Genomic DNA, 57671 nt, shown 5'->3' with positions numbered 1-57671 from the left:
ATTCGTGAAGGAGTACGTGAGAAAATACCGGATTACGGGTGGGTATGAAGAAGAACTGACTTCTGTGGTCGAGCATGAGCTTGTCAAGATGGATTCTTCCGTATCCTGAAGCACTTAACTTAGAATTTTACTGTTCCGATATGAATAGAACCGTCTTCCGGGCGTTAAGCTCCGGTGGACGGTTTTTTTTGCTTCAGCCTGAAGAGTTTACCATTACTTTTCGGGCTTTGTTGCGTGAAGCTTGCATATATATGGAAGTACACAACTTCCAGGAAGGATGTATGCATGTGGATCCTATTTTGAAAACAAAAGAAGAGATTAGCTACATGCAGGAAGCAGGGCGAATCCTGCACAACTGTCACAAGCTCATTGAACAGCGGCTAGCTCCCGGTGTAACTACACGGGACATGGATGAATTAGTGGAAGAATTTCTGGCGAAGAACGGCGCGACGCCTGAACAAAAAGGATACAAGGGATACCCTTATGCGACCTGTGCATCTATCAATGAGGTAGTCTGTCACGGTTTTCCTAGTGAACGGGAATTGGCTGAAGGCGATGTCGTGACTATTGATATGGTTGTCAATAAAGATGGCTGGCTTGCTGACTCTGCCTGGACATATGGGATCGGGGAACAGCGGCGGACGATCCGTAAATTGATGAAACGTACAGAGAAGGCACTGCACCGTGCTATTGACCAAGCAGTACCTGGGAATACGCTAGGAGATATCGGCAATGCCATTGAACGCTCAGCAAGGTTATATCGATATGGCATTGTGAAGCCGCTCATTGGTCATGGGATTGGTCAATACATTCATGAACCGCCCAATGTACTACCTTATGGCAAACGTGGCACAGGACAGATGTTGACCGAAGGTATGGTCATTACGATTGAACCGATCTTCACCAAAGGCAGCTCAGGAGTCGTGGTATGGGACGAAGATGGATGGACTGTGCGAACGGTGGACGGGAGCTGGGGAGTTCAATACGAGCACACGATTGCGATCACGAGCAATGGCCCACGGATCTTAACAGATGGAACATAATGTAGAGAATGTGATCTATGCAAGATCATTTATAGGATAGTTGGAAGAAACGTTAAATTCAGAAAGGGAGGAGTACTACTCCATGCCGCTTCGAATGGCTAATAGAACGGTATGGAGTGAAATTTCCTTCCTGTATAACTGGAAGTTAGCCTACCCGGGAGTGATTCATTTCCTTTTGCATAATTTCGCATGTTTTGTGTGTGATAAAAGTCTGGTGAAAAATACGCTCAATCACCGAAATCTGGCAAAAATTTTCAAATTTATATTAATGGTTTTTTAACTGAAATCGCTTGCAAATCTAGTTTTGGTGCGGTTTTCTACATAAAGTGAACAAATTGTGAACATGTGTCCAAAGATTGACAAAATCATACCCTCAACTTATATTTAATATGTGATTGAACCATATAGAATGAATTGGAAGAATGCGTAGACATGCCCTTTGAAGGGAATTAAGGGGTCAATGGAAGCGTTATTTCTGGAAACCGTTCTATATGACGGAGAGGATTATACGTATTGTGCCAGAACGGAAGAGCAACATGCTTTTGGGACAAAGACGGTAATCTACGAAAACGTAAAAAAGTGGGGTAGATCAATGATGAAACAGTGGCAGGTTGCAAAGCGAATTCTCCCCTTGCTGGCGGTGTTCTCTTTGCTGCTATCCGCATGCGGGCGGGAAGACTTGTCTGTAATGAAACCTCAGGGTCCTGTGGCGCAAGGTCAATATGATCTGATGAAGCTGTCCATCGCGATTATGATCGTGGTACTCATCATTGTATTTGCCATTGCAGCCTATGTATTGATCCGTTTTCGCAGACGGTCTGGACAGAATGACATACCCGAACAGGTCGAAGGAAGTTTCAAGCTCGAAGTCATATGGACAGCCATTCCGTTACTGCTTGTTATTGTACTAGCTGTACCAACGGTTAAGGAGATCTTTGCTCAAGGCGCAGATCTGTCCAATGATCCAAATGCAGTACAGGTCAAAGTCACCTCGCATCAGTACTGGTGGGAATTTACTTATCCTCAATATGACGTAACCACCGCTCAAGACCTCATTATTCCTACCGACAAGAAGATCGCATTCGAATTGAAAACCGCTGACGTGATTCATTCCTTCTGGGTGCCGTCACTTGCGGGTAAAATGGACACCAACCCAGATGGAACACTGAATAAGTTTAGCTTCTCAGCACCGAATGAAGGCGTTTACCGCGGAAAGTGTGCCGAATTATGCGGTAGGTCTCATGCCTACATGGAGTTTAAAGTAAAAGCGGTCAGCCCAGAGGCTTTTGACAGATGGGTCGCTGAAATGAAAGCACCTGCTGTTCTTCCAGAAGACACGCAATTGGCTGAAAAATTCAAAACAAATTGCCTTTCTTGTCATGCTGTAGGTGATCAAGGTGGCCCAGTTGCGCCAAATCTCACAGGCATTGGTGGCAAGGAATCCGTCGCAGGCATTTTGCTTAATCAACGCGAGGGACAAGAAGAAGGTAAACCTGTCTTGGATAACATGAAAGAATGGCTGCATGATCCACAATCCGTGAAGCCAGGCAATACGATGCCGAGTCCCAAAGACCTCGGACTTACAGATGAAGAGATCGACGGAATTGCCGAATATCTGGCCAATTATAAATTGGACTATGAATAGAACAGCAAGGACGATAAAGGGGGTACACAACCTTGGCTCAAGCTCATAGCGTCAAGCGTTACCGTGGCTTGATGGATTGGATCACTACCGTCGATCACAAAAAAATCGCCGTTCTTTACTTAGCTGCGGGCGGATTGTTTTTCGGCATCGGTGGGATTGAAGCCATTTTGATTCGGATTCAGCTCATGAAGCCGATGAACAATTTTGTCTCAGCACAGGTCTTCAATGAATTGATTACGATGCACGGAACCACGATGATCTTTCTAGGTGTTATGCCGATTATATTTGCCATTATGAATGCGGTTGTACCATTGCAGATTGGAGCACGGGATGTAGCTTTCCCGTTCGTTAACGCGCTGGGCTTCTGGACATTCCTGTTCGGTGGTCTGTTGCTTAATCTGAGCTGGATCATGGGCGGTGCGCCTGATGCCGGATGGACATCGTATACGCCACTATCGGGCAGTGAATACAGTGGAACCCACGGTGTCGATTTCTATACGATCGGACTCCAGATTGCAGGTCTAGGGACACTCATCGGGGGCATTAACTTTCTCGCCACGATTATAACGATGCGTGCGCCTGGCATGTCATACATGCGGATGCCGATGTTTACATGGACCACATTTATTACTTCTGCTATTATCCTATTTGCTTTTCCTGCAATTACAGTTGGATTGGTATTGTTGACCTTTGACCGGATATTAGATGCGAATTTCTTCGATGTTGCAGGCGGGGGAAATCCCGTGTTATGGCAACATATCTTCTGGATCTTTGGTCATCCCGAAGTATATATTCTTATCTTGCCAGCGTTTGGGATTATCTCAGAGGTTATCCCTACGTTTGCACGCAAAAGATTGTTTGGTTACAGCTCCATGGTGTTTGCAACGATCCTGATTGCGTTCTTGGGCTTCATGGTCTGGGCGCATCATATGTTCACTACGGGTCTCGGAACGATTGCGAACGCATTGTTCTCCATCTCCACCATGCTGATTGCTGTACCGACAGGAATCAAGATCTTCAACTGGCTCTTCACCATGTGGGGAGGACGAATTCGTTTTACAGCGGCGAACCTGTTCGCGGTAGGATTTATTCCGACCTTTGTTATGGGAGGCGTAACGGGTGTCATGTTGGCGTCTGCTCCGGCTGACTTCCAATTCCATGATACATACTTTGTTGTAGCGCATTTTCACTATGTCATCGTAGGTGGCTTGGTGCTGGGTATATTCTCAGGTCTTCACTATTGGTGGCCCAAAATGTTTGGACGTATCCTCAGTGAATCGCTAGGAAAATGGACATTCTGGACATTTATGATTGGTTTCCAGCTCACCTTCTTCGTGCAGCATTTCCTTGGACTGATGGGTATGCAGCGCCGGATTGTATCCTACTTGCCAAATCAGGATTTCGACCTGCTTAACCTCGTGAGTACAATAGGGGCATTCTTGATGGGGGTTGGTGTCATCATTTTCCTCGTCAACATCGTTATTACGACGAAGAAACCGGTGGATGCACCGAATGATCCGTGGGAAGATGGCCGTACGTTGGAATGGACGATTCCATCTCCACCGCCAGAGTACAATTTCAAGCAAACGCCGCTCGTACGCGGTATTGATGCATACTGGAAGGAAAAGATGGCTGGGAACACAGAAATGACACCGGCTGAGCCGGTAGGGTCAATTCATATGCCATCTGCAACACCGTTACCGTTTGTCATGTCTGTTGGTATATTCATTGCTGGGCTTGGGCTGATGTTCAGTAAGGATGACTTTGGTAATGCGTTCATGAATGGACTATTTAACAATTACATTGTGCTCATTATAGGACTTGTCATTACATTTGGAGCCATGATGCTCCGTTCACTCTATGATGATCATGGCTGGCATATTGAGCCAGAGGATCAGGACGAGAAGGGGGCGAGAAAATGACAACATCACATGCTGAACCTGTGAACGGTAACTTGCCGCATGAACCGGAGAAGGCAACGCTGGAGGGACGCAATAAGCTCATCGGCTTCTGGTTGTTCCTCGGCGGCGAGACCGTGTTGTTCGGAACCCTTTTCGCTACCTTCCTTGCGCTCAGGAACCAGACGAATGAAGGGCCAACAGCGAATGAGCTGTTCCATCTACCTCTGGTGGCAGCAGCAACCGTTATCCTCCTAGTCAGTAGTTTGACAAGTGTATTTGCCATTCAGGCGATGCATAGAGGTAAGGTGAAGGCACTTACGTTATGGCTCGGCATTACGGTTTTGCTAGGGCTCGGGTTCCTAGGACTCGAAATCTATGAGTTTTATGAATATGTGAAGCACAAAGAGTTTGGTATGACAACGAGTGCATTCAGCTCGGCATTTTATACACTAGTCGGATTCCATGGAGCTCACGTAGCCTTTGGTATTCTCTGGATCGGTCTTATTATTGGGCAATTGTTCAAAAAAGGACTGACGGTCGTAACTGCACCTAAAGTGTACGTCTCTGCAATGTACTGGCACTTTATCGACGTTGTCTGGGTGTTTATCTTCACGGTCGTGTACTTGCTCGGAAAGGTGGGGTAACACATGTCGGTACAGGATAAAGCAGATCAGGAACCAGTGAAACATCGTCACCGGACGGAAGGGCCACAGAAACACGTCGTAGTGTTTATCTTCTCCATCATATTGACTCTGATCGCATTCGCAGCCGTTAAGGCCGGTGGTGTGAACGCAACGTTTACGATCATCTTGCTGGTCGTCATGGCCATCTTACAGGTGTTTGTACAGCTCGGTTACTGGATGCACATGAAGGACAAAGGTCATTTAATGCCTATTCTGTTCATGGCGTTTGGATTTTTCGTAGCATTTACGTGCATTATTATGGCACTCTATTGGGTTTGGTGGTAAGAGGAGATGGCGGCGGCTTATTGTCGCCGTCTTTTCCCCTTTTTGGCGCACCAGTAGGATAGGCGTATAGGTACTAACCAAATTAGTTCACGGGGAGGTTTCCCGTATGCTCGGGTTGCAATATTTTAGTTTTAATGATCTGTGGAGCCCTACGATTCTGGCGTTATTTCTACTTATCGGAGCGGGTTATCTCGTGCTGGTAGGGCCAGTGAGTGAGAAGGTCAGTAGAGCAGAGCCAGCAACTGTGGGACAGCGAGTTTTATTTATTACGGGGCTTATCGTTTTTTATCTAGCTCAAGCGGGGCCTTTCAACTTGTTGGGTCATGTCATGTTTAGCTTTCATATGGTCAGCATGGCTCTATCTTACTTGGTAGCACCACCGCTGCTTATGAAAGGACTGCCTAACTGGGTATGGCGTAAAATCGTAAGCTTTCTGCCAACCAGGCAGTTATCTTTTCTAGCTCATCCGATTGTGGCAGCCCTAATGTTTAATGGGTTGTTCTCCATCTATCATCTGCCGGTAGTGCATGATTATGTGATGCTCAATTTCACGGTTCATCGTCTGTATTACATTGCGCTGTTCATCACTTCAATGCTGATGTGGTGGACGCTCCTTAATCCGTTACCGGAAGGCAGACAGGCATCGGGACTGTCCAAAGTTGGGTTTATTTTTCTCAATATGGTGTTGCTTACGCCAGCCTGTGGTTTGATTATTTTCGCCTCCGAGCCTCTATATGCAACCTATAGCAATCCTGCTATATGGGCTGAGGCCATGCGATATTGTGTATCAGGAGATACATCGGCATTGCTGCGATCCTTCGGAGGGCCTGCGTTCTTCAATTTTCTGTCTTCTGCCAAAGAGGATCAGCAGGTTGGCGGCATCATTATGAAATTCATTCAGGAGGGAATCTTCGTATCCATGCTGGCACTTGTTTTCTTCCAATGGTATCGCAAGGAGAAGCAGGAAGATGACGAGGATGATACCCATAGACCGGAGCCACCGGTAGTACCACTTAACCCTGCTACAAAATAAAATTTGCTATATTGTGCGTGTTCAAACTCGCACGATATGAATAAAGGGGGATACATGATGGATATGTATTTTCTACTGCCTACGATCAGCACGTCTTTCATTGTGATTAGTGCAGTGCTGGTGGGAATCGGCTGGATACTTATTATCCGCGGTAAACGGGAAGCGCATCAGTCCATGATGGTCGCAGGTGCGGTAGCGGCATTAATATTTTTTGTCATTTATATGTCTCGAACGATCTTTGTGGGCAACACGGCTTGGGGCGGCGAACCGGATATGGAGATCTTCTATCGAATCTTTCTGATCTTTCATATTATTCTCGCAACTGTGGCTGCAGTCTTCGGGATCTCAACACTCGTGCTTGGGTTCAAAAAGAAGTTCAAAACACACCGCCGCTGGGGGCGGTTCACATCGATGATCTGGTTCAGCAGTGCCATGACGGGTGTGATCGTGTACGTTCTGCTGTATATCCTTTATCCAGGCGGGCACACCCGACCTGTGTGGGAAATTATTCTTGGGGTCTAAACGTACGGTGTAAACTGCGAATCTATGAAAATGGACGAATCTAGTGGAAGATTCGTCCACGCTTCCTCTTGAACACATTCATAGAATGAGTTTGAGAGGGGGATACAACAAATGAAAAAAACAGTCCATGTCAGTCAAACGTATCCACGTCTCACAGTGTACTCGGATGAGAACTTCATAGGAAGAAGCCGGATTTACCGTGGCAACACGGGTCTGCGCAACTTGGAGAACATCCTTGGAGGAGTTGAGAGTCTACGTTTCTTCTCGACCAGCTCCAATGCAACACTCGTTGTGTTCACAAGACCTAACTTCCAGGGCGGATTCCGTGTTTACCGTGGGAACACCAGCTTGAGAGACTTAGATGACTTGATTCGTGGCAACGATGTGGAGTCCTTGATCTCTACGAATGAACGCTTAACACTAGCTGAGATTCGTGCAATCCGCAGTAACCGTAGTTTGCCTAGCGGCTACAACCTCGTGTAATGGTTAGACCTCTTCTATAATCAGGTGATGGGTTAATTGAACAAGCTGTATCTGTGGTGTGTATATACACACTATGGGTACAGCCTTTTTTTATGGCGCAAAATTCTAGAATATAACCCCATTTAACATCAATTTTTTCAAGTCAGTAATATGCCGTTTTGCCCGTAGTGGCGCTGTTTGTTGAAGTGTAGTTGTGGGGTGAATACCACTCTACTTCCTGATTCAGGAAAAAAAAGTGTTGACGGGAAAAGTGTTAGGTCTGTATACTGTGTATATTGATATATACAGTAAACACAGTGAGCAAACAGCACACATTACATGAATGAAAGTTGAAAGGCAGGCGTGCATATGAACGCATGGAAACAAGCGTTGTGGTTGACCCGCAGTGAGATGAGTAAGGATCGATTCCAGTGGTTATGGAGTGCAATTTTTATGATATACACGGGCAGCATGAGCGGTGTGATGTTGATTCAGCAACATGAGGAGAGCTTCATTAACCCTGTTGTAGATACCTTTTTTCTAATCATGGTGCCCTTTCAGGGATTCCTATTCAGCAGACGTTCATTCCGTTATATACAGGAGGATTCCTATACACAGATGCTGGCCTTTTACCGCAGACTCCCAATCCCTAACGAAACGGTGATGTGGTCAAGACTTCAGCAGTCCATTCTGACGTTTGCTTATAATGGTATCTTCTTCTACGGATCGTTGTATGTGGTCCGATTACATGAGGAAGCCTTCCGATGGGATCAATATCTGGCGTTTGCCATGACATGTACAGGGTATGGACTTTTTATGACAGGCTTGTACATCTACGGAGAATTCCTCTTCAGTGGCAAAAAATACTTACTTCTTAGTGCGCTGCTCTTGCCACTTACCATCGGTTTATCTTTATTGATTCGATTGTCAGGCAGCTACGGATTATGGATTGTCATTGATCACAGTAAAAGATGGAGTCTATTGTCCCCGATCATGTGGATTGCTCTGGTGGTTGGTTTAACCACACTATGGCTATTCAGTCGTGTGACATTGAAGAAGCTGGCTTGTCGGGATTTAAGTTAATCGAACGAGAGAATGATGGAATTGAGAATAGAGAAGGAACCGGAGCTACTAGCTTGTAACACGACGAGGTGTACCGGAGGGCGAGGTGCAAAGATGTGAAGATACCGATTCAAATAAATGAGAACAGCGCTGAACCCCTATATCACCAGATTGAGAACCAGTTAAGATCATTAATCATTACGGGTCAATTAGGGGAGGGAACGCATTTGCCGTCCATTCGTGAATTCGCCGGAGCACTGAATTGTAGCGTGATTACAGTCAGACGGGTCTATCAGGATCTGGAGAATGAAGGTCTGCTCCGTACGAAGCAGGGGACAGGTACATTTGTAGCCCAGGTAGAAGCCAATGATAGAGAAAATTATAGATTGAAGGCTGCGCAGGAGGCGATGCAGGCTGCGGTGCAGTCTGGCAAATCGGTCGGATGTACGGAAGAAGAAATGGAAGATTTGTTCCGAGAAGCCCTAAGAGTTATCTATCCGAAGTAGGGGAGGGAGTACCATGATGGAACCTGTAGCTGTTCAACTGAACGGCGTATCCAAAATGCGAAAACGCAGAGTAATTGGTCCGATTGATCTGACCATCCCGGAAGGGTATGTCATTGCAATCCTCGGTCATAACGGTTCTGGCAAAAGCACACTACTGAACATGCTGCAACAAATTGTACTGCCAGATAGTGGACAGATCATATGGTTTGGAGAGGAACACAATGGTCCGCTGCCGATAGAACTGAGACAACAGATTGGTTTTGTGGCCGATAACAGCGGGCTTGAAGAGAACCAGCTTACAGCGGAGGAAGCAGTCCGGTTTCGTGCTTACTGGTATCCACGCTGGGATATGAAGCTGTTTGACCAGCTTATGAAAGAGATGGACGTGCCGAGAGACGTGAAGCTGATCAAGATGTCCAAGGGAGAACGGCGTAAGTACGAGATTGCAGCTGCACTCGCAGCGCGTCCGAGACTTCTTCTGTTAGATGAACCGTCCTCCGGACTTGACCCTTTTGCCTGGAAAGTGATGGTTGAGCAGTTCCGGAACTTCATGGCAGGGGGAGATACCACAATACTGATTGCCACACATATCGCAGATGAGGTCAAGCGACTTGCGGATTACATCGTACTGATGCACCGTGGTCAATCCTTGGGCATGGCGGAGAAAGACAGTGTGCTCGATCAGTGGAGAGAGGTCTGGTATGAAGGAGACCTACGTCCAGAAAGTATCCCTGGTGTTGTCGAATCTTCTATAGATGAGAATGGCCTAGTTCGGATTATTACAACCCGAGTTAGTGAAGCACAGGAAAGGTTGGAGCTGTCCAGTAATCAGGTGCTGAAAATTCGTAACTTGGAGCTCGATGAAGTACTCGCATTCTGGATTGCCGGATATGCACCCATACAATGGAAATAGCCGAAGGGAGACGATAAATGATGAACCGATTAGAATTGACGCAAGTCGTTAAGCAATATGCAGACAAAACAGCTGTTAATGGAGTCACGCTCAATGTAAAAGAAGGTGAGATTTACGGACTGCTCGGAGCCAATGGTGCAGGCAAAACAACCACGATGCGAATGGTGCTTGGCCTGATCCACCCGGATGGTGGAAACATCCTATATAACGGTAAGCCGTACAATACGGAGTTGCAACAAATTATGGGCTATCTTCCAGAAGAGCGCGGACTTTATCCGAAGGTGAAGGTTAGTGAGCAGATCAATTATCTGGCTAGACTTCGTGGCATGAGTGGCAAGGATGCAGATAAGAGCCTGAAGTACTGGCTTGAGCGTTTCGAGGTTCCTGAGTATTATGACAAAAAGATTGAGGAGCTGTCCAAAGGTAACCAGCAGAAAATGGGCTTTATCGCAGCTGTCGTGCATCGCCCTCAAATTCTTATTCTAGATGAGGCCTTCAGTGGACTGGATCCGGTGAACGTGGAATTGCTCAAATCAACCGTTAAGGAATTACGGGATGAAGGCACAGCTATTCTTTTCTCCACACACCGCATGGAACATGTTGAAGAGTTATGTCGTCAGATCACCATCCTTCATCGCTCTAACACTGTAGTGCAGGGTGAGATCAAGGAAATTAAGAGTCGTTATCCACGTGAGCAGGTCGCTCTAAGCACTGTAGGTCAAGTGGATGGTCTGGAGTTATTAACAGGTGTACGGAAGGTAGATCAAAATGAACGTGGCTACACGATCCATATCAGCCATGTTGATGCAGCTCAAGAGATTCTGAAACATGCGATGTCCCAGACAACTGTCGAGCATTTTGAGATTAAGGAACCAACGCTTAACCAAATCTTTATTCGTGAGGTAGGTGAGTCGAATGAATAAAATGGGAACGATTACGGGATTTACGTTCAAAAACAAAGTTAAAACGAAATCATTCATGGTAACGACGATTGTACTTGCAATTCTGATTACGATTGGACTCAATGTGCCATATTTCATTACTTTATTCAACGGTGGCCCAATTGGTGGCGGAGCTTCAGGTAATAACCCGGTAAACATCGGGCTTCTCACATCAGGACAGCCGGAAGTGTCGGAGAAACTGGAGAGCTTCTCTTCAGCGCAAGGAGATCAAGCTTACCGTTTCATCACGGGTGGTGACAAGGATGAAGCGGCTCTAAAAGCTGATACAGAAGCAGGACTTACCGATGGTTACTTGAAGTTTGAAGCTGTAGCTGGACAGGAGTTCCCGCAGCCAATCTTGTACTCATCGGATGAGGTATCACCGCAGATCATTGCTTCCATTGAAGCGGCTCTGCAAAGTGTGAAGCTTGATGTGGTTGTAAAAGATGTACTTACAGCGGAACAAAAAGAACTGATCACAACGCCAGTGAAGCTGACTCAGGAAAGCCTGAGTGCAGAAGAAGGCGCAGCCGGTGCAGAATCGGATAATGGTATGAGCCCGATTAACTACATTGTTGTGTATCTCCTGATCATCCTGCTGTTCACTTCAACAATGATGACAGGGAATATGATTGCTTCCGAGATTACTGCAGAGAAAAGCTCCCGAATCATGGAGATTCTTATCACGAGTGTATCTCCGCTGAGTCAGATGTTCGGTAAAATCATTGGTATTTTCTTAGTAGGTATACTGCAGATTGGAATCTTCGGAGCGGTGGTTGCTGCTAATATGTTGCTTCCTCATAACGTTGATGTACTAGGTGATTTCAATATGAATCTGAGTGACATCAATACGGCTGTCATTGTGTATGGACTCATCTTCTACATCTTAGGTTACTTCTTGTATGCGGTGATGTTTGCTGCCATTGGTTCAATGGTAAGCCGTACAGAGGAACTTGGTCAGGCGGTTCTGCCAATTACGATGCTGTCGCTCGTTTCGTTCTACATCGCAATCTTCAGTATCGCTACACCAAACATTTTGTTGTTGAAAGTGGCTAGCTTCATTCCATTCACTTCACCAACAGCGATCCTTGTACGGATCGGTGCAGGAGTTGCACCAACATGGGAGATTCTGACGTCACTTGTAATTCTCGCTGTATCTATTCTGATCTTTGGCTGGCTCGCAGCTAAAATCTATCGCACGGGTGTACTGATGTACGGTAAACGTCCAACTTTCAAAGAGCTCTTTAAAGCAATGAAAGCATATAAGATCTAAGTAAACAAACAACCAAGAACGTAACTCTTATAAAAATATGGAGGTAATTAATATGATTAATCAATTAAATACAAAATCCTATAAGTTAATGAGTGCAGGAGTAGTTGTTCTATTGTTAGCATCAGTCATCAATGGAGAAGGTTCTGTAGTGAAAGATGCCGTTCAAGGGGCGATGATGGGAGCTGGAGCTATTTTCGCAGCTGTAGGTCTCTGGATGGCTGGTAGCAAGAAATAAGAAATGAGAGATCAGAAATGAATGAAGGAAGAGGTGCTACTCTGAAAATAGAGGGGCACCTTTTTCTATTTAAATAAGGAACAATATATTGAAAATATGAATTATTTCGAACGTAATGATGCAGTAAATATTATCTACACTCCGAAGAATACCTGAATTCTTATTAAGAAATTTAATAGAACAAATACGTTCAACTAACGATAAAACGTTAGCTCAATAAAAACCAAAAGCAGCCAGATCAACTCGATCGGCTGCTTTTATTCAACTAACGAGCAGGTTAATTGAAATTGACTAGGGCATAATACTATCAAAAAATATGGAGGAAATGATCTTGTCTAAATGGATTATTTCATTGGTTATAATGTGTATCCTTTCTGCTGAAATTAACAATAGTCAGCTAATTGCATCAGCTAAACCTACGATAGCATTTTCAAATGTTGAACTGGATAAGCTAAAACCTGTTGCGGACTTCAAAATAATTACACCTTCCTTCTCCATTCAAAGCTATAAATTGGAGATTAAAGAACCATACCCGTTTAATCCAGATCAATCCGTTTCCAAAGTTAGACTTCACTTTTTTGACGAATCAGGGAAGTCATATATGTTTGGTATCGAAGAACATAGGGCGGTTGGTTATAAAATAAACCGCGAAATTACTACGATCGATGTTCGTAACCAAACAAGTACAACAAGAACTGTAGTCGAAGACTTTAAATTTAGTGAAAGTGGAGAGAAAATTAACATAAATGGAATTGAAGGGCGTTTTGAGGCATGGGTTAACCATGTACCGGGTGGATACTTACGATGGGTACATAATGATACTTTCATTCAAATGGATAGCGGAGAATTAACTAAAGAGGAAATGATCGCGTTGGCAAGATCAATGAAATAGTTTAGTTAACGGGTAACAATAGCTCAATAAAATCAGGAAGGCATCAAACATGAGTCGCTAAGTTTCTATTGTTAGCATCAGTCATCAGTGGAGAAGGTTCTGTAGTGAGGGATGCCGTTCGAGGGGCGATGATGGGGGCTGGAGCAGTTCTCGAAGCTGTAGGTCTCTGGATGGCTGATAGCAAGAAATAAGAAGTTAATGAAGGGATAGGCGCTACTCTAGTGGAGTAGCGTCTATTATTTTGTTTTTTCCAGTTCACTTCTGAATTCCCTAAAACCTTTAGGGGTTCTTCCTTGATCCTTTTTGAAGGATTGTATGAAGTGATTCACATGATTGAAGCCCACATTGCCAGCGATCTCGGTAATCGTATCATCTGAGGACACGAGTAGTTCGCAGCTTTTCTTAATCCTATATTTAATAAGGTACTCATATGGCGTCATGTGAACGGTCTTTTTGAAACTTCGTGTACATTCCGAAATGCTCAAATGTGCTATATCGGCAATCTCCCGTAGCGTGATCGGATTTGAGTAGTTCTGATGGATAAAACTCAGCATAAGCTGCAGCCTTTCCTGCTGCCGTTTTGCATGTTTTGGCGCATCCTCTTGCGGTAACGAAAGATTAGATATTAGATTAAACCAGAGCTGCACGGTCATGATCGAAATCTCATACTCCCAACCCCAATCTTTGTTCCTATTGAATACTCGCCTCATGTTCCAAAGCATGTCCAAAGCTTGCTTTTCCCACTCGGCATTATCTGCAATTACGACCGAAACGAAAGAAGAACGAGTGTAGGGGAGCACATACTTCTCTTCCATGGTGCTGTCTGCGTGGAACGCGAGTAGCTTCTCGGGAAAGTTAAAACTTACATATTCCCCATCATGGCTCAGCTGTGTCGTGACATGAAGAATTCCTTTGTTAATGAGAATGGCCTGTCCGGTCTTTAACTCATGATCAATACCGTTGACTTGAATGACGAGCGTTCCTTTCGTTACTAATGTGATCTGTAGCTCTTCATGCCAATGCAGGTCGTTGAATCCTCTTCCTTCGGGAACACTTGTATAGAGCGTATGGGTGTACATGATATATGGAAATGAATGATCGGGATAGGCAATAGTTTCGTGCAACGGTTTGGGCATATCAGAAAAACCTTCTTTCGATGACGATATATCTATACTTTTAAGTGATATACTTGCACGTTTTATATAGAAACGGTGATATTATCATATCATATCTATGGCTTATCACTGAAGCCTGTGCACAGATGATCGGATAAGACCTCTTGGAGGGTTTTAAGTGAAAGAACGTAAAACATCGTTATTGCTACATCCTTATGTACTTCTTTTTATCGCCATATTAGCAGTTTCCGTATCTTCGATTATGATAAAATCTTCAGATACACCAACCGCCATAGCAGGCATGTATAGGCTGTACATTTCAGCATTCATTATGCTCCCTTTTGTCTCTTGGAAAACGATTCGCTCCTTACGCTTGAACGGCAAGGAGTGGGCGGCGCTTTTTCTGGCCGGTCTGCTCTTGGGACTGCATTTCTTATTCTGGATGGAGTCGCTCGTGTATACTTCGGTGGCAAGTTCTATGGTCATCTTAGCGCTGCAACCGCTGTTTGTCTTGATTGGTTCGTACTTTGTCTTCAGGGAAAGAGCCGGCATTCTGAGCGTACTCTGTTTAGTGACTGCGCTGCTTGGTTCCATCATAATTGCCTGGGGAGATATTGGCGTATCTAGAGAAGCACTCATTGGGGATGGATTATCTTTAATCGGAACCATATTTATTTCAGCTTATATGCTAGTAGGGCAAAAGTTGAGTAAAAGAATTGATGCAAATCTATATAGTGTCGTAGTTTTCTTTTTTGGAGGAAGTGTTCTGCTCGTCTACAGCATATTAAGGGGCTTCTCCTTAAGCAACTATGCTTCTTCGGACTGGCTCTATTTTGTTCTCCTTGCGATTATTCCCACGATCTTCGGCCAATATATTTTCAATCGACTGCTGAAAACGATAGGAGCTACAACGGTATCCGTAGGTATTATTGGAGAACCAGTTCTAGCAATTATTCTTGCGTATCTCTTCCTGGGAGAAACGATTACTACCTTTCAGTCTATAGGTGGATTAATAACTCTACTGGGGATGCTGATGTACTTTTGGCGAAAATCGATACAATATTCAGCGTCGAAGCGTCTATCATATTAATGATCTTTGAAAACAACAGGGGAATTCTACATTAGGAGGAATAATGAATGGCAACTTTTGATGACTTTCTAAAACTGGATCTTCGCGTGGGAACAGTTATTAATGCAGAATTTTTTGCAAAAGCTAAAGTCCCAGCCATCAAACTGGAGATTGACTTTGGTTCAGACATTGGTATTAAGTCCTCCAGCGCACAAATCACGAAAAGGTATACAGCTGAAGAAATTATCGGTAAACAGATTGTAGCAGTTGTGAATTTTCCACCTCGCCGGATTGCAGGATTTGATTCAGAAGTTTTGGTGCTGGGCGGAGTGCCAGAAGCAGGGGACGTTGTACTGTTAAAAACGGATTCGAATGTACCCAATGGAACACAAATCGGATAAACTAGCTGAAGCCCACCAACGGATTACTTCCTTGGTGGACTATTGAGTAAAAATAAAAAGGCATACGAAAAAAACTTGATTGACATATCGAGAAAAGACGATATACTAAGTTCCATGGAATTAATTGATGTATTCAAAGCTTTATCGAATGAGACTCGTCTAAACATTCTGAAGTGGTTGAAGGAGCCGGAGAAGCACTTTCCCAAACAAGGCGCACACATTCCGAAGGAGGAGAATTTTGATGGTGGAGTGTGCGTAGGTGATATTCAAGAAAAAGCCAAGGTTTCTCAGTCTACGGTATCCCACTATTTAAACATAATGCAAAAGGCGGGTTTACTTGAGTCTGTACGTTATGGTCAGTGGACGTATTATAGGCGAAATGAAAGTTTTATTCGAGCAGTAATTGAATTTATGGAAATAGAAATCTAAAAAAAATAAAAAGTAACCATTTTTTTTGTTCTAATTAATCGATTATTCTCGATATCTAAATTAATAATAAGTGATCATGATCCAGTATGGATCAGGTTTGAAAACAGGAGATGACGTGCGTGAAAAAAATAATTTTTTATATCATTGCTATTTTCACTGGAGCTTTACTCAGTCTTGAGGGAGCTCTATATGGCAAGCTAGGGGAACAGGTTGGGGCGTTGGAGACGAACTTTTATAACTTCTTTATGGGAGCAATCATTGCACTTATCCTTCTTATTTTTTTTGGACGAGGTAACTTAAAGCTAATCAACACATTTCCTAAATGGAATCTAATTGGTGGTGTTTTAGGCGTTACGTACTTATTGACCTTGGTTATTGGTGTTCCTATCGTTGGTGTAGGAATTTCTATGATTGCCATCGTTGTAGGACAAATGGTTACCAGCATGTTAATTGATCATTTTGGTTGGCTCGGCAGTACTCGTAAACAGATTGGTTCTAAACGAGTGGCAGCCTTGATACTCATGTTGGCCGCACTGGTGTTTACTTTATTTTAAGTAAGAAGGAGAATTTTATTATGGGAATTGGATTATTAATTGTAATTGTGACGTTAATAGGTGGTGCTGTGCTTGGAGCCCAATCTTCCCTTAACGGTAAGATCAGTCGCACAATTGGACTCTTAGAAACAGTATTCTTTACCTTTGCCTCTGGCGCCTTAATTTTAGCTGTGCTCGTTGTTTTTTTTGGAAGTGGGCATCTTTTCGATCTCATTCATGCACCAAAGTTGCAGTTGGCAGCTGTTTTCTTGGGATTTGGTTACCTATTCTTATCAACATTTTCTGTAAATATGATTGGTGTTACTCCTGCCAACCTAACTGCAATTGTTGGACAACTGTTAGCAGGATTTGTGATAGATGCTATGGGTCTCTTCGGTAGTGAAATCATCAATTTCTCGTGGCAACGGGGCGTTTCACTTGTACTGATGTTAGTTGCACTGGCGCTGATTTTTAGTGAAAAAACAGGTAGAGCAGAGAGCATAAGATAACATATACGAATATCTGTAGAGAGACGGAGGAGAAATTCGGAACTGCTGTAGGAGCGAAAGCGTCTACCTTTGTCACCGGATTTTTATCGTGAATATCTGGGGAACAACAGCAGCGGGAAGTCGAAACATTCACTGAAGTCACGTTAATTCCCAAATCATAAAGAAGGAGCCATTGTCGAGAACAATGGCTCCTTCTTTATGAAATGACTATTTTGATAAACTTGATGGAACATCAGGATTAGTCGGGTTTTCATCATTTAAGGTTTTACCTAAGAGCAACGAATTGGGATAATTTTTGAAAAATTCTGCTTCATCTACTTTTAAAAAAAACTCGCCTTCAAAAATCAGTTGATTCGTATTGGGCTCGATTTCATCTATAGTTCTTGCGATCTCCGATTCCTTAAAGATACTTTGTTCATCTGCTCGGACGAACATGCCATGAGGTGTATAGAATTGACTATAATACCCGTTTGCGATTTTTGATTCTACGGATTCTACGTTTTTTACGGGTTCTTCGAATTTCACGTTATTTGTTGAAATATTCGTGTTAACAGGGATTTCATCTGTCTTATTTACGGTTTCCATTGCTGGATAGGTATCTGCTTGTAAATTGGATAGTAATGCTACTCCTGAAATAATAGTCATTGCAAAGGCTATTAAATATATTTTTTTGAACATAGTGTCCCCACCCTTCATACCAATAATTATTTCCTACTTTAAAACAGTATATTCACTACAATGGTAAGGGCCTATTTGGCTTTGTTTGCTGTGCAACTGGTTTTTCAAAGGACAATAACGCAAAATCTGATTACTCTTAATACAACTTTTCTAAGCAAATTGCGTCTTAATTCAAGCAACGATAGGCTAGTTTACACAGTAATTAGAGAGGAATGTTCAGAATGAAGAAATACCTTGCCGGATTATTAATTATTTTTGTCCTATGTTTGGGCTTACCAACTCAGGCTTACATGGAGGCGTCTAACCAACAGCCTTTGGCTTTTGAGGATTTCAATCTAGAACAAGCGCTTAAGTCGTTATTGAATAAAAACGATGATGAATCCCTAACAAAAGAGGATTTAGAGTCACTGACCGATGTTAATTTATCGGGTAAAGGAATTAAGAGTTTGCAGGGTTTGGAATATGCAGTCAATCTGAGCACGTTGTCCATAAGTTCCAACAAGATCACTGATCTAAAGCCGCTAACAGGATTGGTTAAGCTTAGGAGCCTCGAAGCTGCGAATAATAACATCAAAGATCTTGCTCCTTTGTCTAAATTAACTGCCTTGGTTACTCTGAATTTATCATCTAACCAAATCTATGATTTGGAGCCATTGAGAAATCTTCAAAGTTTGGCTTATCTCTATTTGAAGAACAATCGAGTCTGGGATTTAGAGCCGCTCCAACAACGTGGTTTTTTACCGTATTATGATACGGGTGCATTCATTGAACCACTTGCACTGCAAAATAACTATTTAGATTTAAGCAAGGGATCGAAAACATATAAATTATTTGTGAAAATGGCAGGAAATGAGTTGCCTAGCGGTCAGCGTAAGACACAGCGCTTGGTGATCGGCAGTACGACTGCTTATGTTGGAGAAAGTGCTTATCCTATTACCGCAGCGCCATTTATTCAGACTGGACGTACCTATGTGCCGATCCGTTTCATCTCCGAGAAGCTTGGGGCAGCCGTGAATTGGAACCAGAGCACCAAAGAGGTAACGATTCAGAAGGATGGTAAGACGATTCGTTGGGCTGTAGGGAATAGGCAGGTAAAAGTAAACCAGCAAACGGTGATGCAAGATGCTCCTTTACTTCTGAAGAACGGCAGTGCGTTCGTTCCTGTTCGTTTTGTGGCCGAGCAGTTAAATACTTCCGTTGAATACATGGGAAGCAAGCATATGGTCGTGATTTTCAAAAAATAAGCAGCATAATGGAATTACAGAATAATATTTGAAGATAAGGTGCAGTGACCGTGGTTCGAAACAAGAGTAAAATATGTAGACCGTCATTAAACGAACGTAGAAACGATAGTTCAATAATAAAACCAAGAAGCAGCTGATCTGAGTGATCGCTGCTTTTATTCAATTAAAGGGCAGGTTAGTTCAATAGGATGTATAATACTGGATAAGTATATTTATGGGGGGATTCGATGTTGATCAGAGAGATAGAACCTGAGGATGCTGAAAGTTTTGACTTGCTAATGAAGCAAGTTGAAACCGAGGCTCATTTTATGCTTATGGAACCAGGAGAAAGAAAAGGTTCTTCTGAACAACAACGCAAATGGTTGGAACGATTGAACCAAGAGAGTAATTCAACAGTACTCGTTGCAGAACAAGCTGGAAAGTTAGTAGGATATCTAGCAGTCATTGGCGGAGACACAAGAAGAACCAAGCATTCAGCCTACCTAGTTATAGGTGTCTTAAAAGAGTACACAGGGCATGGTATAGGAACAAATCTATTTCAAAGGTTGGAAGAATGGGCAAGAGCTCATAATATCTTACGATTAGAACTTACAGTGGTCATTCAAAATGAAGCAGGAGTATCTCTATATAAAAAAATGGGATTTGAGATAGAAGGAATAAAAAGAAACTCACTATTGATAAATGACAAACTTTTCGACCAGTATTACATGTCTAAATTATTATAGGGAGTTTGTTAAACTCATGTAGATACATTAGTACAATAGGGAAGGGGCAGCCTGAATAGAAATGCTCTTTCCCTATTAAAATGTTACTATTAATCCGCTAGCTCTTGAAATAGAAGAGGAATTACGTATGAAATTGTTCCAAGTTATTCAATGTAATAACCGATCATTTCTGGTGAGCGAGCCATTCTTTTTTCAGTAATGCATATTGAAATGTATTTTCATACTTAGGAGTTCCGTCCTCATGTTTGGTAAAGGAAATAAACTCTTTGAATAGGCCTTCCTGGCGCATGCCTAATTTCTCACACAGCTTTTGTGACCTGAAGTTATCATCTTCGACATAGGCATACAGTCTTCTGGCTTCTTGCTGCATATAGAGGTACTCCATGAAGGCATTCGCGCTTTCACTTGCGTAGCCTTTCCCTTCATACTTGACATTAAAATTCCACCCAATATTATAGGTGTCCGGTTCTTCCTTCATAGTGAACAGCTCTCCAATAAGCTTGTTGCTCTCTTTTAGACAGACCGCGATATACTCGTCTGCAATGCTGCGCTTCTCAATCTCTATTACAGCGTCTTCTAATGTTGAAACGTTATGTTCTAGAAAGCAGTTCACTCTCGGATTGGTGATGTATTCGATTAATTCAGGAGCGTCAGTTGTGACAAAGTTTCTTAATATCAATCGACTTGTTTCAAGTGTTTGCATGAGTAATACCTCCAGTGTGGGTCTGTGCAAAATAATCGTTTTATATATAAAGTATATTCTTCTTTTGTTACCAAACTCTACTATGAAAAACCATTTGGTTCCACATATTAAATAGCAACAAAAGCTCAACTGATGGACAGTTGAGCTTATTAATAACGCAATAGACAGTGACAACCTCAATATTCTCCGTTACATTAAACGCTGTGTCATGACCTCATTCAAACGTAGGTGTATTTCTGCCTTTCTTTTTATGGGTAAGGCACAGGCTTGGGATAAAAATCAACGCTAGGATCATCGTAGCTACAAGGAAACCGATATGGTACCCCTTCAATTGATTTGCAATCGTTGGATGCAAGCCTTGTATGGTTGTCGCAACAGCAGTAGCCATAATCGCTGAGCCGAAGCTCGAACCCAGATTTTCAATGATATTGATGCCAACACCTGCCTCAGGAAGCAGTTTACTGTCGAGTCCAGTGTAGGCTTCACTCATCAATGGAAGACTAATGCCTCCAACGCTGACGCCACGGATGAACAGGATGACCGAGATCCAGATCATACTTGTCGTGTCCGAGATGAATATAAATGGAATAGATCCGATAAGGGAAAGAATAAGGCTGGCGATCAGTACATATTTTGCACCCACTTTATCAATCATTTTTCCAATGAAAGGCCGGGTGACAAGCATACCAACGCCTTGGGGAATGAGTGCAACTGCTGTTTGAATCATTGTGAAGTCTCGAAAGGTTTGAAAGAACAGGGGGAGTATTAACATCGGACCCATAATAGCGATATTTGCTAAAAATAGCCCCGCGCTTGATGCTGCAAAGTTCCTGTGTGCAAACAAATTCATAGGCAGAACGGTCTGATTGCTTTTAATCCGATTGTAGACGAAATAAATGATAGCCATAGCAAGACCAATTCCCATCCACAAGATCGTTTCGTGATTATTGAAAGTGGCATGATCTGCTGCTTTGGTAATTCCGTAAATTAAAGCCACACTCATAGAGGACAAAACAATAATTCCAACTAGATCGAGCTTGCTCTCTTTGTTGAAGGGTTCGAAGTCTGGAATCTTTCTTATCATTAATGGCGCGGAGATCAATACAATGAACACGTTAATGAAAAAGATCCATTGCCAAGAAGCCGCCTGAACGATGAAGCCACCGATGATTGGTCCCAAGATAGGGCCAAAGATCATAGGCGTACTCACAATAGCCATAACTCTGCCTAAATATTGTTGCCCGGTTGTTTTAACTAAGAGGGTGAACATTAAAGTGGTTATGACTCCGGCACTGAATCCTTGAAGTAAACGGAAGAGGATGAAACTTGAAATATCCCAGCTAACTCCGACTAAGACAGAAATCACACCAAAAGCAATTACAGCCCCAACGAAGACCTTCTTGCCGTTAAATTTATTCATAAGCCAACCAGAGACAGGAACTGCAATCGCAAGGGCTAAAATATATCCAGTAATGGCCCATTGGATGGTATCCAATGTTGTATGGAAATCCTTTGTTAGTTGATTTACAACAATGTTCATCATGGTAGAGTCAAGCATAGGAGCGATTGCTCCAAGGGCAATTGCCCAAGCTGTTATAAGAATATGTTTGGGTATTCCCGGTTCCTTTACGTTGTCTGATGTCATGTTATGCTCCTTTAAATTAAATTTTGTTTCCTCGTCAACTAAAAATTTACTCTTATTTTGTTTCCTTGTCAACAATAATTGAGGGATAAAAAAAGCACCCGTTTCTCTAAAGAGAAGGTTGCTCTTGGTTTTAACTCATTTTATTCGATTCACTTCGTTAGATCTAAACCTTGTTTATTTATTTCAGTATCTAAATGTTTGCTGTACACTTCAATGAAGTTCAGCATTTTATCATACTGTTCTTCGGTTACATGATTAAATACAGACTCATCTCTCTCCTGAAACTCTGTATGAAGTTTCTCATGAATGTCATATATGGTTCTGCCTTGCTCGGTTAGTCTAAAAAAAACTTCCTTCTTATTATTTGCTTTTTGATAATCTTCGATCAGCCCTTTTTCGATGAGCTTCTTCGTTAATTTACTTATGGCGCCCTTGGTCATATAGAGGGATTCTGCCAACTTCGTTACATTGGAATCTACATTTTTCTCTATGAATTCAATACAATGGACTTCAGAAGGCTTATAACCTTTCAGACTACTTTCCATCTTCGATTTATTAATCCAAACCAATTTGTTGAATAAGTCCCTAAAATTCATCATGACCTGTTCTTGCTTGTTCATGATTAGTCACCCCATATGAGTTATTTCCTAAGATAAACTATAACCTTTTATGATTTAAAATCAAATCGTGTCACCCACATGAACATGAATGGCAAACAATTCAACAACAAGCTCTGATATAATAGCAGTTAGTAGCTATCTATTTTCTGTGGAGGTGAGGCCATTGAAAACAATCGGGGTAGGATTCTTATATGCATGGCTCTATGCAAAGCCAGTGAAGGATATGGCAATGCTTTGCATAGAGATTAGCAACAATCCAATTGCCAATAACGAGTTGTAATATTCTACGAACTGGCTTTGCACCTTATTGATTTATTAAATAAGGAGTGAGGCACGTGAAATATTCAAAAGCCGAGTCGATTTTCCCGGAAGAATTGTTACGGATCATTCAAGAATACGTTCAAGGTGAATTAGTATATATCCCCAAACCTAAAGAGGCACACCTCAAATGGGGAGAGAAAACACACAGTAAGAGTAAAGTCTCTGCTCGAAACGCTGAGATTAAATCCTTATTCCGTGATGGAGTCAGCATAAACGAGTTGGCGGAGCGGTATTTTTTGTCCTGTGAAAGTATTAAGAAGATTGTTTATACCAAGAACTAATGGAATCCGCTATATCGTCGTATCGACGGTTTAGCGGATTTTTGTGCAAAGATGAATTAAATCAACTTATACATAGTAACTGCATCTCTAAATCGATAGACTCAAGTTAAGGTTGTTGTGACAAAGGACAGTGGGATTATGCGAAGGGGAGTAGTGAGATGAATGAAATGATCATGAAGCAGCTGCTGAACAAAAATGAACGGCTGATCAATATGGTGATCGAACGCGTAAAAAGAGATTACCTAGACGATATCGCCATTATTGGGCTTACGGGTTCATTTAACACCGGGGATTTTCACGAGAAGAGCGATCTGGATCTAATTATCATTAATAATACCGATAAGGGCTGGGAGATATCCGATTGCTTCATCTTGGATGACGTTGGATATGACATCTATTGCACGCCTTGGGATACAAGAATACACGAGCAATCCACCTTGGAAAGTCCCAACGTATCGAGCCTAACCGAGCTCAAGGTACTCTACTATGCCAAGCCTGAGGATTTGGAGAAATTGAACGAATTTAAGCGAAAGGCTCTTGATGCACTTGCGAACCCAATAGGAGAAGCGTGTCTTCATCGAGCAAAAAAGTGGATTGATCTGGCTAAACTAGCTTACAGCGATACGATGCTGTGTGAAGATATCGGCTCCGTGCGACATGCATCTGCCGACGTTCTGTACAATCTAGTCAATGCGTTGGTCAGCATGAATAACACGTGCATTAAACGAGGAATCAAACGATATTTGGAGGAGATATGTTCGTTGCGCTATGTTCCGGATGATCTCGAATCACTATACATGTCAGTCATTGAAGCGAATACGATTGAAGAAATAAGAATGGCATCTTTTAACATGTTGAAAAGCGTTACGACGTTGCACAGCACGATGTGTGATACGTTAATCGTTAGACCTGCTCCGACCTTTGATAATATGAAGGGAACTTACGAAGAATTGTGGTGCAACTACCGCAACAAAATGTTGAACGGTGTGTTAACCAACGATGCCCCTTATGTATTTCTTTCAGCTTTTGGAGCACAAGGCTATCTTGATGAAATGGCTGCAAAGATCGGAACTAAGAAATTTAATCTTATGCAGTACTTTGATGCAAGTGATCTAATCGATATGCAAGAGAAGTTCCTTGAAGTGATGGGTGAGTATGAGGAGGAATATGGTAAGGTCGGGAGAGAAGTCGAACGATTTACAACCTTCGAGCAACTGTATGCTCATTATATGAATCGTTGATCTTATATCCCAGTTTGTAATAAGTCCCCTGAAACGGGGACGGTATGTCATTAATCAATGGTATAGATGTCCCATTCTCCTTGTTCACTCTGCCGGATCGCATACATCATCTTTACTTGTTCAACCGAATCGGTTGTTGTATCCAGACGTTCACCAAGAACAGTAATATGTAATTGATTTTTGATAGATGCATGTTTCTCAATGCTCTCGATGCTTGAGAACTTATATTGGAACTGCTCACCATAATAAAAGTCCATAGCATCTGCCAGTTGGTCATCGACAAAACCAGATCGGTAAAGTTTGTGATCATGCTGTACGAGAGCAATTAGATTTTCTTGGAGTATATCCAGCGCGGGGCGGTCGCTCTCCTTTAACATATGCTTGGCTAATTTCAGGTCAATTTCCTTTGCAGTGTTAGAATCTTCTGAACTCTCAAGTAAGAATTTTCCGATAATATTCTCATCGCTATCGTACAAGTTGATATATTTATCGACTTTTGGTGCGTTCATACTTTGAATAGCTTCCTCAGGGGTTTGTGGCAAATTTTGATTCATGTCTGAAGTTTTGATGTAGCCTTCAACTCCGTCTATACCTATAGCCTCAACTAGATCCTTAGAGGGACTAGTGTTAGCAGATGTGGCTGCCAAGCCATAGACACTCGCACCAATCCCTAAGGCAAGGGTCACACCAACTATAAATAATTTTTTTTGTGATTTGGATTTCACTAAATTACCTCCATTCTAACCGGATCGCTCATATGAAGATGCAGAATGATAAATACATGCTTAATCATTAAACTCAACGAAAACATGCATATACCCGTCTATTCCTCTTCATCTTGAAGTCCTCCTTACAAAAATTGGTGTCCGTGTAATATAAACGCGCAAAGTCGGAGAAATGTTTCCTTTGAAATTCAGTTTCTTGAACGATGGAAAACATAGCGTTGATTCATATTTCTGGTTTCTTCTAATGAATATAGTTTGTATTAATGTGATACCTGAACATATATCCGTATTTTATAGTCGTCTGGATTTTTTTCTGTCCAATAGGTGAGTAGTTCCAAGGCATACACGTTTCCGCTTATGTTCATTCCTTTACTTGCTATGAAATTCTTAATGATTGTATAAGTTTGTGGCATGCTATCATATGATCCTTTGTGATCTATAGCAGCATATAAACCTGCAGGTTTGATAAGCATCATTTCTTCCGGAATCGGGGTGTTTACTTTATTAGCCATGTACTCAGGATAATAATTCCCTGATTGAAATTGGTCTTTGCTTATAATCGTCCAAATTGGAAATTCGTGATCAATATAGTGTGTTTCACAGTAGTCTCGATGTTCGCTTAATTTTTTGGCAAACTCCTTATCACCATCACCTAAATTTAATGGCGTGACTATGAAAGATTCTGCCTCACACTCTATGATCTTTGGTGAATTTTGCAGTTCTTCTGTGGCTTCCTCGGTCATTTGGATGGCGCTGTTCAGGATACTTTGCATGCGAGCAATTCTCCGTTGTTCTCTTTCTAAATCCATCTGTTTCTCTTTCAACATATTTATTAATAGGGGTGTATTCTGCTTCTGAATAAACACCTTTATTTCCTCTAATGAACTGCCTGCTTTTTTGAGTACAATGATCAAATCAAGAACAAGACATTGTTGAAGGGAATAATAACGATATCCCTTAGAATTAACGATTTCGGGTTTTAACAGTCCAATATCATCGTAATGAAAAAGCGTGTGTTTTGTTACTCCGCATGTTTTGGCTAGTTCACTGGTTGTAAAGTATTCGTTTAATCTATTTGACATTTATCTATCCTCCGTGTATTTATGCCGAATGATTGGTTTCGCAGAAATGGTTGTTGACTATAGGGTTACCCTATACATTATATTTCAAAATGTTAAAAGTTTAAAATAATTCGTACACGGAGGAAGATTAAGCATGTCAAAATTCAAACGCTGGATGATTCTATTCATCGTGTCCAGTGCACTGCTACTCATCGTTATGGATATGACGATTCTTTACACGGCTATGCCAACGTTAACGCATGATTTAGGTGCAACTGCTTCGCAGAAATTATGGATATTAAATGGTTACTCACTCGTTATGGCGGGTCTGCTTCCTGCAATGGGTACATTAGGTGACCGCTTGGGTTATAAAAGGGTGTTCTCGATAGGATTAGTTATATTTTCTATAGCTTCACTTATTGCAGCCTTTGCCCCTAACCCCTATGTTTTGATCGCGTCAAGGGTACTGCTTGCTGTTGGAGCGTCGATTATGATGCCTGCTACTATGGCGATCGTTAGAGTTACTTTTACAGATCCGCGTGAGTTAGGTTTGGCTATTGGTATTTGGGGTGCTATTGCCTCCGGAGGTGCAGGACTTGGACCAATAGTGGGTGGACTTCTTCTGGAGTATTTCTCATGGGGGTCTGTATTCTTACTTAATTTACCCATCGCGCTGCTTGCATTTGTATTAACATTACTGCTCGTTCCACAACATGAAGGCAATAAAAATAAAAAGTTTGACTTAACCAGCTCGATTCAAATTATGATCGCCTTGGTTACTCTAATCTATGCATTGAAAGAGTCTACTCGGCGTGAAGGATCTATAACTCTTGCAGTAATCGGAGCGGTTGTTGGTATCGTGGCACTTGTTGTCTTTATACGTCGTCAAAATAGAAGCGCTGATCCGCTTATTGACCTCTCACTGTTTAAGATACCTCTGTTTACCACGGGATTTATTACGGCATTGGTAGGATTATTCGGTCAGACAGGCATTCAATATATTGTGACACAACGACTTCAATTGGTGGAAGGTTTCAGTCCACTACTAGCCGGAGTGTATACACTAACGATACCTTTTGCAGCCGTTATTGCTGCTCCAGTGACTGGAATGCTCTTGAATCGCTTTAATGCTATTCATATCAAGGGTGTTGTTTTATTCATTGCAGCTGCAGGGTTGGGAATCTATCTTGTGCAATTTGATTCCGGCCTTGCTGGACAAATTCTTGGACTAGCACTCTTCGGAGCGGGTTTGGGTGGTGGGATGACTGTGGCTTCTCATTCCATAATGAGCAGTGCCCCGTATGAAAAGGCAGGTATGGCTGCATCTATGGAAGGCGTAGGATATGAAGTAGGTGGGGCTACAGGAATAGCGATCATTGGCAGTCTATCAGGGCTTGTGTACACGTTATCTATGAAAATTCCAACAGGTTTGGATGTTCCGTCAAATGTGAAAGACAGCTTAGATGAAGCGTTAATCGTAGCAGAAGGATTGCCTGGGTCAGCTTCAGAAACGCTGAAACAGGCTGCACGGTTTGCTTTTGATCAGTCCTTCTCGGCAGTGATCGCAGCGGTCACCGTGTTATTAGTAGTTTCTTCAATCATTATCATATTAATAGGGGCAAGATCAAAGAAAAAAGTAGTTAAAGATTCGGTACATTAAAGGAGATCTATATTCAAAGGATAACGTAAGAACGTTCATTACCTTGCTTCACAGTCTTTATCTTAACCCTGACGTTTGTTCCTGTAATGGGACAGGCGTCTTTTGGTTTTCCAGTTGAACTTTTGAAAAAGGAGCAGTTACACTACCGTGTACTCAATATGGAGCAATGGATGATAGAATGAAGTAAATCCAGATACTAGGAGGACTCACATGTTGCCTTTTCCAGCTGAAACTAGTCGTAAATTAAAATTCGATTTTATAAATGAAATAAAAAATAAGTTATTAGAAAAATACGATAAGGACATTGAGGCTATCGGTATTTATGGTTCAGTTGCTCAAGGAAAAGAAGGGCCTTACTCAGATATAGAATTGCACATCATTAGTAGAGATGGAGTGAATATACCTACCTATGAATTAATTCTTCATCCGTTCAAATTAGAGATTTCTACCAAGCAAAAATCAGAATGGTTTCATCAAGCAAGTGTAGTGGATGATGGATGGGCTCTTAGAGCGGGAAGTTTCGTACATATTACCTCCCTGTACGACCCAAATGGCGTATTTCCTAAGGCGAAGGAGATTGTGCTCTCATTACCTGACGAGAGGTTTAGAGAAGTAATAGCAGAATTTATGATTTGGGAGCCATATGAGACTATGGGCAAGATCCGAAATGCCAAAGCTTCCAATAACCTCTCTTATCTACCCCGTGCTGTATTTGATTTAACATGGCAAACTGCTAAATTGATTGGATTAATGAATAAACAGTATTACACCAGTAGAGCCGTAACTCTGGAAGAATCTATAGAAAAACCGATCAAGCCAAAAGGATATGTTGAGTTAGCAACAAATGTAATAAGTGGTGAGTTAGCTGATAAGGAAGAGCTTTATCTACTATGTGAGAACTTATGGTGTGGTTTGAATAGTTTGCTTGAGGATTTAAGAATAGAATATCGAAGTGATGTTCTAGATTTGTGAAAACGTAAGATAACAGGAGCCGATCGCGTAATAAATCTGAGAAAGCAGCTGATCACAGTGATCAGCTGCTTTTATTCGGCTAAAGGGCAGGAGAGGTCTGGCGTTAATTTTACCGTCTGGATAGGGCGGTTTTGAATATAGTACCTTCCGTACTGTCACATTAATGGTGGAGTTGTTCGTTGTATAGTATGAAAGGGGGGAGAGAACTTGAATGACACAGAGATTAATCAGATCATTGCAGATGTGTTAGATGGAGAGATAGAAAAATTCGAGAAGATCATGAAGGTTTATCAGAAACCAATCTTTCTCTACTGTTATCATATGCTGGGTAAACATGATGAAGCCGAAGATAATGCACAGGAAGTGTTTCTGAAGACATTTCGCAACTTGCGAAAATATACCCAATATGAGATGGGTTTTAGCGCATGGTTATACAAGATTGCCTACCACCAGTGTATTGACTTCATTCGTAGACGTAAATTGGTTAAATATTTACCTTTCTTTTACCGTGACGATAAAGATAACAATGATGTGGATATGCATATTGAAGCCAACTATTTTGATGAATCTGTACATCAGGCTATGACGAAACTATCGGCGGAGGAACGCAACTTGTTAATATTACGTTGTATCGAGGATAAGAGCTACCAGGAGATTGGTTTGATTCTCGGCAAGAACAGCGCAAGCCTCCGTAAAAAATATGAACGGACATCCGCAAAATTTCGAAAGTATTATGCCCAAGCAAAGGGACGGGGAGTGTATGAATATGGAGAGGGATCAGGATTTGAAAAAACTGTTTGGTGACCCGCGTATTCCCGATGTGGAACTAACAGGTAAGGTAATGAAGGTACTGCATACTGAAATGAAAAAGGAGAGGTTTTTTGTGAGATATAAAATTGCTTTAACTGCGTTTGTTGGAATGATGTTAATGGCCACCACAGGTTATGCGGCAGTCCAGTATCATTCTTTGACGAATACGGATGGCGAAGTTGTATATGAGACTAAATCGACGAAAGAATACGAACAGACAGAATCAAAAGAGGACGTAAAACGTTTTGAAGCTTTTTATGACCTTAAAGAGAAGCTGTTAAAGAACGGTCAAGCCGCTTTATTTTATGTTGCTGCCAATAATCCGAATCATCAGACAGACCTGGGCATGAAGGCAACTAGTTTCTACAATCTTTCTCAGTTGCGCGATACGATTACAGATCAATCAATTAAGGTTGCAGACAAGGTCAATGGGGATTATACATACCAACAGGCAGATGTATTCTTCAAAACTGCGTATGATGTAAACCCACCCTCTTTGCAAGAAAAAGAGGAAATGACTACAAAACTGAGACATCAGGCCGAAAAGTCTAAGCATGGTTATGCAATGATGCCAGTTGAAATGACAGATGAGGTTTCCCATCTATCTGTTACGTATCAAAACGGCGAAGATAAAATCGAGGTTATGATCCATAATCTGACTGGTAAGAGTAACCCGACATCGTATATTGATGAGAAAGTTGAATTTAGACAGGAAAAGGTTCATGTGAAGGGTGTAGAGATGCTGCAAACAGAATTTGATCCTTCACGCGCGATCCAGTTGCAATGGATATACGAGAGCCCAGACAAAAAACAAAGATACAGCTATACCGTGCTGGCAAATTCAGATCAAGTAAGTAAAGAAACATTGACGGAAATTGCTGAAAGTTATTTGGAATATTAAAACAACAGAAATCATCTCCAATGCGCATGATAAATAAGTTACATCAAAGGGGCTCAAGGGGGTCACTGAGAGAGAGGAAAAGCAAAATGTCTAATATACGTACATGTGATAAGGGATGAGGTCGAACAGCTGCTATCACGTGCTCGGCTACCCTAAAGTTAATATAAAATGGATCAACCGAAAAGAATTGGTTGATCCTATTATATGATCGGGCAGTATAGTTTTAAATTATTAGCATTGCGGGGAACGGTATCATTTTACAAAGGCGCGCTTTGACCATTGGCTTTTCGTTCATGATTTTTCTTCACAGGAATTTCAAAGCTCCATTCTCCGGAGAGCAGATCCTGCTGACCCGAGCCATCGGACAGGATTAACTGGTTTACGTTAACCTTTAACAGGAACTGATCTGGAGGTGGCAAAGTCCCGATGAAATAAAATCTGATGGTGCCGTTTTTGGGCAACGTTACACCTGTATCCGTGGCAATGCCGGGAACCGCCTTTATCGTTGAAGGATCTAACATAAAAGTTGGCTCTACCGATTGTTTCGTCCACTGCAACTCCGATATCTGGTTAGAATGTTTCATTGAGTATTGAATAATTAGGCTCTGGCCGTCGAAAACGTAACTATGAATAAGCAGTGTATAGCCTTTGTCTGTTTTACCAGTAATTAAAGTCATCTCGTTATTCCCGCTTGTGGGTATCAGCGTTGGGGCGTCATTTTCAGAGAAGATGGCAGGCAACTTTGCCACGAGATTGGAGGTAAATGAATTCTTGAAGCTGAACAGTACCAACGCACAGACGAGCAACACGATCATTGGTACAGCAGCTATCCTTGGTTGGAATAAGCGTCGTTCTTGATGAAAAATTCCTTTTTTCGGCGCCAGTCCTTTTTCGGGAAGTGTGGTTGGTATTTGCTCGATTTCATGTTGATCTGTTTCCCGAACAGCCTCATGAGCCTGATTGAGGACAGAAATGGAGAAGCGTGTCTCAAATGAAGTTGCCTTCCTACTGCTGCGCGCAGTAATACATCCTCGGTGTACCTCGACAATACTCTTCGTGATAGCCAGACCGAGACCTGTACCCCCGGTCTGCTTCGACCTAGACCTCTCCACCCGATAAAAGCGGTCGAAGATGAACGGTAAATCCCGTTCCGGAACGGGATCTCCATAATTTTGAATTCGCACGGCCAGCATATCTCCATCCTGTGTAATATCGATATCGATATATTTGCCCTCCTTCCCGTACTGGATGGCATTTGCGATGATATTCTCGTACGCCCGTACCAACAATCCTCCGTCCGCTTGAATCTTGAAATCTCCTTCTTGTATGTTCAGCCTGATTTTCATGCCTGCGTTCTCCGTAATCGGCACAAATTCCTCGGCAAGCTGACCGATTAAGCCGGCGATATCGAGCTCGTTCATTTCAAGAGGCATGCCGTTGTTGATTCGGGTATATTCGAACAGTTCGTCGATTAATCGCCGAAGCGCCAAGGATTTCTCATACGCGATGTTGATATAATAACGCATCTCCACTTCATCCTGATACCGATCCTCCTGGATTACTTCGAGAAAGCCGAGAATCGAGGTTAGTGGAGTGCGGAGATCATGCGACACACCGGTAATCAAATCGTTTTTAGTCTTTTCAGCCTTGCGTTCCTCCGCTATAGAATGCTTCAATTGCATACTCATCTGATTAATGCTGCGCGCGACCTCGCCCAATTTATTACCGGCAATTTCCGGAATTTGATGGTCGAATTGGCCGCTCGCAATTTCCTCCAAACCACATGTAACTTCCGCCAAGTAATGATCCCATTCGGTGCTCAAATGATTCATACTCTCAGTGATCACGCTTAGCTCATCCTTGCTTTTGACCGTTACCACATTTCCGAAACGACCTGCCGATATTTCCCGCAACCCTGCATTGATCGCACGCAAATCTCGAACCAAACGCAAGCTGGCAAGGAAAAAAGCGACGGGAAATAGAATTATACCGGTTATGATCATCACGCGAATGGACCCGGCTTGCTCAATGATCCAATTGATCGGAACAGCCACGTATTCGATTTTTTGCAGTGCACCCGCCATGACATAACCCAACAAAATACCTACGCCTGTTAAAGCCAGGCTTGCAACCATGATCAGCATTAATCTCCAACGAATCGTATATAGCCACTGTGGTTGCATATTAATCACCCCTTACTTTTTCATCACTTTCTATTTTGTATCCAATTCCCCATACGGTTTTGATGATTCGAGGTTCGCGCGGGTTAGATTCTATCTTCTCACGGAGCTTTCTGATATGTACCATAACGCTATTTTTTGACTCCATAAAGGGCTCGTTCCAGACCTCTTCGTAGATACGATCCATACTAAGCACCGTCCCTCTATTAACTGCTAACGTATGCAGGAGTGCGAACTGGCGGGGAGTTAACTTAATTTCCTGCTGATCGACCTTTACCGTATGGGACGCAATATTAATGGTAACATTTTCGATGTGTATTTCGTTCGCGTTAGCCGCAATGGCGTTGAACTGGTTCATTCTTCGAAGCTGCGACTTGATACGTGCGATCAGCTCGAGTGGGTTGAATGGCTTGGTTACGTAGTCGTCAGCGCCGATGCTGAGACCTGATATTTTATCGATATCTTGGCCTTTAGCCGATAGCATAATGATAGGTATAGGGTTCGTTTCTCGTATTTTCATACAAGCTTGCAACCCGTCCATCTCGGGCATCATTAGATCAAGTACAATTAAATCGATTTGTTGCGAATTTAAAATCTTCAGTGCCTCCACGCCATTCGACGCTTGCAGGAGCTTGAAGCCTTCGTTATTGAAATAGATACTCATTAATTGGATGATTTCCGCTTCGTCATCCACCATTAAAATCGTTCTTTCCGCCATAGATCCTCCTTGATTCTGTATCTACCTTACATTGGAAGGCAGCACGGTAATTATAAGTGATATTTTTATGTATTGAGTAACGTCAGTATTAATTAAGGAAATGATAAGAAGTACGGTAGTTAGATGATAAGCTTTCACCTCTATACTTAGTTCAACACAAGCGAATAATCGTTTGAACAACAAATGGGTGGAGGTTTTATTTTTGAAGCACAATTTTTTACAGAAGGCCATGCTTGTTAGTCTTAGTGTTATGTTAATCGGTATTTCAGCAGGCCTTAGCACAGGTAAACAAGCTTCTGCAAATTCGGACAATGAGGTAGATACGAAACGTACTTTAAAAGTGTTGTACTGGAACGAAGATGATTTCAACAGAACGTATGGAAATTTGTTCAGTCAGAAGTACCCGAATACAAACATCGAAGTCGTTGCACCTGCAGGTATGGAAGCGATTAAGGATTACAATGGGGCTATCCAAAAGTATTCACCTGATCTGGTTATGCTACCTCCATACCATTACCAACAACTGTCTACAGATAAAAAGCTGGTCGATTTAGAACCGTTAATTAAGCGAGATAAGTATGACACGACAACACTATACCCTGGCTTACTAGATGAATTAAAGGAACAGGGCGGTGGCAAACTTTATGGGTTAAGCCCGAAAACGAATTCGTATGCTCTTCTGTATAATATTGATTTATTTAAAAAGTACAATGTCAAAGTACCAAGTGATGGAATGACGTGGGAAGAGATATTGAACCTTGCCCAAAAATTCCCTACTAAGGGAGATAAGAACTCCCGAATTTGGGGTCTAAGCTCCTTTGGATCCAGCAATTTGGTCATGGATATCGCCAGAACAGAAGGATTAACGTACATGGATCCAGGTACTCTAAAGGCTACTGCGAATACGACTGCGTGGAAAAACGCCTATCGTCTAGCAAGCGAGACAACGAAATCCGGCGTACTTGACGAAGGGATCAGCCTGTCGGGCAAAAGTTACTTGGAAAGTAGCTCGTTCATTATGGGACGATCAGCTATGAAAGTAGCCTCGATTAGTCAACTGCAGTCCTTACAAGCAGCAAAAAATGGTGTGAAAGATTATAAACCTTTCAAGCTCGGTATTGTTGCCAGCCCTGCCGCTAAGGATGGAAAGTCAACAGGAAACGTTTTCATCAATGAGATATTCGCAATTCCAGCAGACGCAGCAGATGTTGATGCTGCTTGGGATTTCATTAAATACTTCAATGGAGATGACTACGCTACCGAATACTATAAACCCAAGAGCTCTAATAATAATATCGGTGCTCCTCTATCTCGCATGATTAAGGAGTACTCAGGTTACAAGTTGGATGCTTTCTATAAATTAAAACCTAATCTGGATTCATCGATAACAAGCTATGCTCTCATGAACAAGTCACCCAATTTTGAATTAAGATTTCGTTCGATTCTACTTAAAGAACTGACACAGGTAGTAAACGGGAAGAAAACACTAGCCAAAGCAACTGCTGCTATTCAATCAGGTACTCAAGCAGCTGCTGATAAACTGAAAAAGGCTCAGACGGCAAAGAAGTAAAATAGTAAGGCCTGCTCTTCTTACGAAGGGTGGGTCGTATTTTTTTGCGTGAAAGGGCAGAATCCAAACGGATCTCGCAACCGTGCTGCTTAAGAATAGAGTGGAAAACCAAAATAATTATCTTCCAATGGCCAGCTCATTACACACTCGCAAAAAAGCAACTCGAAATCAGCAGCACTGGCTGTCTTTGGAGTTGCTATTCAGACATATACTCAATGGGAGCGTAACTGGTTTAAAACATTCTCGGGAATCTTTTTCTCTTCTATTAAAATCCATTCTTTGGTATAGGCTCCCTTAGCAAGCACTCTAACATAGCCTTCCGGTTTCTGTTCTTTGCTTGAGGAGAAAGTGATCTTTTTCTTCTCTCCCTTTCCTGTGTATCCTATCAGATTATATCTGTAGCGAATCCATTCATTTTTACCTTCCTTCTTGGCTTGTTCATTGATTACTGCGTATACATATTGTTCCTCATAGAATGGATTGAACTGATCAAACTCCCGTTTGAATGTTAAATACAGAGCCGAGCAAACAATGAGAGCGGTCAGAACAACAATAACGGTTTTTTTCATGCTTTATTCCCTCCTCGTAGTAGTTGTTATAACATAGCGTTCTGAACAATTTTTTTGTAATATCCAAGCGTGAAGAAAGCGAACAGGAAATAGATGGCGGCATAAGCACCCATCGAAATCACCGCAGGGAAGGTATCGTCCGAATTAGTTATAAAGTAACTTGCTTTGACTGCAAAGACCGAATGAAATATTCCAATGAACAGCGGTAGCAGAAACACTAACATCTGCTTCCGCAAAATACCTTTCATGATCATCTTTTCATCAAAACCAAGCTGACGCAAAGTTCTAAAGCTCTGTTTTTCCTGCTCGGCTTCGCTCATCTGTTTAAAGTAGAGAATACTGCCGGTTGAAGCAAGAAAGGCTAGTCCCAGAAAGGCAGCTATAAAAATTAATAATCCGGATTGCTGGAGCAAACTTGTATAGCGGGAATAAAAGTCTGCCGAATAATAGTCGTCCGTATTATATTTCTGATAGAGAGAGGAAGCCAGCGCAAGTTCCTTATTGTCCGGAACTAGAAATGTATCAATCTGAACCCGATCAAAGCCGTCCATATTGGACATTCTCTTCTCAATTTCTTCCAAGGTGGCTTCAGATACTAACATTTGTCTACCTGATATTCCAGCGTTCACGACATTCTCCAACAATATTTCAGTCAAGGGATAACTCTTCGTCTGTGTTTCTGAGCGCAGTTCAATCATCGTTGGATAACGTTTGGTGAGATCAATGTCGTCATAAAGGCTAAGAGCAGAAGCATTATATTCTATTGCCTCGCCATAGTCAGGTACAGAGACATCTCTGTCGGTTTCTTGCAGTTGTTCAGCCGAAAGCCATAATAGCATGCCTTCTCTAAACCCGGATTCGACTAACGGATCCAAAACAACACCGTTAGTCCGGAATGTTTGGATAGTATAGTGGTTGTAATGAATCCCATTGCTCTCTAGCTCGGCAGTAAACGCATCTGTATCACGCTGGTTATTCTCAATTGCGAAATCATATGGATACTCTTTTCGAGTAACTTTCTCTGCAGAGTAGTAGATAGAATACGCCATGGTAACTAGTGTAAGGGTTAAGGCTGACAGCACAGTAATTAATGTGAGCGAGTTGGCATTGGTTTTCATACGGTGCATCAGGGGAGCAAGCGACAGACTGTTGTACAAACCCAGATGTCCCCGTTTACGTTTGCGGAACCAGTAGAGACACCATCTGATCGTCACCCTAAATAAAATATAGGTTCCTGTTATTGTAGACGCCATTACTAGCAGCGCATTAAAAACTAATTGCTCATCTATCATATGATCCGATAACTGATAGCCGTAGCCGATCAATATAACACCAAGTACAGCGATTACAGCCGTAAAAATAGAGGGCCGCTTGCTGATAAGTTCAGGCTGCTTATCTGCCTGGAATAAGCCGAGCAGGGTTCGCCGATTGATTATTACTATCATCTGAATAGAAGTAATAACGATGACGAGAATAAATACTATGGCTGTTTCTAACGCCGCCAGTACAGAAAAGTCTATCGAAGGCAGACCGTTCAAGTTGAGTAGATTCATTAAGATCAGGACAAACAGACGGGATACGAGTGCTCCGCAGATGATCCCTGTTATCAAAGCGCCCAAACCCAGCAAGATATTCTCAAGGAGTAAATAACGGATAATCCAACCTTTGGAAAGCCCTATGAGCTGATATAATCCAAACTCCCGACTGCGTCTTCGTAAGAATATGCTGTTAGAGGAAACAGCAAAGATCCCTATGATTACCATGAGCAGGACTGCTGCAAACTGAAATGCTGTAGTGAAGTTCACACTTGAATCCAGCATATTCTGTACCTGCTGATCATACTTGAGGGATGCAAAGATGAAGAACAGGCTCATGCTGAAAATCAGTGCGAAGAAATATAGATAGTAATGCTTCATATTTTGCCGCATGCTTCGGAATGCCAGATCAAATACCGTCAATATTATCGCCCCCTAGTACAGCCTGCACATCAATGATCTCCTTAAAAAACGACTGTCTGGATTTCTCCCCCCGGTACAGTTCGGAGTAAATCTTCCCGTCTTTTAGAAAGACCACGCGGTTACAATAACTGGATGCCACCGGATCGTGTGTGACCATGATAATGGTGACCTCTTTAGTCCGGTTCACCTCATCCATTACGGACAACAACGATGACGCAGACTTGGAATCTAGGGCTCCCGTCGGTTCGTCTGCAAAGATGATAGAAGGCTGATGGATCAAAGCCCGTCCGGCTGCAGTACGCTGTTTTTGCCCTCCTGATATTTCGAATGGGTATTTCTCCGACAATTCCCGAATGCCCAGTACGTCTGCAATCGCTGCAAATTCTCTCTCCGCTTGCTTCTTACTTAGCTTGGTAAGTGATATAGGCAGAAGGATATTTTCCTTTACCGTCAACGTATCAAGAAGATTGTAATCCTGGAAGATGAAGCCAAGCTTGTTACGGCGGAACGCGGAAAGAGCGGCATTTGTCATGGCGGATATATCTTCATTGTCAATTAATATTGTACCGTCAGTTGTTCGGTCAATTGTCGCAAGTACATTTAGCAGAGTGGTTTTACCGGAACCAGAGGGACCCATGATACCGACGAACTCTTTACGCAGAACGCGTAAATTAATGCCTTTCAAAACATGTTGGGTACTGCCCCTCGAGCCATACGCTTTTTGAACATTGCGGGCGTTTAATACTGTATCTTGTTCATTTATTTCATTCATGATGAACCTCCCATATGTGGTTATAGGTTAAGTTTACGTACAAATATCCATGGTGTCGCACGCTTTGGGTGACGAGTTGAAGCGGAAGGTGACGAATTCGTCAGGTTAACAAAAAAACAACCAAGTTAACCTTGGCTGTTCATAACGGGATATGGTTCGCTTGTCCTCTTCTAACGGTCTCAAATGCATTAGAATCTGTAAAAGTCAACCGCATTGTTGTACCTTGCGACTGGCTGGAGTGGACTTGAAGTTTAATTCCTATCTTAGCTGCAACAGACTGGGCAAGATAGAGGCCGAGTCCAGTAGCGGCATTATGAATCCTTCCATTCCCGCCGGTAAAACCTTTATCAAATATACGCGGCAAGTCATGGGGTTGGATACCCGGGCCCTCATCCATTATGTCCAGATAGACGTTCTCTTGTTCCGTAACAGCTGTTCTGAACGTGAGTGACGTATCGGAAGGACTATATTTGATAGCATTGGTCAGGATCTGTCTGATGATGAATCGGCACCATTTACGGTCTGTAACAACAGCGGCATCATTGCCTTCAATATTGACTGCCAGATTTTTCTCCATACACCAGGGGGCCAATTCCTGGATTTCTTCTATGGCGAGACGTTGTACTGACAGCCTTTCAAGAACGTAGTCCGATTCCAGGGCAGGAAGGCGTGTCATGTACAGCTGCCGTTCAATAAGCAGATGAATCCGCAGCCACTCTGTTTCAATTTTACTTATATCCGGGTTACTTTGTGCATCCATAATTAGCTTCATGGCGGTAAGAGGAGTCTTGATTTCATGAATCCAGGAGGCAGTAAAATCATTCTCAATCAGTTGGGCTTCTTTCACTTGAGAGAGCATTTTTTTGAAATGGGATGAGGCCTCCCTTAATACGTTGTACGTTATCTTATCTAATTCATTGTCAGGGTGGGGAAGACTCTCAAACCAGTTAGTTTGCATGTCTTTCGGTAGTTTAGCAACTGCTTCCAGATATCTGGTTTCTTTCCTGTACCGCCAAATGAAAAATACAATAAACACAATAATATAAAGCGCATTTAAATATATGAAAGAGGGGGGTGTAACACTTACTCCCTGATCGAAAATAATAAGCAGATCAGTCAGACCAAGCAAGCTGATAAACAGCAGAATCCAGCTTTTTTTTGAACTAACGTAACGTACTAACATACCATGTATTTCCTCCTATAAAGTCACTGCCATGTAACCCATCCCTTTCTTTGTCACAATGGCGTCTGAAAGTCCAAGCAGGTCTAACTTCTGTCGCAAACGGGTGATATTGGTTGTAAGTGTATTATCATTTACAAACTGTTCATCCTCCCATAGCTTACGAATTAGATCATGACGTGAAATGACTGAATTGTTGGACTTCACCAGCGAAATTAGCAAGAATAATTCGTTTTTGGTCAAATCTGCTTCCTCGGCTGATTTTCGGATAACTCCGCGCTTTAAATCAATTAAGGCACCGTTCCATTCGAGTGTATCTGCCTGGGTTTCCCCATAAGCATATGTACGTCGAAGAATCGCTTGAACCTTGGCATATAATACATTCGAATGAAAGGGTTTCTGGATAAAATCATCCGCACCCATATTAAGCGCCATAACCATATCTAACGGGTGATCGCGAGATGATAAAAATATGATAGGTACTTCGGATACAGAACGAATTTCCCTACACCAATGAAAACCGTCAAATTTAGGTAGCGTAATATCCATAATTACCAGATGAGGTTGTTGGTCAAGAAACGAACGCATAACTTCATTAAAATCTTCCGGTTTCGTAACCCGGAATGCCCATGCTTCCAGCCCTTTTTGTAGCGCTTCAAATAACGCCTGATCATCTTCAACTATAAATATATTGAATTCCATAGAGTGAACGTTCTCCCTTTAGTAATGTATATAGTTCATACTACTACATTATATGTGTGGAGTGGAGTAAGCAGGCGATTGTTGGTGCCTTGGTTCTTGGACAAGCGGATCGGTTCAGTTTTTTTTAGATGATTTATTCCAGCGATGACCGACACCCCACGAATCATTTGGCGACTATACTGCAGTTTGCAACGTTCGAATTGGAAGTATCTCATGTTCTGTGCATACATCATGAATGTGGTGGTAATTATAACCTTTACAAGCACCACCAACACAGTTAATCCACAGGAATGGAGCATCCAACGTGCCAGAATGGTTAGAGGTCACCTTTCGAACGTTATCTGCAGTAACAATAATATTTTTCATTACGAAAATTCTAGGAAAGCGCCAAATTTCTGAATTATCTTTATTTGAGTATATTACTGGGATTACCTTAGGTAACTTGGTGGGGTATATTTCGTTAGATACAGATACGAAGTGGTATTTAGGTTTTCTTGCGGTATTTGTATGGGTTGCCGTGTCTGCAGGTGCGGAGTACTTAACGATGAAAAGTAAAAAGTTTCGAGATATTGTGGACGGGAAATCAACAATTCTTATTGAAAATGGAGCAGTGATCAAAAAAGCGCTAGCGAAAGAACGCTTGACGATTGATGAATTTCTGGAGCAACTTCGTAAAAAAGATGTATTTCGAGTTGCCGATGTGGAGTTTGCCGTAATGGAACAGAGTGGAGATATCAGTGTAATGTTAAAAAATGAATACCAGCCCCTTACAGCCAATGCGTTGGGCTATCATATTTCTTCTGAACAGGAACCAAGAACGATCATCATGGATGGGCATATCTTGCCAGATACTTTACAAGTAACAGGACATAACGAAGAATGGGTACAAAAAGAGCTGCGCAAGCTTGGTTTGAATTTGGGAGAAGTTTTAATTGGTCAGGTGGATAGCAAGGGTGAACTTACAATACAGACGGGTGAAGATTCGTTACCTAAACCGGCAAATTCCAATCCAAGAGATCAAATAACGGAATTAGTTACAAGACTACAGGACGATTTAATGATGAAAAAACAGCTTGCCACCAACGATAAGGATCGCCTCAAATACCAAGAAGCACTAGACCAATTTCAAACAGCAATGCATGCTTATCAAAAACAACAACAATGACAAGTTACTTAAATGAAGTGAAGGCAAAAGAAGATTTTGAAGCAGTCATTCTGGCAAAAGATCAGTCAACGATAACGATAGTGTAAAGAGCCGCTAATCCTATGATTAGCGGCCTTTTTGTGCTTCAGAGATATGCCAAGCCCTGCGGATAAACAAGTCAATAGCTCTAAAGGATAATTTAGTTCATTTTCATAGATTAGTTGAAAAGGGGTGACTGTTCCTTGTCTATTTCATGTCAAGGAAGTGACTGCAATTGTATCATTCACAATTGTAGATATAATAATTTTATATATTGGCATGGGATGTATAGGACTGCGAGAGTGGGATAATTTAAGCAGTAATCATGTTGATGATTTCGGAATGCATCCTTGTATCTTAATATGTGAAATTTTTCTCGTACTTTATCTGTATTGGGTTCTTAAGTGAAAAATGAAAACGGAGGTGACAGAGGTATGGAGTTAGATACGGTGTTATGGAGTAGGCTGGTGACAGGCTTAACGCTCGGATTTCACGTGATCTTTGCAACACTTGGTGTAGGTGTGCCTCTAATGATTGCTATTGCTGAGTTCATTGGCATTCGGAAGAAAGATAACCATTACATTCTTATGGCGAAAAGGTGGTCACGAGGATTTGTCATTTCCGTGGCGGTAGGTGTCGTGACAGGAACAGCGATATCTCTACAGCTTGCCTTGGTATGGCCGAATTTCATGAAGTTAGCCGGGAATGTCATTGCATTACCGCTATTTATGGAAGTGTTCGCGTTCTTCTTCGAAGCGATCTTCCTAGGCATTTATCTGTATACGTGGGATCGATTCAAGAACCCGTATATTCACTGGTTGTTAACCATTCCGGTTGTGGCCGGAGCAGGGATGTCGGCTGTTTTTATTACAACCGTGAACGGATTCATGAACCAACCTGAAGGATTTGTCATGGAGGCAGGCCAGTTCATCGCGGTTAACCCTGTGCAAGCGATGCTGAACACAGCAACGTTCTCCAAGGTATTCCATGTGCTAAGCTCAGCTTATTTAACGGGAGCGGCTCTACTGGCCGGGATTGCTGCCCTTGCCATGCTGAGAAAAGGTGTTTCTGCGTACCACAAGAAAGGCTTGAATCTGATGATGGCTGTTGTTTTGGTATTCAGCTTGCTGAACACACTTGCTGGAGATGTATCTGCCAAGTTTTTGGCTGAACATCAACCTGAGAAGCTTGCTGCAGCAGAATGGCATTTTGAGACAGAGAGCGGCGCAGATTTAATTTTACTCGGATGGCTGAACGCGGAACATGAGATTATAGGGGCTCTTCATTTGCCTAAATTGCTCAGCTTTCTCGCCTTTGGAGATTTTAATGCCGAAGTGACGGGGCTGAACGAATTTCCACCGGATGAACATCCGCCACTGCTGGTGCACTATTTATTCGATGTGATGGCCGGAATTGGATTCGCCCTACTTGCGATCTCCAGTCTATATTTCCTGTTGGTGTTCTGGAAGAAGCGTAATCAGTTCAACCAATGGATGCTTCGCCTCGTTGCGCTGAGTGCTCCACTTGCGTTTCTTGCCGTTGAGATGGGCTGGTTCTATGCAGAGGTGGGACGACAGCCATGGATCATTCGAGGGTATATGCGGGTGGAAGAAGCGGCTACTTCATCACCAAGTGTGAGAGTATTATTTTTTGTTTTCCTACTGTTGTACATCGTGCTCGGTGTTATATGTGTTCTTGTATTAAGACGTCTGTTTAACAACAATCCTGCTGATCTTGAGATGGAGAAATGGATGAAGGCGAAACAGGATCAATCTGCGGATCAAGGAGGGCATGCCTGATGAGTTATGAATTAATCGGAATTTCGGTACTCTGGCTGTTCTTGTATGGCTATCTCATCGTAGCTTCTATTGATTTCGGAGCAGGTTTTTTTGCCTTCTATGCTCGTTTGACGAAGCAGGATCACTTGATTAATCGTCTGATCTCCCGTTATCTATCGCCGGTCTGGGAGATCACCAACGTATTTTTTGTATTTTTCTACATCGGTATTGTCGGGTTTTTCCCGGACACCGCTTCCTATTATGGCGCCGCACTGATCGTGCCGGGGAGTATTGCCATCATTCTGCTTGCCATTCGTGGCTCGTTCTATGCTTTTGAGAATTATGGTTCCAAAAACAATATCGTGTACCTGTTCTTATACGGAGCTACAGGTCTGCTTATTCCTGCATCGCTGTCCGTGGCACTGACACTGTCGGAAGGTGGATTTATTTTGAAACAGGGCGAGACCGTTACACTGGACTATTGGGCGCTGTTTACCAACCCGTTATCGTGGAGCATCGTTGGACTGGCGATTGTCTCTGTCCTATTTATCAGCGGATCGTTTCTAACCTTTTATGCATCACGGGCAGAGGATCAGGGGGCACTTAAGCTGATGCGGAACTATGCTTTGTTCTGGAGTACACCGACCATCATTCTCGCACTGACTGCATTCATATATTTGGGTCAACACAATGAGCGCCATTTTCAAAATATGATGGATCTGTGGTGGTTGCTTGCACTTTCCGTTGCTTTCTTCATGGTTGCCATGTGGCTGCTGTATAACGGACGTAGATATGGATTTGCGTTTATTTGCATCATGCTTCAATTTTTCTGTGCCTTTTTCGCTTACGGGATTGGTCAATATCCTTATATTCTTGATCCATATATCACGATTCAGAGTAGCGCGACATCACCAGCCATGGGCTTCGCACTTGTCGTTGTATTTATCGGGGGGCTGTGCTTGTTGATTCCATCTCTTATTCTGGTCTTCAAGCTGTTCCTGTTCGATGCGGATTACGTCAAAGGGAAAAAATAAAAGGAGGAGCGTACTGTGAAAAGGAAATCGAGTCTGATTACTCAGCAAATGTCATTACAACGAAAAAGCAGGCTTCTCCTTATTCTTATTTCTCTGGCACTGGGTGTTGCGATTATAAGCCAGGCTACACTTATGGCTGAAGCAGTCCAGCGAATCTTTGTAGAGAAAGCTTCCTTTGCATCAATAGCTATGCTGCTCGGTATATTGCTGGCTGTCATGGCTCTGCGCACGCTGTTATCGTACGGCAATGGAAAGGTCGGCTTGCATATGGCTGCCCAGGCCAAGACGCATATGCGAGCTAAGGTGCTGCAAAACCTGACCCATGCTTCCATATCTTCAACCCTGCACGGACAGACGGGAGGGAAGGTCAGTGTTGCGCTGGATGCGGTAGATGAGGCGGATAGTTATTTCAGTCAGTACATGCCGCGCATGATGGAGGCAGCGATCATTCCGATTCTGATCCTAGTTGTTGCATTTACCCAACATGCTAACACGGGATGGATTCTGCTCTGCACCGCTCCATTTATCCCTTTATTTATGATTTTGGTCGGATTACAGACCAAGAACAAGTCTGAGGAAAAATATGCGCAACTAGCTGAGTTTTCCGGTACATTCCTAGATTCGCTTCAAGGACTAGTTACATTAAAAATATTTGGTAAGGCTGATCGTCAGCATAAGGAGATTGAACGCAGCAGCCTGGGGTACCGAGATACAACAATGGGCATTTTGAAAATTGCGTTTACGAACACCTTCATGCTGGAGTCGATCGTCATGTTAGGCATCGGTATTGTCGCTCTTGAACTGGCTATTCAGTTGCTAGTATTTAAGGCGCTGACGTTCCACACGGCCTTTCTGGTGTTGTTACTTGTTCCCGAGTTTTACAGCCTGCTGAAAAATACAGGAACCGCTTTTCATAGCGGTAGAACCAGTATGGGGGCGATTCGCAAGGTGGAGCAAATGCTTGCAGACACGAATACGACGAGTGCACAGAGCGATGGCGAAAAGGTAGCTCATAACAACAAGAGTGAGAATACCGATGTGATGGCTGAGGTTCAATTGGAACCATTGTCGTCGACTGAACATCCAGTGCTGACGCCTATGCCACCGTCTATCGATCTAATGGATACCCATTTTCGGTATGCACCCGATTCGTTTGAACTTGAGGCGAAGAGGATCTCCATTAAACCAGGAGAGCATATCGCGATTGTTGGCAAAAGCGGCTCTGGCAAAACGACTCTGCTGCATCTCATCTCCGGATTATTAAAACCGACGTCAGGGGAAGTTCTGATCAATGGACGTCTGTTGTCCACATATGATGAGGCCGCCTGGTTCGAGCAGGTGAGTTACATTACACAGCATCCCTATATTTTTGCAGGTACATTGGCTGAGAATATTGCGATTGGTACGGGAACGAGTACATCCAGAGCCGACATTGAACAAGCGGCTGAGGAGGCAGGACTTAGTGCAGTTACTGCCCAATTGCAGCAAGGGCTGGATACCTATGTTGGTGAAGGAGGCAGGGGATTATCTGGCGGGGAGAAGCAAAGGCTTGCTCTTGCACGTGCTTTCCTGAAACGACCGGCTATCATCTTGTTTGATGAACCAACGGTGGGACTAGATGTTCACACTGAGCGAATACTGCAACGTTCGATTGCATCCCTGACAGAGAAGGCAACGATGATTACCGTAGCTCACCGATTATATACGATTCAACAGGCGGACAGCATTTTATTCATGGAGAATGGTGCATTAATAGACTCCGGATCACATGAAGAACTGCTAGAGCGACTACCTCAGTATGCTGAGATGGTTCATATTCAACGAAAAGGAGGGTTAACATGAATGAACTAGCTATGATGTCCAAGGCCATGATTCAGGAGCGCAAGGATATCTTACTCTCTATTTTGGGTGGATTTATTGCAGGCATAGCAGGTGTGGGTCTCTTTTCGGCCAGTGGGTATATGATCGCGCAAACCGTATTTGCGCCGCCGCTATACACCTTGATTGTACTTACCTCAATGGTCAAACTGCTCGGTTTTGTTCGAGCCGCGAGCCGCTATGGGGAGCGATTGTACTCACACAGAGCTACGTTCTCCATGTTGAGCCGTTTACGCACCTCCTTTTTTGCCAAACTCATTACCATAACACCAGGTATATTGAATAAAAACCGAAGCGGGGATCTTCTTGCACGAATCGTTGGCGATGTAGAAAGCTTGCAAAATTATTTTTTGCGTGTTGCGTATCCGCCGATCATCGTCGTTATGGTGTTTTTGTCTACCGTGCTGTTTACATCCGTTTATTCGCTCTGGGTTGCGTGCCTGCTCGTGCTGGGCATGTTAATTACGGCATTTGTTGTACCAGGTATTGTTTTGCTGGGGCAGCGTAAAATACATGGTCGTGTGCGCCAGCAACGGGCATTGCTATCTACAGAAGTAACCGAAGTATTGTATGGTTTCCGCGATCTAAAGGTATATGGGCAATTGGAGCAACGGGAGCAACGGCTCCAGCAGGCTTCCGCCGCATTGGCATTGGAGCAGCAAAGAGCAGCAGGGCATCTGCTACGTGGGCAATCTATGCATATTTTTGTAACCTATCTCGTGACATGGGGCGTGCTGGTCGTTGGCGCATGGCTGATTATGGATGGGTCACTTGCTGGCGTTTATCTCGCAATGCTGATCCTGGCTACGCAGACGGTATTTGAAGAAGCAACAGCGATGGCTGTATTGCCCGTGTATAAACAGGATAGTGAACATGCAGCCAGACGACTCACCGAGACGGTTCAGAGTTCCGATGTACAGCCTGCACAACCAGGCGGACAGTGCGCTACCGAACAGGCTGTTTCAGTCCAATTATCTCACGTTACCTTTCAATATGAGGGGGAGTGGAGAGCTGCATTGAATGATATTTCGATAACTTTTCCACCTGGCTCCAAAACAGCGATTGTCGGACCGAGCGGATCAGGGAAGTCTACCATTGTGGATCTGTTACTTAAACTACGTGAGCCAACGTCTGGCGATATACAGTTGAATGACGTTTCACTAAGTAAGCTAGATGAAGAGAGCATATGGCAAACATCAAATGTTGTCTTACAGCAAGGTCACTTCTTCAAGGGAACCGTTCGGGATAACTTACTTCTGAATGGGGAAGAACATGCTGACGAACAATTAGCGGCTGTGCTGAATAAAGTCCAACTGCCCAATATGTCACTCGGCGATACAGTGTATGAAAAGGGTGAGAATCTATCCGATGGCGAGAAGCAGCGCCTGGCTCTAGCAAGAGTCATGCTGCGGAGCGGACGCATGTGGCTTCTGGACGAACCAACATCCTCACTCGATTATGTGACAGAACAACACGTGTTGCAGCAGGTCTTCGCACAGTCAGCTGATGATACACTTCTTCTAATCTGTCATCGGCTTACAGGACTTGAGAAGATGGATCAGATTGTGGTCATGGATCGAGGTATGATCGTAGAGACGGGCTCCTTCAAGGAGCTGATGGAGCAGCAAGGCTACTTTTATGAGATGAAGAACATTGAGCTGCAAATGATCGGAGACCAACCGAGTGCGTAGATTTGATGATTGTTTTGGTTTATGTTTATGAAGCCTATTCGTTGATAACGTTTAGTTGTAGGTGACGAACGGATTTTATGAGCGCAAAATGAAATACTCAACTCATTCACAGCCCATCGCGAATAAGTTGAGTGTTTTTTTCATCCATAGGATACAGTTATACGAATTAGAAATGATCACTGAATGCCTATATCCCGTATCATAATGCTACCTTTCTCTGATTGGTCGAACACAAAGCTGATTTTTCTGATCTGCTCCGGGTCGAGATCTGGGTTCATTGCAATGAAATCAGCCAGTTGGAAGGCATAATTCTGGAACACCGGCTCTTTCGTTGTCTTGAACAGTGCAAATGGTGACTTCGCCAAAGCTCCTTCAAACATTGGCAGCAGCGGAGAGACGCGACTCAGCGGTAAACGGCTAGTGTTACCGAGATCGTCTTCAACGACGATCGTAATATCCACAAGCGTATCCGCCCCATCTACATCTTGATCAGTTTCCGTATTAGCGATGGAGAATACAATAGAACTCTGATTCGAAATGTCGATGCCTTGATCAGGTAGAATTACTCTGTATACGGGAGTGGAGGACGTTGCTGTCTGATCCCATGCCAGAGCAACGGCGTTATATGGATCGGTTGTATGTCCCATCTCGACGTTCTGCTCTTTCCATGTCTTCAGTCCTTCTCCTTCTAAGCTTCCTCCTGGCAACGTGGTTGTCCCTGGATCACTGTCCTCGTCATAGCTGCTGATGGTTAACGTATTTGTGTCCCAATAATTGCTGATATACATCGTCTCGGGAAGCCAGTCTCTGGCGTATCCGAGATCCTGAAACACCATCTGATATGAAGTGTTCTCCTGAAGGGTGGCTTCTAGAAAGGAGGAGATGAGCACCTTAGCAGCCTGTAATTGCTGATCCTGTGGTAGAAGCCCAGCTGTGTTGAACAACTTGTTGCCCAACCCGACACCGTCATGTTTGCCCCACTCGGTATTGAATTGTCCATGATTTGCTCCATATATGTATACATAAGATTTGAAGAATTCACTACTGCGATCCGTAAATTCAGTCCGGTAGTACTGGCTCGTTCCGACAAACGAGGTGACGTCCATATCGTGGGTGCCATGCAGAGCCAGATAATTCACGTCTTTTAAGGACATGGGCTGTCCTGCCGGTTTATATTGCCCATCGGTACCAGCTATGGAGACAATGGATCGGATGTTGAAATTGTAATCAAACTTAATGTTGGCATTCTCGGGATAAGATGTCATCTTGTTGTATGCCGCCGCTGTGGTTACAGCCTCAGCTCCTCGTGAATGTCCAATTAGGGCAATCTTCTCCATGTCGACTTTATTATAAAATGGATTATTTCGTGCATTATTCCATCCTTCCCACACCTTAAGGTGTTCCAGTAGCAACCATCCCCGCGCCCGATTTTCCCCTTGTAGGGGTTTGAATACAAACAATTCGTTAAATGGCGAGGAGTTGAGAAAGTTTTCATCAATGGAAACTACAATATGTCCGCGACTTGCTAGCAATTCACCCAAATAGGCATACCCTGGATCTGAATATTTCGTCGCAAGGTGGTTGCCATGCACGATGAGCACAAGTGGGAAAGAGCCATCCCCTTCGGGATACCAGACTGTTCCGTTTAATGGCATTGCGCCAGCGCCAAAACCAAACGTGCTTGTGCGTCTCTTCGTCCAATCACCAACAAAGGCTGATCCGTCGACAGATTTGGTAGTCAGCATCATTTCTGTGCTCAGATCGTCACGATACGTCGAATGACTCCCGTAGGTTAGGGATTTTACGGAAGCTGTTCCGGGTTCTGCCGGATTGGTTAATAGGGTTGTGTAAGCTTCCGCAGGCTTGACCGTCTGCAACGGGTAGGGCGCAGCAAATACCTTCTGTCCTTCGCTGACGATCCAATAACCGAGCATGCAGACGAAGACGAGAGTAATTGCAGCACTTGCGGCTGCCCGGACTTTCTTCCAAGTTCGAGCTTCCCGGTAGACACCACTGATGAATCGATAGAGTAGTGCGCCAAGCACGGAACAGGAAATGAGGATGCATACCGTAATAAGCAGCGTAAGGGGGATGGGGCCCAATAAGCTTATTAAAAGCAACAAGAGCGAAGTAAGCATGGCCCATACGTAACGTGAAGGTAATTTTTTGCCCCAGTGCAGCAGTCCTGTAAGGATTCCGGTCAATGCTAATGTTGCAAATAGGAACAGTAAGCTGCCAATCCAGTAGTCACTTGCACCTCGTGATCCCAAATAATAATAGGCTTGAATGAAATATATCAATAGTGTCACTATTGATAGAGCAGCTACAGCGCCTTTCCAGCCTGGTGTGAGAGAAGGAATCCGCTTCTTTTTAATAGAGAATAATGGCCTCTTATTGGTTGTTTCTTCGGCAGTTACGCCGGTGTTCTCCATGGATGCTCCACCTTTCAATGCATATGTATATCACACTTCAACCCAAATGTTGGGGGTCTTCTTCTCTGAGTGTAACAGAAGATTCTTGCTGTAGTCCGTCATTTTTCTTACGTTATTATTAACGATCGACACATCCAGACTTTCCACTGAATAGGAGCTACTCCGAAAATAAGATGGGACCTTGTTCCACCTTTATCCGTATGAACTAAGTATGTCCATTCTATTAAATCAATGATTGGCAACTATACTTATCCCAAAGGAGAATACATAATATGAAAAATTGGAAACGCATGCTCTTATCTCTTACCGTCTCGGTAGGTTTGCTCGCATCAGCAGTACCAGCTATGGCTGCACCTCAGGAGACTTCCGTTAAGGTCAATGATCAGGCCGTACAATACGCTACAGGTGCACCAATCCTAGAGAAAGGAACTACACTTGTTCCACTGCGTACAACGCTGGATGCGATGGATGTTAAGCTGACTACAGCAACAGATGATACGATTACGGCTGTAGTCGATGGCCGGACGATTACACTGAAAAGCAAGCTTACACGGATCGACGGGGTAACGTATGCACCGATTCGCATCGTTGGTGATGCAGCGGGTTATGAAGTTCGCTGGGATTCCTCTACCCGTACCGTATTGCTTGTATCCAAAGGTGGAGACACAGAGACCGTCCAAACCGGTGGACGTGGCTTTATGTGGGAAGTCGAGAAGAACGGAAATACCGTCTATCTGGTAGGTTCAATGCACATTGCAGATGAGAGCTTCTACCCACTGCGTCCTGAATTTGAAGAAGCCTTTGCAGAAGCAGACTACTTGGGTGTAGAAGTAGATATTGGTAAAGCAGTGGGTGAAGAGCAGCAGAAGATGATCCTCGATCTCGGCACCTATCAAGATGGAACAACGCTGAAAGATCATATCTCCAGCGAGACGTATGCAAGTTTGGGCAAACTTTTGAAGGAAAATGATATCGAGCCGAATGCTTTTGATACATTCAAACCTTGGGTAGTCGAAATTACGCTCGGAGGTCTCAAGTCAGTGGATGGTGGATATGAAGCATCAGAAGGTGTAGATCTGTATTTCATCCAGAAAGCGGTACAGCGTCAACTTCCAGTCATTGAACTGGAATCCATTGAATCTCAGCTGGGAATGTTCAACAACTTCTCTAAAGAGCTGCAAGAGGAAACGCTCAAATCAACCATTGATAACTTCGATGTATTAGATACTAGTGTGAACCAAATGGCGGAGATGTGGAAAACGGGGAATGAGGAGCAGCTGCTTGAACTGACGAACAGTTTCTCAGGCAACGAAGAATACAACAAAGCTATGCTGGTTGATCGCAATATTGATATGGCAGATAAAATCGACGGATACCTGAAAAATGGTAAAGGTGAAGAGTACTTCATCGTCGTTGGCGCAGCCCACTACCTGGGTGAGCACGGAATCGTGAAGCTTCTTGAAGACAAAGGGTATACAGTAGAGCGGAAATAAGGCTGAGTAGCAAGGTAGCTATGTAATCTTAAAAGAAATAAACGCCTTAACATGAATGATTATTGTTAGTGAAGGTAAAGTGAGTGAAAGGCCGTGGGTTAATACCCCCGGTCTTTTATTCATGATCATACATAGTTAATGAATGTTGAACACAACCACAAGCAATCCAATGAATGGATATTGACAAAAGATTGTCATCACTCGCATACTTACAATATAAACTTTATAAAGAATATTTATTTAGTATTAAAGAGAGGAGTTACATCCATGGCAACTTGGTTTCTGGTCATAATCTATCTAGCCTTCATTAGTCTAGGGCTTCCGGATTCACTTCTTGGTTCTGCTTGGCCTGTCATGTGGCCTGAGATTGGTTCTTCCGTAGGGTCGGCAGGATTAATATCCATGATTATTGCTGGAGGGACAATCGTTTCTAGTTTGGCAAGCGGCAGAATGATTCGGGCAATAGGGACAGGAAAGATCACCTTGTTCAGTTGCCTGTTAACTGCAGTATCACTATTTGGGTTTTCGATGGCTCCTTCTATGATTTGGTTTATGCTCTTGGCTATTCCTTTGGGTCTAGGGGCTGGAGCGGTAGATGCCGCATTGAACCACTACGTAGCCGAGAATTACCAAGCACACCATATGAACTGGCTGCATTGCTTCTGGGGCATTGGTGCTACCATGGGGCCGATCATCATGGCTGGTTATATCGCAGGCGAGAACTCATGGAGAGGCGGCTATACAGCCGTTGCGATCATCCAACTGATACTTGTCGTTGTATTACTCGTAACCTTGCCTCTATGGAAACGTGTGGCTGCAACGCGGGAATCATCACAACCAGAGCATGTGGAGACAGAGCAGCAGTCGCACACGGGTCTTCCGGTGAGGGTGCTGAATATAAGAGGAGTTAAGCCGTCTTTGCTAGCCTTTCTATTGTATTGCGGGGTGGAAACCACCGTTGGATTATGGGGAGCCAGTTATTTGGTAGGCACGAGGAATCTTTCAGCGGAAGTAGCTGCAACGAGCATCTCACTATATTATGCAGGTATCACATTTGGCAGGTTGATTACAGGCTTCATTACATTAAAAGTTCAAAATCGTTTGTTGATTCGGTATGGACAATGGGTAACGATAGCGGGCGGAATCATCTTATTGCTCCCACTGCCTTCCACGTTTTCTGTAGCGGGATTTGTACTGGTGGGACTTGGCCTCGCTCCGATCTACCCAGGGCTTTTACATGAAACGCCTACTCGATTTGGCAAAGAAAATTCCGCCAAGCTAATGGGCTACCAGATGGCCGTTGCGTATAGCGGAACGACATTGATTCCACCGTTGTTCGGAATTCTGGCGGCGCGAGCAGGTACAGGTGCTTTTCCGATCGTTGTGTTCGTCCTACTTGTACTTATGTTGCTTAGTGCAGAGACAGTGAATCGTCTGCTTCTTAAGCCGCACAAGTTGGGGAGGTGAGCAGATATGGTATACATTATTTTAGCGGCAATCATTTGGGTGGGTGCCTATGCGAGCTTGTCTATTTCGAAAGAACCTATTGAAGTGAAGCCGGTTCGGTCAATGGATGACTTGTTTGAGTAAAGGAGCAAAAGTGCTAAAATAAGTTTTACAAGTTGGAAGACATGGTACTGCTGTTTCTTCTTGTTTGGTGAAGAACTGAGGTGGGAACAAGCGGATGATGAGAAAAGCGAATGCAAAATTGATGAAACACATCAATCTAAATAATGTACGTGAAGTGATGCAACAGATCGAAACGGCGACCAAGCCGCAACTAGCTTCATTAACGAAGCTTAGTGTGGTGACAATTAACGCTTTGGTGAAGGAACTATATAATCGTGGCGAGTTATTTGAAGATAAAGTAGTTCCATCGAATGGCGGCAGACCGGCGCAAGCTTATCGATACAATTATAATTACAGACTTGCACTGGTGTTATATATCCAAGAAATGAAAGGTGAAGAACTAATCTCAGCAACCGTGATTAACTTGGAAAATGAAGTGCTGTCTAAGGAAGAGTGCATTCTTCCTGTCTTGGATAAACAACACATTCTTCAATTGATCAAACAATGCGTTACGTCATATCCTTCTATTCACCGGATCGGCATAGGTATTCCAGGGCAAGCAGTCGATGGGGATATTACGGTGAGTAGTCATGATGAACTTATTAATTCACGTTTGATTCAAGATATTCAGAGTGAATTCGGTCTGAAAGTTCTTGTCGAGAACGACGTTAACGCTGCGATCAGCGGGTACTGCATTCAGCATGAGGAGATGAAAGAGCAGTGTGTGACCGGAATCTATTTCCCTAATCGGTATCCACCTGGCCTTGGAATCATGTTGAATGGACAGATCATGCAAGGAAAGAATGGAATGTCTGGCGAAATTAAGTATCTGCCTTCTGCGCCGAATTGGAAGGCTAAGATGAACGATGACGAGTTCCTCTTGCAAGTTTGCCAGATCATCCAAACGATTAATGCTATTGTAGCTCCACATCAGATTGTTATTTATCAGGAGAGAGTGGAGATAGAGCAACTGGAGGCTGCATGGAAGCAGTATCAGATGGAACATCCAATGCCTACGTTTCCTGAAGTGGTGTACCAAGGGACATTTCAAAAAGATTTTGATGCAGGACTAAGATGGATGATTCTTCAAGAGTTAAGGGAGACGATCCTTGAGGAATCGATATAATCCACAGAAGAGGATTCTGTGGATTTACGTCTTTGTGCGGGCGATGAGCTTAACTTTTTATAGTCAGAGCAGCCATTGACATGAAACCAGTTACAGGAATTATGATGACCTCGTAGCTGAGAAGATGCTAGTCCGACCACTTAGTAAACACACATTACGAAGAATCTGTTATCAGAGGAAAATGTCTCGAATTCATTATCACGGCTGGTATTTAGTGTTGAAATGAAATAGAAACCTTATGACTAACATCAATACGCTGTGGAGGTTATGAGTATGAGAGAAGAAGAACGGATCAGGAAGGGAATTCTTTTTAGTCCAAGTAATCCAGAATTGAAGGAAATCAAACGCCGTTCACACAACCTAAGTCAACAATATAGCCTGACGTATGAGGATCAGAGTGAAGAACGGGAAATGATTTTACAACAGTTGTTGGGGTCTAAGGGGGAAGGGGGATTCATACAAGGTCCAATCTTCTTTCATTATGGTGTGCATACCCGGATTGGGGATCACTTCTTCGGAAATTACAACCTAACTGTACAGGATGATGCACAAGTGACGATAGGTGATTATGTCAGCTTTGGGCCTAATGTAACCATTGTTACTCCCGTTCATCCCTTTATTGCGTCTGAGCGCAGACAGATGTTGGATCAAAATGGAGATATTAAATCGTTATGTTACGCCAAACCCGTCACAATTGGTGATGATGTATGGATCTCTGCCAATGTTACAGTATGTGGAGGCGTTACGATTGGAAGCGGAAGTGTGATTGGCGCGGGGAGCGTGGTTACGCGTGATATTCCGGCAAACTTATTAGCTGCTGGTGTTCCATGTAAAGTCATACGTCCAATCACAGAAGCGGACAGCATGCGTTACAAACCGGAGATTATGGCCGATTGTAAAGTGTTAGAACCTTAACCGTTTTGTAAGGTGAAAACTAATTGAGGAAAGCGCGGCATACATGTCTTGGCGTTATTCGCATGAGTTAAATCCATTGGGATGCAATACGAGGCAATGATCAACATAATCTTGGTGGAGTCATATGATTGTAAAATAAGTTTCTATGTATTCGAGTAAATCGAATAATATAGTAAGGCATAATTTAAGCCCAGCCAACCGCTCATCACGGTTAGTCTGGGCTTATTTATTTCATTGCGTTATTACAAACGGATGCTTACACTCAGATTGGAGCCGCCCTACCACATGGAACCGCCAAATTGCTTATTAACGGAATGCGTTAAGGTGAAGAGACGGAGTAGAGAAGTGAGACCGAGGGTTCAAAGAAAATTCAACACCGTTATCCCAGCAGGAGCTACCGAGATTCAGCTCGTAGGTCTCTAACGTTCCATCAATCAATATACTGGATGATCAACAAGTCAGCTAGACCATCAGTCGTTTACTGTGATACGCGTCCTTTTCTGAATCGTTTAATAAGAACATAAAGTCCAAAACCGATTATAAAGATTGCAGCCGCCGGTAGGATATAAGGTTTGATAATCTCATCCACATGCTCCCACTGAGCGCCCAGCTTAAAGCCTAGATATACATAAAGCGATGTAATGGGCAGCATAGCTAAGAAGGTATACAGACTGAATTTAAAAACATTCATTTTGGTAACACCGCAAGGTATAGATATCAAAGTTCTAACCCCTGGCACGAAGCGCCCATAGAAGGCCACCCCACTGCCGTATTTCTCAAAGAAACGATCTGAAGCTTCTAAATGATGTGTTCGAATGAAAAAATACTTACCGTATTTCTCAACGAGGGGTCTTCCACCAAACCGACCAAGCGCATACAGCGTTAGTGGGCCGAATGTCCCTCCAACCGTACCTGCTATAATCGTAAGAATAAGATTCATATCCCCAAGGTAAACCCAGTAACCTGCAAGCGGGAGAACGAGTTCGGCAGGCACAAATTCAAATGATAAAGCAATGACCACACCTGCATATGACAAGTCTTTGAAAAAAAGGATAAATTCTGTGATCCATTGAGTCACGCTACGCCCTCCAAGAGTCTATCTTATTTTTGGAACTACATTTTTATCTATATATGATATTGAATTACTCACTTCTGCTATAAAGGTAACAATAGCGATAGTAGCTTGTCAAAACTCACATCATTTATATGAAGATAGTTACATTAATAGAAGAAGCGATGAATAACCTTTGTGATAATCTATTATATAAAAGTATGAATATAAGGTAGGGTGGTATGACGGAGATTGGTGTTCTGCATAGAGTTCTCTATGGCATTCTGCAATCAAAAGGATTGAACGTTTATGTATTTGAGTTGAATTAAAGGTTTATATACGGTTGGTAATGTAGAGCTCAGGTTTAATGAGGATGAATTTATAATAGAAGAAAGGATATAATAATGCATGTTATCTAGGTATATAATAAAATAATTTGAAATTAACTCTTTACAAGTGGTTGTTATTCATGATATATTCTTATTCCGGCCAAGAAAACACGAGAAACACGGTGCGGCAAGCAAACAAAATAAGCTTCGAAAGAAACTTAAAAAAAGAGCTTGCAAAGTTGGTTCGGACGTGATAATATATAAGAGTTGCTGAAGCGAACAACTTCGGTAGCGAATGAAAAGTTTGATCTTTGAAAACTGAACAACGAGTGAGTAGCGATCTTGCTTGCAAGATCGACGCTGAGAAATCGTACATGTCTTCGGACTGGATGGTTTCGAAGCATAAATGAGATTTTTAATCTCGTCAGTTTCAAAATGAGCTAATCGCTCTTTTCAATACTTTATTGGAGAGTTTGATCCTGGCTCAGGACGAACGCTGGCGGC

General features: G+C 42.9%; 56 protein-coding genes (1 of these 56 running past the window's edge). 40 read left to right on the top strand and 16 right to left on the bottom strand.

The window, feature by feature from the left end; genetic code table 11:
* The 17 genes from ASD24_RS11375 to ASD24_RS31300 all read left to right on the top strand — a co-directional run.
* A protein-coding gene (locus ASD24_RS11375) for a hypothetical protein (RefSeq protein ID WP_017690840.1) crosses the window boundary here: on the top strand, nucleotides 1–109 show its 3' portion. The gene continues 80 nt to the left of window position 1, outside the view; 109 of the gene's 189 nt are visible here — the last part of the coding sequence; its start codon lies beyond the left edge, outside the window; it ends in the stop codon at nucleotides 107–109.
* Between the two features lie 172 nt (nucleotides 110–281).
* The gene (map, locus tag ASD24_RS11370; RefSeq protein ID WP_056695633.1) at nucleotides 282–1043 is read left to right on the top strand and encodes a type I methionyl aminopeptidase; all 762 of its coding nucleotides are present in this window, start codon (nucleotides 282–284) and stop codon (nucleotides 1041–1043) included.
* A 592-nt stretch (nucleotides 1044–1635) separates the two neighbouring features.
* Entirely contained in the window at nucleotides 1636–2688 is a 1053-nt protein-coding gene (gene coxB, locus ASD24_RS11360; protein WP_056695632.1) for a cytochrome c oxidase subunit II, read from the top strand.
* A gap of 71 nt (nucleotides 2689–2759) precedes the next feature.
* On the top strand, nucleotides 2760–4610 hold the full coding sequence (gene ctaD / locus ASD24_RS11355) for a cytochrome c oxidase subunit I (protein ID WP_056695629.1): 1851 nt from the start codon (nucleotides 2760–2762) through the stop codon (nucleotides 4608–4610).
* Nucleotides 4607–5233 (top strand): cytochrome c oxidase subunit 3, encoded by a 627-nt coding sequence (locus ASD24_RS11350; RefSeq protein WP_056695581.1) that lies wholly within the window; start codon nucleotides 4607–4609, stop codon nucleotides 5231–5233. The genes ctaD and ASD24_RS11350 overlap by 4 nt, the downstream gene beginning before the upstream one ends.
* 3 nt (nucleotides 5234–5236) lie before the next feature.
* Nucleotides 5237–5557 carry a cytochrome C oxidase subunit IV family protein gene (locus ASD24_RS11345; protein WP_056695579.1) on the top strand — a complete coding sequence of 107 codons (321 nt, stop codon included), beginning with the start codon at nucleotides 5237–5239 and terminating at the stop codon, nucleotides 5555–5557.
* Between the two features lie 106 nt (nucleotides 5558–5663).
* Nucleotides 5664–6590, top strand: coding sequence for a cytochrome c oxidase assembly factor CtaG (gene ctaG / locus ASD24_RS11340; RefSeq protein ID WP_056695577.1), 927 nt, complete (start codon nucleotides 5664–5666; stop codon nucleotides 6588–6590).
* Between the two features lie 57 nt (nucleotides 6591–6647).
* Nucleotides 6648–7112: a DUF420 domain-containing protein gene (locus ASD24_RS11335; protein ID WP_056695575.1), complete on the top strand. Its 465-nt coding sequence runs from the start codon at nucleotides 6648–6650 to the stop codon at nucleotides 7110–7112.
* A 111-nt stretch (nucleotides 7113–7223) separates the two neighbouring features.
* The gene (locus ASD24_RS11330) at nucleotides 7224–7595 is read left to right on the top strand and encodes a hypothetical protein (protein WP_056695573.1); all 372 of its coding nucleotides are present in this window, start codon (nucleotides 7224–7226) and stop codon (nucleotides 7593–7595) included.
* A gap of 348 nt (nucleotides 7596–7943) precedes the next feature.
* Nucleotides 7944–8657: a hypothetical protein gene (locus tag ASD24_RS11325; protein ID WP_056695571.1), complete on the top strand. Its 714-nt coding sequence runs from the start codon at nucleotides 7944–7946 to the stop codon at nucleotides 8655–8657.
* A gap of 95 nt (nucleotides 8658–8752) precedes the next feature.
* Nucleotides 8753–9142, top strand: a complete 390-nt coding sequence (locus ASD24_RS11320; protein ID WP_056695568.1) for a GntR family transcriptional regulator — start codon at nucleotides 8753–8755, stop codon at nucleotides 9140–9142.
* 16 nt (nucleotides 9143–9158) lie between these two features.
* Complete coding sequence (locus ASD24_RS11315; RefSeq protein ID WP_056695628.1) at nucleotides 9159–10055, top strand: ATP-binding cassette domain-containing protein; 897 nt, start codon at nucleotides 9159–9161, stop codon at nucleotides 10053–10055.
* Between the two features lie 20 nt (nucleotides 10056–10075).
* A complete protein-coding gene (locus tag ASD24_RS11310) occupies nucleotides 10076–10978 on the top strand; it encodes an ABC transporter ATP-binding protein (protein WP_056695626.1) in 903 nt (300 codons plus the stop codon).
* A complete protein-coding gene (locus ASD24_RS11305) occupies nucleotides 10971–12269 on the top strand; it encodes an ABC transporter permease (RefSeq protein ID WP_056695566.1) in 1299 nt (432 codons plus the stop codon). Before ASD24_RS11310 ends, ASD24_RS11305 begins: the two co-directional genes overlap by 8 nt.
* 52 nt (nucleotides 12270–12321) lie before the next feature.
* The gene (locus ASD24_RS11300; RefSeq protein ID WP_056695564.1) at nucleotides 12322–12504 is read left to right on the top strand and encodes a hypothetical protein; all 183 of its coding nucleotides are present in this window, start codon (nucleotides 12322–12324) and stop codon (nucleotides 12502–12504) included.
* A gap of 331 nt (nucleotides 12505–12835) precedes the next feature.
* Nucleotides 12836–13396 carry a DUF4367 domain-containing protein gene (locus ASD24_RS11295; protein ID WP_056695562.1) on the top strand — a complete coding sequence of 187 codons (561 nt, stop codon included), beginning with the start codon at nucleotides 12836–12838 and terminating at the stop codon, nucleotides 13394–13396.
* Nucleotides 13397–13464: 68 nt separating this feature from the next.
* A complete protein-coding gene (locus ASD24_RS31300; protein ID WP_268795325.1) occupies nucleotides 13465–13587 on the top strand; it encodes a hypothetical protein in 123 nt (40 codons plus the stop codon).
* A 45-nt stretch (nucleotides 13588–13632) separates the two neighbouring features.
* Here ASD24_RS31300 and ASD24_RS11290 read toward each other — a convergent pair whose 3' ends face one another.
* Nucleotides 13633–14532, bottom strand: a complete 900-nt coding sequence (locus ASD24_RS11290) for an AraC family transcriptional regulator (protein WP_056695560.1) — start codon at nucleotides 14530–14532, stop codon at nucleotides 13633–13635.
* 157 nt (nucleotides 14533–14689) lie between these two features.
* On the opposite strand from ASD24_RS11290, the gene ASD24_RS11285 reads away from it, so the two are divergent.
* From ASD24_RS11285 to ASD24_RS11265, 5 genes are all read left to right on the top strand, one after another.
* Nucleotides 14690–15601 carry a DMT family transporter gene (locus ASD24_RS11285; protein ID WP_056695557.1) on the top strand — a complete coding sequence of 304 codons (912 nt, stop codon included), beginning with the start codon at nucleotides 14690–14692 and terminating at the stop codon, nucleotides 15599–15601.
* 47 nt (nucleotides 15602–15648) lie between these two features.
* Nucleotides 15649–15981: a chaperone CsaA gene (gene csaA, locus ASD24_RS11280; protein WP_056695555.1), complete on the top strand. Its 333-nt coding sequence runs from the start codon at nucleotides 15649–15651 to the stop codon at nucleotides 15979–15981.
* A 114-nt stretch (nucleotides 15982–16095) separates the two neighbouring features.
* Nucleotides 16096–16410 (top strand): ArsR/SmtB family transcription factor, encoded by a 315-nt coding sequence (locus ASD24_RS11275; RefSeq protein ID WP_056695624.1) that lies wholly within the window; start codon nucleotides 16096–16098, stop codon nucleotides 16408–16410.
* A 119-nt stretch (nucleotides 16411–16529) separates the two neighbouring features.
* The gene (locus ASD24_RS11270; protein ID WP_235540523.1) at nucleotides 16530–16964 is read left to right on the top strand and encodes a DMT family transporter; all 435 of its coding nucleotides are present in this window, start codon (nucleotides 16530–16532) and stop codon (nucleotides 16962–16964) included.
* Nucleotides 16965–16984: 20 nt separating this feature from the next.
* Complete coding sequence (locus ASD24_RS11265) at nucleotides 16985–17452, top strand: DMT family transporter (RefSeq protein ID WP_056695551.1); 468 nt, start codon at nucleotides 16985–16987, stop codon at nucleotides 17450–17452.
* A 207-nt stretch (nucleotides 17453–17659) separates the two neighbouring features.
* Here the strand turns inward: ASD24_RS11265 and ASD24_RS11260 are convergent, their stop codons facing one another.
* Complete coding sequence (locus tag ASD24_RS11260; protein WP_156395429.1) at nucleotides 17660–18130, bottom strand: hypothetical protein; 471 nt, start codon at nucleotides 18128–18130, stop codon at nucleotides 17660–17662.
* Between the two features lie 221 nt (nucleotides 18131–18351).
* On the opposite strand from ASD24_RS11260, the gene ASD24_RS11255 reads away from it, so the two are divergent.
* Both ASD24_RS11255 and ASD24_RS11250 read left to right on the top strand, forming a co-directional pair.
* On the top strand, nucleotides 18352–19374 hold the full coding sequence (locus ASD24_RS11255; RefSeq protein WP_056695546.1) for a stalk domain-containing protein: 1023 nt from the start codon (nucleotides 18352–18354) through the stop codon (nucleotides 19372–19374).
* A 227-nt stretch (nucleotides 19375–19601) separates the two neighbouring features.
* Nucleotides 19602–20099: a GNAT family N-acetyltransferase gene (locus tag ASD24_RS11250; RefSeq protein ID WP_056695545.1), complete on the top strand. Its 498-nt coding sequence runs from the start codon at nucleotides 19602–19604 to the stop codon at nucleotides 20097–20099.
* A 163-nt stretch (nucleotides 20100–20262) separates the two neighbouring features.
* Here the strand turns inward: ASD24_RS11250 and ASD24_RS11245 are convergent, their stop codons facing one another.
* The 3 genes from ASD24_RS11245 to ASD24_RS11235 form a co-directional block, all read right to left on the bottom strand.
* The gene (locus ASD24_RS11245) at nucleotides 20263–20802 is read right to left on the bottom strand and encodes a GNAT family N-acetyltransferase (RefSeq protein ID WP_056695542.1); all 540 of its coding nucleotides are present in this window, start codon (nucleotides 20800–20802) and stop codon (nucleotides 20263–20265) included.
* A gap of 214 nt (nucleotides 20803–21016) precedes the next feature.
* Nucleotides 21017–22447, bottom strand: coding sequence for an MDR family MFS transporter (locus ASD24_RS11240; protein ID WP_056695541.1), 1431 nt, complete (start codon nucleotides 22445–22447; stop codon nucleotides 21017–21019).
* A gap of 149 nt (nucleotides 22448–22596) precedes the next feature.
* Complete coding sequence (locus ASD24_RS11235) at nucleotides 22597–23067, bottom strand: winged helix DNA-binding protein (RefSeq protein WP_056695539.1); 471 nt, start codon at nucleotides 23065–23067, stop codon at nucleotides 22597–22599.
* Nucleotides 23068–23402: 335 nt separating this feature from the next.
* Between ASD24_RS11235 and ASD24_RS11230 the strand changes: the two genes are divergently transcribed.
* Nucleotides 23403–23669 carry a CD3324 family protein gene (locus ASD24_RS11230; RefSeq protein ID WP_056695537.1) on the top strand — a complete coding sequence of 89 codons (267 nt, stop codon included), beginning with the start codon at nucleotides 23403–23405 and terminating at the stop codon, nucleotides 23667–23669.
* A 158-nt stretch (nucleotides 23670–23827) separates the two neighbouring features.
* A complete protein-coding gene (locus tag ASD24_RS11225; RefSeq protein WP_056695535.1) occupies nucleotides 23828–24910 on the top strand; it encodes a nucleotidyltransferase domain-containing protein in 1083 nt (360 codons plus the stop codon).
* 50 nt (nucleotides 24911–24960) lie between these two features.
* On the opposite strand, the gene ASD24_RS11220 is transcribed toward ASD24_RS11225, so the two are convergent.
* Together ASD24_RS11220 and ASD24_RS11215 are read right to left on the bottom strand one after the other, a co-directional pair.
* Nucleotides 24961–25635 (bottom strand): hypothetical protein, encoded by a 675-nt coding sequence (locus ASD24_RS11220; RefSeq protein ID WP_056695532.1) that lies wholly within the window; start codon nucleotides 25633–25635, stop codon nucleotides 24961–24963.
* A gap of 260 nt (nucleotides 25636–25895) precedes the next feature.
* Nucleotides 25896–26717, bottom strand: a complete 822-nt coding sequence (locus tag ASD24_RS11215) for a MerR family transcriptional regulator (protein WP_056695530.1) — start codon at nucleotides 26715–26717, stop codon at nucleotides 25896–25898.
* A 133-nt stretch (nucleotides 26718–26850) separates the two neighbouring features.
* On the opposite strand from ASD24_RS11215, the gene ASD24_RS11210 reads away from it, so the two are divergent.
* From ASD24_RS11210 to ASD24_RS11195, 4 genes are all read left to right on the top strand, one after another.
* A complete protein-coding gene (locus tag ASD24_RS11210) occupies nucleotides 26851–28356 on the top strand; it encodes an MFS transporter (RefSeq protein ID WP_056695528.1) in 1506 nt (501 codons plus the stop codon).
* A 210-nt stretch (nucleotides 28357–28566) separates the two neighbouring features.
* Nucleotides 28567–29328: a kanamycin nucleotidyltransferase C-terminal domain-containing protein gene (locus ASD24_RS11205; protein WP_056695526.1), complete on the top strand. Its 762-nt coding sequence runs from the start codon at nucleotides 28567–28569 to the stop codon at nucleotides 29326–29328.
* A 207-nt stretch (nucleotides 29329–29535) separates the two neighbouring features.
* Complete coding sequence (locus ASD24_RS11200; RefSeq protein ID WP_056695525.1) at nucleotides 29536–30132, top strand: RNA polymerase sigma factor; 597 nt, start codon at nucleotides 29536–29538, stop codon at nucleotides 30130–30132.
* The gene (locus ASD24_RS11195) at nucleotides 30095–31039 is read left to right on the top strand and encodes a hypothetical protein (protein ID WP_056695522.1); all 945 of its coding nucleotides are present in this window, start codon (nucleotides 30095–30097) and stop codon (nucleotides 31037–31039) included. Before ASD24_RS11200 ends, ASD24_RS11195 begins: the two co-directional genes overlap by 38 nt.
* Before the next feature lie 257 nt (nucleotides 31040–31296).
* Here the strand turns inward: ASD24_RS11195 and ASD24_RS31420 are convergent, their stop codons facing one another.
* The gene (locus ASD24_RS31420; RefSeq protein ID WP_082560377.1) at nucleotides 31297–33222 is read right to left on the bottom strand and encodes a sensor histidine kinase; all 1926 of its coding nucleotides are present in this window, start codon (nucleotides 33220–33222) and stop codon (nucleotides 31297–31299) included.
* A 1-nt stretch (nucleotide 33223) separates the two neighbouring features.
* Nucleotides 33224–33937, bottom strand: a complete 714-nt coding sequence (locus ASD24_RS11185) for a response regulator transcription factor (RefSeq protein WP_056695520.1) — start codon at nucleotides 33935–33937, stop codon at nucleotides 33224–33226.
* A gap of 202 nt (nucleotides 33938–34139) precedes the next feature.
* Between ASD24_RS11185 and ASD24_RS11180 the strand changes: the two genes are divergently transcribed.
* Nucleotides 34140–35507, top strand: coding sequence for an ABC transporter substrate-binding protein (locus tag ASD24_RS11180; RefSeq protein ID WP_056695519.1), 1368 nt, complete (start codon nucleotides 34140–34142; stop codon nucleotides 35505–35507).
* Nucleotides 35508–35719: 212 nt separating this feature from the next.
* Here ASD24_RS11180 and ASD24_RS11175 read toward each other — a convergent pair whose 3' ends face one another.
* The 5 genes from ASD24_RS11175 to ASD24_RS11155 all read right to left on the bottom strand — a co-directional run bounded on the left by ASD24_RS11175 (nucleotide 35720) and on the right by ASD24_RS11155 (nucleotide 40688).
* Nucleotides 35720–36076: a YxeA family protein gene (locus ASD24_RS11175; RefSeq protein ID WP_056695517.1), complete on the bottom strand. Its 357-nt coding sequence runs from the start codon at nucleotides 36074–36076 to the stop codon at nucleotides 35720–35722.
* A gap of 26 nt (nucleotides 36077–36102) precedes the next feature.
* Nucleotides 36103–38034 (bottom strand): ABC transporter permease, encoded by a 1932-nt coding sequence (locus ASD24_RS11170; RefSeq protein ID WP_056695516.1) that lies wholly within the window; start codon nucleotides 38032–38034, stop codon nucleotides 36103–36105.
* Nucleotides 38021–38806: an ABC transporter ATP-binding protein gene (locus ASD24_RS11165; protein ID WP_056695513.1), complete on the bottom strand. Its 786-nt coding sequence runs from the start codon at nucleotides 38804–38806 to the stop codon at nucleotides 38021–38023. Before ASD24_RS11165 ends, ASD24_RS11170 begins: the two co-directional genes overlap by 14 nt.
* A 139-nt stretch (nucleotides 38807–38945) precedes the next feature.
* Nucleotides 38946–39989 carry a sensor histidine kinase gene (locus ASD24_RS11160; RefSeq protein WP_056695511.1) on the bottom strand — a complete coding sequence of 348 codons (1044 nt, stop codon included), beginning with the start codon at nucleotides 39987–39989 and terminating at the stop codon, nucleotides 38946–38948.
* Nucleotides 39990–40004: 15 nt separating this feature from the next.
* The gene (locus ASD24_RS11155; protein ID WP_056695510.1) at nucleotides 40005–40688 is read right to left on the bottom strand and encodes a response regulator transcription factor; all 684 of its coding nucleotides are present in this window, start codon (nucleotides 40686–40688) and stop codon (nucleotides 40005–40007) included.
* Between the two features lie 304 nt (nucleotides 40689–40992).
* Between ASD24_RS11155 and ASD24_RS11150 the strand changes: the two genes are divergently transcribed.
* The 5 genes from ASD24_RS11150 (at nucleotide 40993) to cydC (ending at nucleotide 48252) form a co-directional block, all read left to right on the top strand.
* Nucleotides 40993–41853 (top strand): DUF421 domain-containing protein, encoded by an 861-nt coding sequence (locus tag ASD24_RS11150; RefSeq protein ID WP_056695508.1) that lies wholly within the window; start codon nucleotides 40993–40995, stop codon nucleotides 41851–41853.
* A 452-nt stretch (nucleotides 41854–42305) separates the two neighbouring features.
* Entirely contained in the window at nucleotides 42306–43670 is a 1365-nt protein-coding gene (locus ASD24_RS11145) for a cytochrome ubiquinol oxidase subunit I (protein ID WP_056695505.1), read from the top strand.
* Nucleotides 43670–44683, top strand: a complete 1014-nt coding sequence (locus tag ASD24_RS11140) for a cytochrome d ubiquinol oxidase subunit II (RefSeq protein ID WP_200956149.1) — start codon at nucleotides 43670–43672, stop codon at nucleotides 44681–44683. The genes ASD24_RS11145 and ASD24_RS11140 overlap by 1 nt, the downstream gene beginning before the upstream one ends.
* A gap of 15 nt (nucleotides 44684–44698) precedes the next feature.
* Complete coding sequence (gene cydD, locus ASD24_RS11135; protein WP_056695503.1) at nucleotides 44699–46525, top strand: thiol reductant ABC exporter subunit CydD; 1827 nt, start codon at nucleotides 44699–44701, stop codon at nucleotides 46523–46525.
* Nucleotides 46522–48252: a thiol reductant ABC exporter subunit CydC gene (cydC, locus tag ASD24_RS11130; protein ID WP_056695501.1), complete on the top strand. Its 1731-nt coding sequence runs from the start codon at nucleotides 46522–46524 to the stop codon at nucleotides 48250–48252. Before cydD ends, cydC begins: the two co-directional genes overlap by 4 nt.
* A gap of 176 nt (nucleotides 48253–48428) precedes the next feature.
* Here cydC and ASD24_RS11125 read toward each other — a convergent pair whose 3' ends face one another.
* The gene (locus ASD24_RS11125) at nucleotides 48429–50684 is read right to left on the bottom strand and encodes an alpha/beta hydrolase family protein (protein WP_056695500.1); all 2256 of its coding nucleotides are present in this window, start codon (nucleotides 50682–50684) and stop codon (nucleotides 48429–48431) included.
* 272 nt (nucleotides 50685–50956) lie between these two features.
* Here ASD24_RS11125 and ASD24_RS11120 point away from each other — a divergent pair, with 272 nt between their 5' ends.
* From ASD24_RS11120 to ASD24_RS11105, 4 genes are all read left to right on the top strand, one after another.
* A complete protein-coding gene (locus ASD24_RS11120) occupies nucleotides 50957–52177 on the top strand; it encodes a TraB/GumN family protein (RefSeq protein WP_056695497.1) in 1221 nt (406 codons plus the stop codon).
* 267 nt (nucleotides 52178–52444) lie between these two features.
* A complete protein-coding gene (locus ASD24_RS11115) occupies nucleotides 52445–53644 on the top strand; it encodes an MFS transporter (protein WP_056695495.1) in 1200 nt (399 codons plus the stop codon).
* Between the two features lie 217 nt (nucleotides 53645–53861).
* A complete protein-coding gene (locus ASD24_RS11110; RefSeq protein ID WP_442952588.1) occupies nucleotides 53862–54872 on the top strand; it encodes an ROK family protein in 1011 nt (336 codons plus the stop codon).
* A gap of 273 nt (nucleotides 54873–55145) precedes the next feature.
* Nucleotides 55146–55787, top strand: coding sequence for a sugar O-acetyltransferase (locus tag ASD24_RS11105; protein WP_056695493.1), 642 nt, complete (start codon nucleotides 55146–55148; stop codon nucleotides 55785–55787).
* A gap of 478 nt (nucleotides 55788–56265) precedes the next feature.
* On the opposite strand, the gene ASD24_RS11100 is transcribed toward ASD24_RS11105, so the two are convergent.
* Nucleotides 56266–56865: a DedA family protein gene (locus ASD24_RS11100; RefSeq protein WP_056695492.1), complete on the bottom strand. Its 600-nt coding sequence runs from the start codon at nucleotides 56863–56865 to the stop codon at nucleotides 56266–56268.
* Nucleotides 56866–57671 lie beyond the last annotated feature (806 nt).

The sequence above is a fragment of the Paenibacillus sp. Root52 genome (assembly GCF_001426865.1).
Lineage (GTDB): Bacteria > Bacillota > Bacilli > Paenibacillales > Paenibacillaceae > Paenibacillus.
The sequence above is the reverse complement of the archived record's forward strand: the minus strand, read 5'-3'. Positions and strand labels throughout refer to the sequence as shown.

Coding starts and splice junctions, on each gene's coding strand:
- ASD24_RS11210 (WP_056695528.1), top strand. CDS start 26,851: ATGTCAAAATTCAAACGCTGGATGATTCTATTCATCGTGTCCAGTGCA.
- ASD24_RS11330 (WP_056695573.1), top strand. CDS start 7,224: ATGAAAAAAACAGTCCATGTCAGTCAAACGTATCCACGTCTCACAGTG.
- ASD24_RS11185 (WP_056695520.1), bottom strand. CDS start 33,937: ATGGCGGAAAGAACGATTTTAATGGTGGATGACGAAGCGGAAATCATC.
- ASD24_RS11325 (WP_056695571.1), top strand. CDS start 7,944: ATGAACGCATGGAAACAAGCGTTGTGGTTGACCCGCAGTGAGATGAGT.
- ASD24_RS11205 (WP_056695526.1), top strand. CDS start 28,567: ATGTTGCCTTTTCCAGCTGAAACTAGTCGTAAATTAAAATTCGATTTT.
- ASD24_RS11115 (WP_056695495.1), top strand. CDS start 52,445: ATGGCAACTTGGTTTCTGGTCATAATCTATCTAGCCTTCATTAGTCTA.
- ASD24_RS11350 (WP_056695581.1), top strand. CDS start 4,607: ATGACAACATCACATGCTGAACCTGTGAACGGTAACTTGCCGCATGAA.
- ASD24_RS11120 (WP_056695497.1), top strand. CDS start 50,957: ATGAAAAATTGGAAACGCATGCTCTTATCTCTTACCGTCTCGGTAGGT.
- ASD24_RS11175 (WP_056695517.1), bottom strand. CDS start 36,076: ATGAAAAAAACCGTTATTGTTGTTCTGACCGCTCTCATTGTTTGCTCG.
- ASD24_RS11315 (WP_056695628.1), top strand. CDS start 9,159: ATGGAACCTGTAGCTGTTCAACTGAACGGCGTATCCAAAATGCGAAAA.
- ASD24_RS11260 (WP_156395429.1), bottom strand. CDS start 18,130: ATGTTCAAAAAAATATATTTAATAGCCTTTGCAATGACTATTATTTCA.
- ASD24_RS11215 (WP_056695530.1), bottom strand. CDS start 26,717: ATGTCAAATAGATTAAACGAATACTTTACAACCAGTGAACTAGCCAAA.
- ASD24_RS11235 (WP_056695539.1), bottom strand. CDS start 23,067: ATGAACAAGCAAGAACAGGTCATGATGAATTTTAGGGACTTATTCAAC.
- ctaG (WP_056695577.1), top strand. CDS start 5,664: ATGCTCGGGTTGCAATATTTTAGTTTTAATGATCTGTGGAGCCCTACG.
- ASD24_RS11255 (WP_056695546.1), top strand. CDS start 18,352: ATGAAGAAATACCTTGCCGGATTATTAATTATTTTTGTCCTATGTTTG.
- cydC (WP_056695501.1), top strand. CDS start 46,522: ATGAATGAACTAGCTATGATGTCCAAGGCCATGATTCAGGAGCGCAAG.
- ASD24_RS31420 (WP_082560377.1), bottom strand. CDS start 33,222: ATGCAACCACAGTGGCTATATACGATTCGTTGGAGATTAATGCTGATC.
- ASD24_RS11125 (WP_056695500.1), bottom strand. CDS start 50,684: ATGGAGAACACCGGCGTAACTGCCGAAGAAACAACCAATAAGAGGCCA.
- ASD24_RS11310 (WP_056695626.1), top strand. CDS start 10,076: ATGAACCGATTAGAATTGACGCAAGTCGTTAAGCAATATGCAGACAAA.
- ASD24_RS11145 (WP_056695505.1), top strand. CDS start 42,306: ATGGAGTTAGATACGGTGTTATGGAGTAGGCTGGTGACAGGCTTAACG.
- ASD24_RS11275 (WP_056695624.1), top strand. CDS start 16,096: ATGGAATTAATTGATGTATTCAAAGCTTTATCGAATGAGACTCGTCTA.
- ASD24_RS11165 (WP_056695513.1), bottom strand. CDS start 38,806: ATGAATGAAATAAATGAACAAGATACAGTATTAAACGCCCGCAATGTT.
- ASD24_RS11335 (WP_056695575.1), top strand. CDS start 6,648: ATGGATATGTATTTTCTACTGCCTACGATCAGCACGTCTTTCATTGTG.
- coxB (WP_056695632.1), top strand. CDS start 1,636: ATGATGAAACAGTGGCAGGTTGCAAAGCGAATTCTCCCCTTGCTGGCG.
- ASD24_RS11240 (WP_056695541.1), bottom strand. CDS start 22,447: ATGACATCAGACAACGTAAAGGAACCGGGAATACCCAAACATATTCTT.
- ASD24_RS11105 (WP_056695493.1), top strand. CDS start 55,146: ATGAGAGAAGAAGAACGGATCAGGAAGGGAATTCTTTTTAGTCCAAGT.
- ASD24_RS11160 (WP_056695511.1), bottom strand. CDS start 39,989: ATGTTAGTACGTTACGTTAGTTCAAAAAAAAGCTGGATTCTGCTGTTT.
- ASD24_RS11245 (WP_056695542.1), bottom strand. CDS start 20,802: ATGCAAACACTTGAAACAAGTCGATTGATATTAAGAAACTTTGTCACA.
- ASD24_RS11305 (WP_056695566.1), top strand. CDS start 10,971: ATGAATAAAATGGGAACGATTACGGGATTTACGTTCAAAAACAAAGTT.
- ASD24_RS11250 (WP_056695545.1), top strand. CDS start 19,602: ATGTTGATCAGAGAGATAGAACCTGAGGATGCTGAAAGTTTTGACTTG.
- ASD24_RS11140 (WP_200956149.1), top strand. CDS start 43,670: ATGAGTTATGAATTAATCGGAATTTCGGTACTCTGGCTGTTCTTGTAT.
- ASD24_RS11155 (WP_056695510.1), bottom strand. CDS start 40,688: ATGGAATTCAATATATTTATAGTTGAAGATGATCAGGCGTTATTTGAA.
- ASD24_RS11345 (WP_056695579.1), top strand. CDS start 5,237: ATGTCGGTACAGGATAAAGCAGATCAGGAACCAGTGAAACATCGTCAC.
- ASD24_RS11300 (WP_056695564.1), top strand. CDS start 12,322: ATGATTAATCAATTAAATACAAAATCCTATAAGTTAATGAGTGCAGGA.
- ASD24_RS11195 (WP_056695522.1), top strand. CDS start 30,095: ATGGAGAGGGATCAGGATTTGAAAAAACTGTTTGGTGACCCGCGTATT.
- ctaD (WP_056695629.1), top strand. CDS start 2,760: ATGGATTGGATCACTACCGTCGATCACAAAAAAATCGCCGTTCTTTAC.
- map (WP_056695633.1), top strand. CDS start 282: ATGCATGTGGATCCTATTTTGAAAACAAAAGAAGAGATTAGCTACATG.
- ASD24_RS11265 (WP_056695551.1), top strand. CDS start 16,985: ATGGGAATTGGATTATTAATTGTAATTGTGACGTTAATAGGTGGTGCT.
- csaA (WP_056695555.1), top strand. CDS start 15,649: ATGGCAACTTTTGATGACTTTCTAAAACTGGATCTTCGCGTGGGAACA.
- ASD24_RS11290 (WP_056695560.1), bottom strand. CDS start 14,532: ATGCCCAAACCGTTGCACGAAACTATTGCCTATCCCGATCATTCATTT.
- ASD24_RS11225 (WP_056695535.1), top strand. CDS start 23,828: ATGAATGAAATGATCATGAAGCAGCTGCTGAACAAAAATGAACGGCTG.
- ASD24_RS11110 (WP_442952588.1), top strand. CDS start 53,862: ATGATGAGAAAAGCGAATGCAAAATTGATGAAACACATCAATCTAAAT.